43 protein-coding genes, 1 tRNA gene and 3 pseudogenes (2 of these 47 only partly in view) are annotated in these 57,671 nt (G+C 72.9%); 19 read left to right on the top strand and 28 right to left on the bottom strand.

Translation table 11 applies throughout. The annotated features are described in order from the left end of the window. From KBZ10_RS12865 to KBZ10_RS12855, 3 genes are all read left to right on the top strand, one after another. On the top strand, nt 1–643 hold the end of the coding sequence (locus tag KBZ10_RS12865) for a DNA polymerase III subunit delta' (RefSeq protein ID WP_210987798.1). 668 nt of this gene lie to the left of the window's left edge; 643 of the gene's 1,311 nt are visible here — the last part of the coding sequence; its start codon lies beyond the left edge, outside the window; its stop codon occupies nt 641–643. Nucleotides 644–1,029: 386 nt separating this feature from the next. Next, a complete protein-coding gene (locus KBZ10_RS12860) occupies nt 1,030–2,616 on the top strand; it encodes an alpha/beta hydrolase (RefSeq protein ID WP_210987716.1) in 1,587 nt (528 codons plus the stop codon). A gap of 262 nt (nt 2,617–2,878) precedes the next feature. Next, nucleotides 2,879–2,955 (top strand) — tRNA-Thr (locus KBZ10_RS12855). Between the two features lie 144 nt (nt 2,956–3,099). On the opposite strand, the gene KBZ10_RS12850 is transcribed toward KBZ10_RS12855, so the two are convergent. The 6 genes from KBZ10_RS12850 to KBZ10_RS12825 form a co-directional block, all read right to left on the bottom strand. Then, the gene (locus KBZ10_RS12850; protein WP_247702275.1) at nt 3,100–3,753 is read right to left on the bottom strand and encodes a hypothetical protein; all 654 of its coding nucleotides are present in this window, start codon (nt 3,751–3,753) and stop codon (nt 3,100–3,102) included. Between the two features lie 183 nt (nt 3,754–3,936). After that, a complete protein-coding gene (locus tag KBZ10_RS12845) occupies nt 3,937–4,695 on the bottom strand; it encodes a hypothetical protein (RefSeq protein ID WP_210987715.1) in 759 nt (252 codons plus the stop codon). A gap of 7 nt (nt 4,696–4,702) precedes the next feature. Beyond that, the gene (locus KBZ10_RS12840; protein ID WP_210987714.1) at nt 4,703–9,466 is read right to left on the bottom strand and encodes a putative T7SS-secreted protein; all 4,764 of its coding nucleotides are present in this window, start codon (nt 9,464–9,466) and stop codon (nt 4,703–4,705) included. Nucleotides 9,467–9,468: 2 nt separating this feature from the next. Then, nucleotides 9,469–10,143 (bottom strand): hypothetical protein, encoded by a 675-nt coding sequence (locus KBZ10_RS12835; RefSeq protein WP_210987713.1) that lies wholly within the window; start codon nt 10,141–10,143, stop codon nt 9,469–9,471. Then, the gene (locus tag KBZ10_RS12830) at nt 10,133–10,573 is read right to left on the bottom strand and encodes a hypothetical protein (protein WP_210987712.1); all 441 of its coding nucleotides are present in this window, start codon (nt 10,571–10,573) and stop codon (nt 10,133–10,135) included. The genes KBZ10_RS12835 and KBZ10_RS12830 overlap by 11 nt, the downstream gene beginning before the upstream one ends. A gap of 653 nt (nt 10,574–11,226) precedes the next feature. Beyond that, the gene (locus KBZ10_RS12825) at nt 11,227–12,201 is read right to left on the bottom strand and encodes a YafY family protein (protein ID WP_210987711.1); all 975 of its coding nucleotides are present in this window, start codon (nt 12,199–12,201) and stop codon (nt 11,227–11,229) included. A gap of 139 nt (nt 12,202–12,340) precedes the next feature. Between KBZ10_RS12825 and KBZ10_RS12820 the strand changes: the two genes are divergently transcribed. Then, a complete protein-coding gene (locus tag KBZ10_RS12820) occupies nt 12,341–12,736 on the top strand; it encodes a RidA family protein (protein ID WP_210987710.1) in 396 nt (131 codons plus the stop codon). Nucleotides 12,737–12,983: 247 nt separating this feature from the next. Here the strand turns inward: KBZ10_RS12820 and KBZ10_RS12815 are convergent, their stop codons facing one another. The 14 genes and pseudogenes from KBZ10_RS12815 to KBZ10_RS12750 form a co-directional block, all read right to left on the bottom strand. Next, nucleotides 12,984–14,363, bottom strand: coding sequence for a replication-associated recombination protein A (locus KBZ10_RS12815; protein WP_210987709.1), 1,380 nt, complete (start codon nt 14,361–14,363; stop codon nt 12,984–12,986). 124 nt (nt 14,364–14,487) lie between these two features. Beyond that, nucleotides 14,488–15,339, bottom strand: a complete 852-nt coding sequence (locus KBZ10_RS12810; protein ID WP_210987708.1) for a PhzF family phenazine biosynthesis protein — start codon at nt 15,337–15,339, stop codon at nt 14,488–14,490. A 21-nt stretch (nt 15,340–15,360) separates the two neighbouring features. Further along, on the bottom strand, nt 15,361–17,025 hold the full coding sequence (locus tag KBZ10_RS12805; RefSeq protein ID WP_247702274.1) for an asparaginase domain-containing protein: 1,665 nt from the start codon (nt 17,023–17,025) through the stop codon (nt 15,361–15,363). Nucleotides 17,026–17,033: 8 nt separating this feature from the next. Continuing rightward, a complete protein-coding gene (locus KBZ10_RS12800) occupies nt 17,034–17,519 on the bottom strand; it encodes a DUF488 domain-containing protein (RefSeq protein WP_210987707.1) in 486 nt (161 codons plus the stop codon). Between the two features lie 57 nt (nt 17,520–17,576). Further along, nucleotides 17,577–18,587, bottom strand: a complete 1,011-nt coding sequence (locus KBZ10_RS12795) for a methyltransferase (protein ID WP_210987706.1) — start codon at nt 18,585–18,587, stop codon at nt 17,577–17,579. A gap of 394 nt (nt 18,588–18,981) precedes the next feature. Next, on the bottom strand, nt 18,982–19,392 hold the full coding sequence (locus KBZ10_RS12790; RefSeq protein ID WP_210987705.1) for a VOC family protein: 411 nt from the start codon (nt 19,390–19,392) through the stop codon (nt 18,982–18,984). Nucleotides 19,393–19,495: 103 nt separating this feature from the next. Beyond that, entirely contained in the window at nt 19,496–19,987 is a 492-nt protein-coding gene (locus tag KBZ10_RS12785) for a PhzA/PhzB family protein (RefSeq protein WP_210987704.1), read from the bottom strand. A 93-nt stretch (nt 19,988–20,080) separates the two neighbouring features. Beyond that, nucleotides 20,081–21,937, bottom strand: a complete 1,857-nt coding sequence (asnB, locus tag KBZ10_RS12780; RefSeq protein WP_210987703.1) for an asparagine synthase (glutamine-hydrolyzing) — start codon at nt 21,935–21,937, stop codon at nt 20,081–20,083. 43 nt (nt 21,938–21,980) lie between these two features. Next, the gene (gene phzG / locus KBZ10_RS12775; protein ID WP_307847374.1) at nt 21,981–22,601 is read right to left on the bottom strand and encodes a phenazine biosynthesis FMN-dependent oxidase PhzG; all 621 of its coding nucleotides are present in this window, start codon (nt 22,599–22,601) and stop codon (nt 21,981–21,983) included. Further along, nucleotides 22,598–22,945 (bottom strand): hypothetical protein, encoded by a 348-nt coding sequence (locus tag KBZ10_RS12770; RefSeq protein ID WP_210987702.1) that lies wholly within the window; start codon nt 22,943–22,945, stop codon nt 22,598–22,600. Before KBZ10_RS12770 ends, phzG begins: the two co-directional genes overlap by 4 nt. After that, nucleotides 22,942–24,862: pseudogene (locus KBZ10_RS12765) on the bottom strand (anthranilate synthase family protein). The gene KBZ10_RS12770 and the pseudogene KBZ10_RS12765 overlap by 4 nt, the downstream one beginning before the upstream one ends. Then, nucleotides 24,859–25,482 (bottom strand): isochorismatase family protein, encoded by a 624-nt coding sequence (locus tag KBZ10_RS12760; RefSeq protein ID WP_210987701.1) that lies wholly within the window; start codon nt 25,480–25,482, stop codon nt 24,859–24,861. The pseudogene KBZ10_RS12765 and the gene KBZ10_RS12760 overlap by 4 nt, the downstream one beginning before the upstream one ends. After that, a complete protein-coding gene (locus KBZ10_RS12755) occupies nt 25,470–26,678 on the bottom strand; it encodes a 3-deoxy-7-phosphoheptulonate synthase (RefSeq protein WP_247702273.1) in 1,209 nt (402 codons plus the stop codon). Before KBZ10_RS12755 ends, KBZ10_RS12760 begins: the two co-directional genes overlap by 13 nt. Before the next feature lie 213 nt (nt 26,679–26,891). Then, the gene (locus KBZ10_RS12750) at nt 26,892–27,488 is read right to left on the bottom strand and encodes a nuclear transport factor 2 family protein (protein ID WP_210987699.1); all 597 of its coding nucleotides are present in this window, start codon (nt 27,486–27,488) and stop codon (nt 26,892–26,894) included. Between the two features lie 673 nt (nt 27,489–28,161). On the opposite strand from KBZ10_RS12750, the pseudogene KBZ10_RS12745 reads away from it, so the two are divergent. The 6 genes and pseudogenes from KBZ10_RS12745 to KBZ10_RS12720 all read left to right on the top strand — a co-directional run. Continuing rightward, nucleotides 28,162–28,578: pseudogene (locus KBZ10_RS12745) on the top strand (RNA-guided endonuclease InsQ/TnpB family protein); the annotation flags it as partial. A 46-nt stretch (nt 28,579–28,624) separates the two neighbouring features. Further along, a pseudogene (locus tag KBZ10_RS12740) lies at nt 28,625–29,812 on the top strand (OFA family MFS transporter); the annotation flags it as partial. Then, the gene (locus tag KBZ10_RS12735; RefSeq protein WP_210987808.1) at nt 29,809–29,982 is read left to right on the top strand and encodes a hypothetical protein; all 174 of its coding nucleotides are present in this window, start codon (nt 29,809–29,811) and stop codon (nt 29,980–29,982) included. The pseudogene KBZ10_RS12740 and the gene KBZ10_RS12735, both read left to right, overlap by 4 nt. A gap of 380 nt (nt 29,983–30,362) precedes the next feature. Further along, entirely contained in the window at nt 30,363–31,634 is a 1,272-nt protein-coding gene (locus KBZ10_RS12730; RefSeq protein ID WP_210987697.1) for a lycopene cyclase family protein, read from the top strand. A 251-nt stretch (nt 31,635–31,885) separates the two neighbouring features. Next, nucleotides 31,886–33,430 carry an FAD-dependent oxidoreductase gene (locus KBZ10_RS12725; RefSeq protein ID WP_307847373.1) on the top strand — a complete coding sequence of 515 codons (1,545 nt, stop codon included), beginning with the start codon at nt 31,886–31,888 and terminating at the stop codon, nt 33,428–33,430. Nucleotides 33,431–33,605: 175 nt separating this feature from the next. Further along, nucleotides 33,606–34,643 (top strand): cation transporter, encoded by a 1,038-nt coding sequence (locus KBZ10_RS12720; RefSeq protein ID WP_307847372.1) that lies wholly within the window; start codon nt 33,606–33,608, stop codon nt 34,641–34,643. Between the two features lie 267 nt (nt 34,644–34,910). On the opposite strand, the gene KBZ10_RS12715 is transcribed toward KBZ10_RS12720, so the two are convergent. From KBZ10_RS12715 to KBZ10_RS12700, 4 genes are read right to left on the bottom strand one after another with little or no spacing between them, the layout of a single operon-like run. Continuing rightward, nucleotides 34,911–35,963, bottom strand: coding sequence for a DUF5914 domain-containing protein (locus tag KBZ10_RS12715; protein ID WP_210987694.1), 1,053 nt, complete (start codon nt 35,961–35,963; stop codon nt 34,911–34,913). Next, the gene (locus tag KBZ10_RS12710; RefSeq protein ID WP_210987693.1) at nt 35,963–37,063 is read right to left on the bottom strand and encodes a phytoene/squalene synthase family protein; all 1,101 of its coding nucleotides are present in this window, start codon (nt 37,061–37,063) and stop codon (nt 35,963–35,965) included. The genes KBZ10_RS12715 and KBZ10_RS12710 overlap by 1 nt, the downstream gene beginning before the upstream one ends. After that, the gene (crtI, locus tag KBZ10_RS12705; protein WP_210987795.1) at nt 37,060–38,637 is read right to left on the bottom strand and encodes a phytoene desaturase family protein; all 1,578 of its coding nucleotides are present in this window, start codon (nt 38,635–38,637) and stop codon (nt 37,060–37,062) included. The genes KBZ10_RS12710 and crtI overlap by 4 nt, the downstream gene beginning before the upstream one ends. 5 nt (nt 38,638–38,642) lie before the next feature. Further along, nucleotides 38,643–39,899, bottom strand: coding sequence for a polyprenyl synthetase family protein (locus KBZ10_RS12700; protein ID WP_374223339.1), 1,257 nt, complete (start codon nt 39,897–39,899; stop codon nt 38,643–38,645). Nucleotides 39,900–40,489: 590 nt separating this feature from the next. Here KBZ10_RS12700 and KBZ10_RS12695 point away from each other — a divergent pair. Continuing rightward, nucleotides 40,490–41,863, top strand: a complete 1,374-nt coding sequence (locus tag KBZ10_RS12695) for a deoxyribodipyrimidine photo-lyase (RefSeq protein ID WP_210987692.1) — start codon at nt 40,490–40,492, stop codon at nt 41,861–41,863. A gap of 416 nt (nt 41,864–42,279) precedes the next feature. Here KBZ10_RS12695 and KBZ10_RS12690 read toward each other — a convergent pair whose 3' ends face one another. Further along, a complete protein-coding gene (locus tag KBZ10_RS12690) occupies nt 42,280–43,329 on the bottom strand; it encodes a B12-binding domain-containing protein (protein ID WP_307847388.1) in 1,050 nt (349 codons plus the stop codon). Here KBZ10_RS12690 and KBZ10_RS29365 point away from each other — a divergent pair. Continuing rightward, complete coding sequence (locus KBZ10_RS29365; RefSeq protein WP_374223343.1) at nt 43,273–43,632, top strand: RNA polymerase sigma factor; 360 nt, start codon at nt 43,273–43,275, stop codon at nt 43,630–43,632. The genes KBZ10_RS12690 and KBZ10_RS29365 overlap by 57 nt on opposite strands. A gap of 458 nt (nt 43,633–44,090) precedes the next feature. On the opposite strand, the gene KBZ10_RS12680 is transcribed toward KBZ10_RS29365, so the two are convergent. After that, nucleotides 44,091–45,389 (bottom strand): ROK family transcriptional regulator, encoded by a 1,299-nt coding sequence (locus tag KBZ10_RS12680; RefSeq protein WP_210987690.1) that lies wholly within the window; start codon nt 45,387–45,389, stop codon nt 44,091–44,093. Nucleotides 45,390–45,747: 358 nt separating this feature from the next. Between KBZ10_RS12680 and KBZ10_RS12675 the strand changes: the two genes are divergently transcribed. From KBZ10_RS12675 to KBZ10_RS12650, 6 genes are all read left to right on the top strand, one after another. Next, nucleotides 45,748–47,427 (top strand): ABC transporter substrate-binding protein, encoded by a 1,680-nt coding sequence (locus KBZ10_RS12675; protein WP_210987689.1) that lies wholly within the window; start codon nt 45,748–45,750, stop codon nt 47,425–47,427. Between the two features lie 73 nt (nt 47,428–47,500). After that, nucleotides 47,501–48,490: an ABC transporter permease gene (locus KBZ10_RS12670; protein ID WP_210987688.1), complete on the top strand. Its 990-nt coding sequence runs from the start codon at nt 47,501–47,503 to the stop codon at nt 48,488–48,490. A gap of 17 nt (nt 48,491–48,507) precedes the next feature. After that, nucleotides 48,508–50,583, top strand: coding sequence for a dipeptide/oligopeptide/nickel ABC transporter permease/ATP-binding protein (locus KBZ10_RS30290; RefSeq protein ID WP_307847371.1), 2,076 nt, complete (start codon nt 48,508–48,510; stop codon nt 50,581–50,583). Continuing rightward, complete coding sequence (locus tag KBZ10_RS12660; RefSeq protein WP_210987687.1) at nt 50,580–51,617, top strand: ABC transporter ATP-binding protein; 1,038 nt, start codon at nt 50,580–50,582, stop codon at nt 51,615–51,617. The genes KBZ10_RS30290 and KBZ10_RS12660 overlap by 4 nt, the downstream gene beginning before the upstream one ends. Nucleotides 51,618–51,743: 126 nt before the next feature. Continuing rightward, nucleotides 51,744–52,736 carry an ABC transporter ATP-binding protein gene (locus KBZ10_RS30035; protein WP_282107822.1) on the top strand — a complete coding sequence of 331 codons (993 nt, stop codon included), beginning with the start codon at nt 51,744–51,746 and terminating at the stop codon, nt 52,734–52,736. Beyond that, complete coding sequence (locus KBZ10_RS12650) at nt 52,733–53,524, top strand: ABC transporter permease (RefSeq protein WP_210987686.1); 792 nt, start codon at nt 52,733–52,735, stop codon at nt 53,522–53,524. The genes KBZ10_RS30035 and KBZ10_RS12650 overlap by 4 nt, the downstream gene beginning before the upstream one ends. Nucleotides 53,525–53,533: 9 nt before the next feature. Here KBZ10_RS12650 and KBZ10_RS12645 read toward each other — a convergent pair whose 3' ends face one another. Then, entirely contained in the window at nt 53,534–54,193 is a 660-nt protein-coding gene (locus KBZ10_RS12645; protein WP_210987685.1) for a response regulator transcription factor, read from the bottom strand. Next, a complete protein-coding gene (locus KBZ10_RS29345; RefSeq protein WP_210987684.1) occupies nt 54,190–55,506 on the bottom strand; it encodes a sensor histidine kinase in 1,317 nt (438 codons plus the stop codon). Before KBZ10_RS29345 ends, KBZ10_RS12645 begins: the two co-directional genes overlap by 4 nt. 355 nt (nt 55,507–55,861) lie before the next feature. Between KBZ10_RS29345 and KBZ10_RS12635 the strand changes: the two genes are divergently transcribed. Next, a protein-coding gene (locus KBZ10_RS12635) for a glycoside hydrolase family 2 protein (RefSeq protein WP_210987683.1) crosses the window boundary here: on the top strand, nt 55,862–57,671 show its 5' portion. Its footprint extends 671 nt past the window's final position; the window shows 1,810 of its 2,481 coding nt (coding positions 1–1,810); it begins with the start codon at nt 55,862–55,864; its stop codon lies off the right edge, out of view.

Here is a 57,671-nt window from a genome sequence, read left to right as displayed (position 1 = left end):
GGTGGAGGCCGTCGCCGACCTGCTGATGCGGCGGGACGGCATCGAACCGGAGCTCGCCCACGCCGCGGCCCGCGCCACCCAGGGCCACATCGGCCGGGCCCGCCGCCTGGCCACCGACGAGCGGGCCCGGTCCCGCCGCGCCGCCGTGCTGAGACTCCCGCTCCGCGTCGACGACATCGGAGGCTGCCTGAAGGCCGCCCAGGAACTGGTGGACGCCGCCGCCGAGGACGCCAAGCAGGTCGCCGAGGAGGTCGACACCAAGGAGACCGAGGAACTGCGCGCCGCCCTCGGCGCCGCCGCCGGACCGGGCGGCCGGCTGCCGCGCGGCACGGCCGGAGTGATGAAGGAGCTGGAGAAGCGGCAGAAGACCCGCGGCACCCGCACCCAGCGCGACACGCTCGACCTCGCGCTGACCGACCTCACCGGCTTCTACCGCGATGTGCTCGCCCTGCAGTTCGGGTCCTCGGTGGCCATCGCCAACACCGAGCAGTGCGACGCCCTGGAGCGGATGGCCCGCGGCTCGACGCCGGAGCGGACGCTGCGCCGGATCGAGGCGATCCTGGCCTGCCGCCGCGCCCTGGACCGCAACGTCGCCCCGCTGCTGGCCGTGGAGGCCATGACGCTGGCGCTGCGCGCGGGCTGATCCGCGTGCCCCGAGGCCGCGTGCTCCGGGTGCCCCCGCGTGCCCCCGCGTGCCTCGAGGCCGCGTGCCCGGACGCTTCACGGCCCGTTGCGCCACACGGCCGTCCGGCAGCGCGCGGCCGCCCGCCGTTCTCCTGCCCGACCGTCCGCCGCCGTCCCCCTGTTCCGCTGTCCCCCTGCCCGCCCGGCCATGGTTCCGTTGTCCAGCCGCTTCCGGGCTCGCTCACCCGTACGGGCCCCATGGGCCGCGTCCCCGAGAGCCCGTACGGTTACGCTCCGAACAGAAGCCGCAGATCGTCCCGGGGTCTCGTGCCGCCGAGGCGGTTCCCCGGCACCCGGCGGCACCTTCGCGCCGCACACCGACGACGCGCCGACCCGAGGGGACCCATGGACGTCAGCCGCCGACCGCTCCGTACCGCCGGTGCCCTCGCCGTGTCCGCCGTCCTGCTGCTCTCCGGCTGCTCCTCCGGCGCCGACGCGGACATCTCGGCCTCCGGACCCGGCGGCCCGGAGCGTGCCTCCGGCACCAGCGAGGTGCTGAAGCCGCTGCCCGCCGCCGTCCCGCCCGCCCTCAAGCCGTACTACGGACAGAAGCTGCGCTGGCGGGCCTGCGGAGCCGCCGGTTTCCAGTGCGCCACCCTCAAGGCGCCGCTCGACTACGACAAGCCGGGAGAGGGCCGGGACGTCCGGCTCGCCGTGTCCCGCAAGAAAGCGGCCGGACCGGGGAAGCGCCTCGGATCGCTGGTGGTCAACCCGGGCGGCCCGGGCGGCTCGGCGATCGGCTACCTGCAGTCCTACGCGGCCCTCGGCTACCCGGAGCCGGTGCGTGCCCGCTACGACATGGTGGCCGTCGACCCGCGCGGAGTGGCCCGCAGCGAGCCGGTGAAATGCCTCACCGACCGGGCGATGGACGCCTACACCCAGGTCGACATCACCCCCGACGACGACCGGGAGACCGGCGCGCTCGTCGCCTCGTACAAAAAGTTCGCCAAGGGCTGCGAGCGGTACACCGGTGAGGTGCTCGGCCACGTCTCCACCACCGAGTCCGCCCGCGACATGGACTTGCTGCGCGACGCGCTCGGCGACGAGAAGCTGGCCTACGTCGGGGCCTCGTACGGCACCTTCCTCGGCGCGACGTACGCCGGGCTCTACCCGGACCGCGTCGGCCGGATGGTCTTCGACGGCGCCATGGACCCCTCCCTGTCGTCCGTGCAGATGAACCGCGACCAGACCGCCGGCTTCGGCACCGCTTTCACCGCCTTCGCCGAGGACTGCCTGCGCGGCGACGACTGCCCGCTCGGCGACAAGAGCGTCCCCGACGCGCGCAAACGCCTCCGGGCGTTCTTCGAGAAGCTCGACGCCCGCCCCGTCCCCGCCGGCGGCGGCCGGGAACTGGGGGAGTCGCTGGCCACCACGGGCGTGATCGCCGCGATGTACGACGAGGGAGCGTGGCCCCGGCTCCGCATGGCCCTGCAGTCCGCGATGGAGGGCCGCGGTGACGCCCTCCTCCAGCTCGCGGACCTCTACTACGAGCGGGACGAGGACGGCTCGTACAAGAACCTGATGTACGCGAACCCGGCCGTCAACTGCCTGGATCTCCCGGCTTCCTTCAAGAGCCCGGAGGAGGTGCGGAAACACCTGGCGTCGTTCCGGAAGGCATCCCCGGTCTTCGGCGAGGGGCTGGCGTGGTCGGCGCTCAACTGCGCGTACTGGCCGGTGGAGCCGACGGGCAAGCCGAACCGCATCGAGGCGAAGGGCGCCGCGCCGATCGTCGTCATCGGCACCACCCGCGACCCGGCGACCCCGTACGTCTGGTCCCGCGGCCTGGCCGGGCAGCTCTCCTCGGGAACCCTGCTGACCTACGACGGCGACGGCCACACGGCGTACGGGCGCGGCAGCGCCTGCGTGGACCAGGCCGTCAACACCTACCTGCTCCGGGGCAAGGCACCGGCGGACGGCACGAAGTGCACGTGAGGCCGCCTCGGGTCCCCCTGCCGGCCGGGACCGCACCGAGCGCCTAGCGGACTCGCCCGGGCCCGTCCACCGGCGCTTGACCGCTACCCGCGGAGTCGCTCCCCCGTCGCCCGGGCCGGGCCCCACCGGTTTCGGTCCGCCGGAGGGCCGGCCGCAGCGGGCCGGCCACAACCCGGTACGGGGCACCCTCCCGGACTGTGTAGACTTGGCGCTGTTGCCGACACCTTCCCTGTGCCGCGAGGCCGGGTCGTCGCCGCAGCTCGCCGCCTTAGCTCAGATGGCCAGAGCAACGCACTCGTAATGCGTAGGTCTCGGGTTCGAATCCCGAAGGCGGCTCCACTCACGACCAGGTCAGATGCCGTCTGACCTGGTCTTTTGTATTGCTCCTCTGATGGCCAATCAGTTCGCAGCGTGGTCGTGGATGAGGGGGAGCGCAAGGGGTGCGCATCCGGATCCGGTGAGCCGGAGCTGTGACCTGGCCCTTCACGGTTTCTGCCCGGTCGGCCGGTCGGCGTAGTCCTCGACCAGGTTGTTGATGAGCGCAAGCAGGGCGTTGGCCCGGTGCCGGTCCTCGCGCTGGCTGCGCAGGGCGTCGTCGACTGCCCGGAGGCGGGCCAGGGCGGCCGGGTTCCGGTCCGTCACCTCGTGGAGCAGCGGCGTGGTGGTCAGGTCCAGGCATGCGGTGAGCAGCCGGCGGGTGGCGGGAGAGGGCGGGCTGGGGTCGGGGATGGCGAACCCCGTGGTCAGGTACCGGGCCGGGTCGGTCAGGCTCCAGCCGACGACGGTGCCGTGCTGGGCGAGGAGCGCCACGTCGGGGGCGATGCCGACGCGGGCATCGAGCGGCTCGTTCAGGATGTCGAGGTCGCTCAGGCAGGTCAGCACGGTGTCCCCGGGGGCGCGGCAGAGCTCCGTGGTCACTTCCAGGCGGAAGTCCCGGGCCTCGTCGGCGCGGAGGCTGCCGGGATGGACGGGGGGTGTGGCGGGCACGCGGGCGCGGTCCTCGGAGGGAGCGGACTCATAGGGCAACCGGAATGCGGCGCCGGCCAGTTCGCGGGTGCCCGGGGCGAACCGGAGCTCGTCGGGATCGTCCCACAGCCACGCGTGGCTGCCGAAGGTGTCCGTAGGAAGCGCTGCCATTGCTCCACGTCCGTGTACTCCGTGATGCCTACACATTGGCCCGGGAAGTCGAAGCGCGGGGTGATGCGCAGGGGATCGCCGGTCACCGTCGCGTTCCAGTCGCCGTCGAGGGTGAGTTTCATGGTGAACGCCACTCCGCCCTGGGTGACTTCACGGCGCTGGAACGTCCCGTGTCGAACTCGGTCACCAGTTTCCGTAGTCGTCGACCATGGTGGCGATGAGGTCGAGCAGGGCGTCGGCTCGGTGCCGGTCCTCTGGTTGGTTGCGCAGGGCTTCGTCGGCGGCCCGGAGGCGGGCCAGGGCGGCCGGTTCGCCGTCGACCAGGTCGTCGACCAGTGGCGTGGTGACCAGGTTCAGGCACTCGGTGAGCAGGCGACGGGTGGCGGGGGAGGGCGGGTCGGGGTCGGGGTCGGCGTAGGCGGTGGTCAGGTAGCGCGCGGGATCGGTGAGGCTCCAGCCGACGACGGTGCCGTGCTGGACGAGGAGCGCCACGTCGGGGGCGATGCCGATGCGGGCCTCCAGCGGCTCGTCGAGGACGTCGAGATCGCGCAGAGAGGTCAGCACTGCGTCCCCGGGAGGGCGGCACAGCACCGAGCACATCTCATGCCGGAAGTCTTTGACCTCGTCCGCGCGGAGCCCGCCCGGGCGTACCGCGGGCATGACGGGAACGCGAACGGTCGTCTCGTGGTATGCGGATCCGTACGGCATCCGGAATTCGGCCCCGACCAGCTTCCGGCTGTCCGGGTCGAAGCGGAAGGTGTCAGGGGCGTCCCACAGCCATTCCTTGCTGCCGAAGGTGGCCACCAGGAAGCGCTCACGTTCCATCACGTTCGCGTAGGGCGCGACGTCCACGGAGTCACTTGTGAAGCGGGGGGTGACGTGCAGCGGATCGTCCGTCACTGTTGCGCGCCAGTCGCCGTCGAACGACAGTTTCGTGGTCATTCCTGCCTCATCTGATCTGTTTTGCCGGGGCCATGTAACCGTCCTCCGTGGGAATCCTGCCCTGCACGATGTCCTCGTGGGTCACCGGGTTGCCGGGGTCCGTCGGACTGCCACCGAGCGCCTTTACGCCAGAATCGCCCTTTATCCCCGACTCTCCGTATGCCGTGATGGCCTGGCCCTGCTTGGAGCCGGGCCCGTAGACCACAGCAATGTCATTGTCCTTCCGGAAGAGGAAGTTTCCTGATTGGCCCGATGACTGATACACGGCATCGGGGTTCTTCAGGATTTCGAGGACCCGTTCGTCGGTGAAGCCGTGTCGCGTCTCCCCGTGGTACTTGGCATGCTTGTTGATCTCACCCTTCTGTGCCCGCTCGGCGATATCGTCCAGGACCTTGTCGATCCGCTTCTGGGCCCGCTCCTCCTTCGTGTACTTGGGCATGAGGCCGTGCGGGTCGCACGCGCCGTGCGGGTTGTCCACGTACGCGACGGGGTTCGGGGCGGGGGCGAGGCCGAGGGGGTCGGGGGAGGTGTAGCGGCCGGTCTCGGGGTCGTAGTGGCGGAAGTGGTTGTAGTGGAGGCCGGTTTCGGGGTCGTAGTACTGGCCCGGGAAGCGGAGAGGGGTGTAGGCGCTGCTGTTCCGGGGCCAGGCCGTGGTGCCCCAGAGTGTGCTCCGGGTGCGCCAGGCGATGTCGCCCGTCTCGTCGATGAGTTCGGTCGGTGTGCCGATGAGGTCGGTGGCGATGGCGAAGAACCGGCGGTCGATCTCCTCCTGGCGGTTGTCGGCCGTGAGGATGCGTTCGGTCTGGGCCAGGGGGACGACGTCCCGGTGGTCCCAGGTGAGGGCGACCACGGTCGGGGCGTCCGGCCGGTGGCTGGTCTGTTCGCACAGAGTGAGGCCGTCCCAGGTGAAGCGGGTCTCCTCCAGCACGGTCTCGCCGTCGGCCGCCAGGCGCTGTTTCGCGGTGCGGCGGCCGAGCGGGTCGTAGCGGTACCTCCAGCGGGTGCCGTCGGGGGTGGTGACGGAGGTGAGGCGGTTCTCCGTGTCCCACGTGTAGCGCCAGGTGTCGGGCTTGCGGGAGAGGCGGGTCTTCTGCCGGAGGACGACGCGGCCGAGGGCGTCGTGTTCGAAGCGGACGTCTCCGGCGCGGGTGAGGGTGGTGCCGGTGTAGGCGCGTGGTCCGGTTGCCTCGTGGCCGGGGTGGCGGGACGGCCAGGACGCCGCGGTTTGGTTGCCGGCGTCGTCGTAGGCGTACCGCTCCGTCCATCCCCGGGCGTGGACGGCGGTGACCCGGCCCGCACGGTCGAGATCGAAGGCGCGGGTGCCCTCCAGCGGGCCTGTGACGGAGACCAGGTGGCCGTCGGCTCGGTAGGAGTAGGCGCGGCTGCTGACGTCGCGCCCTCCGGCGGTGATGTGCTGCGCCGAGAGCCGTCCGGCCGCGTCCCAGGCGGAGGATACGGCGATCGCGTCGCCGAAGACGCGGGTGAGCTCACGGCCGGCGGCGTCGTGGGTGAAGTCGATCCGGTGATCGCCGGTGGTCAGGCGCTGGGGTTGTCCGTCGGCGCCGTAGGCGTAGGAGGTGACATGACCGGTGGGCGTGGTGCGCTGCCTGCGGCGGCCCAGGACGTCGTACGCGTACGTGATGGGGCGGCCGTCGACCAGTTCGGTCTTGGTGAGTCCGCGGCGGTCGTACTGGTAGCGCAGTTCGCTGTCCGGTCCGGCTGCTTCCAGCAGGCGGCCGGCCCGGTCGTAGGCATAGGTCGTCACCCGGCCGTCGACGTTCTTGCGGACCACCTGTCCGAGCCGGTCGCGCTCGAAGGAGATGGTCCCGCCGAGTGCGTCGACGCGTGCGGCGAGGCGGCCCGCGGCGTCCGTCCGGTAGGTCAGGGTGCGGCCGTCGAAGTCCGTCTCGGAGACGATGTCGCCCGCCGGGTCGTACTCGTAACTCCACGTCAGACCCTGTGGGTTGGTGACGCGGGTGAGGCGCAGTGCGGCGTCGTGTTCGAACTCGTGGCGGGCGCCGTCGGGTCCTGTGCGGGCGGCCGGCAGGTCGAAGTGGGTGTACTCGAAGCGGGAGACGCCACCGGACGCGTCGGTGTGGGTGAGGCAGTTGCCCTCGCCGTCGTAGGTCCATGACTCCGTGGCGCCGTCGGGGCCGGTGCGCCGGGCGAGCTGCCCGTCGGCGTGCCACTCCAGGCGGGTGACGCCGCCCGTAGGGTCGGTGACACGGACCGGCCTGCCGAGGCCGTCCCGCTCCGTGCGGGTGACCGCGCCGCCGGGATCGGTCACCTCCACGGGCAGCCCTGCCGCGTCGCACACCACACGCGTCGTGGACCCGAGGGCATCGGTGACCGAGGTGAGCCGGCCCGCGTGGTCGTAGGTGTAGTGGGTGGTGGCGCCGGCCTGGTCGGTGACCGCCGTGCGGTTTCCCCGCTCGTCGTACGCATGGACCATGCGGGTGCCGTCCGGCCCGGCGACCTCCACCGGCAGGCCGAACGGGCCGCGCACCGTGCGCAGTTCGCTGCCGTCGGGGCGGGTGGCGGAGACGACGCGGCCGGCCTCGTCGTAGGAGAACGCGGTGGTGAGGCCCAGCGGGTCGGTGCGGGTCAGGAGGTTGCCGCGCGGGTCGTGGGTGAACCGGGTGGTGCGGCCGAGCGGGTCGGTGACGGCCAGGAGCCGGCAGCCGGGGCCGTACAGGTGGCGGGTCGCGTGCCCGTCGGCGGTGGTGAGGGTGGTGGTGTGGTGGCCCGTCCCGGGGTCGGGTTCGGTGTAGTCGAGGGTGATCTGGACGTGGCCGGCTTCGCCGCCTTCGGCGATGACGCGGTCGCGGTCGTCGTAGACGTAGTCGTAGCGGCTGTTGTTGGAGTCGATCCAGGCGATGACGCGGCGGCGGTCGTCGTAGACGAAGGTGGTGGTGGCGCCGGAGGGTTTGGTGACGGCGGTGAGGTTGCCGTCCTCGTAGCCGTACGACAGCAGGGGCAGGTCCGCACCGTCCGCGCCCGCGCCGGCCAGGGACAGGGCGGTGACCAGGCCGTCGGCGGTGGCCAGCTTCAGGTGGTGGCCGGCCGAGTGGACCAGGGCCAGCGGCAGGCCGTCCTCGGCGCGGTCGATGGTGATCGTGTGGCCGTTGCGTTCGGTGACGCCCGACAGCCAGGCGACGCCGTCGCCCCCCGGTTCGCTGCCGGGCGGGGCGGTGAAGTGGAAGGTCAGGCCGCTGTCGGGGTCGGTGACCGTGTAGTCGCCGTCGGTGTCGCGGGCCAGCCGGGCGCGGGCCCGGCCCGTACGGGGCGTGGTGGGGGCGCCGGGGACGGGATGCGGGTACGCGACCAGCAGCCCCTCGGCGGTGACGTGGACGACGCCGATGGCGTCGATCTGCAGGCGCTCGTCGACGGTGGAGGTCCAGGCCGGGCCCAGGAAGCGGCCGACCGCGCAACCGGACTCGGTGCGGCGGGTGAAGACCAGCGGCAGGATGCCGGGCAGTTCGACGTCGGTCTGGGGCAGGTACATCCGGCCCGTGGCCAGGTCCACCGGGTCGCCGCCCTGGTCGCGGTCGCCGTCCGGGGTGTTGTGGGTGCCGTCCGGGTCGTCGTCGATCAGCTTGCGCGTCCGCGCGAGGTCGGCGGCCTCCTCGGCGATCCGCACGCCCTTCACCGCGGCGCCGCCGCCACCCGTGGCGACGGTCAGCAGCACGTCGGGAGCCAGCCGGCCGAGACCCTCGGACGGGTCCTTCATGAACTCCTTGACCATCTGGGTGCCGGTACCGACCGGGTCGTTGGCGGCGACCACCAGACCCGCGGCCAGGCTGTTGAGCGATGTGACGTACTCGGCGGGGTGCGTGATGTTGTACGGGTCCGTGGGGTTGACACTGCGGACGAAGTTGAGGATCCCCGCCGTGCCCTTGATGATGCCGCCGCCGACATGGTCGCCCATGATCTGCAGTTCCCGGAGGCCGTCGCCCAACTGGTCGGCGTAGGACGGCTTGGCGGGGGCCTTGTCGCGGGCGGCGCGGACCGCGCTGCGGGCGGTCTCCGCGGCGGTGTTCCGCTGCTTGCGGGCCTCGGCGAGGAGGTCCTGCGCCTCCTGCATCAGCTTCTTGCCTGGATCGGTGAACGTCGGCGCCGGGCAGGGCGGGAGCGTGGCCGGGTCGCGCTGGTCGGGGGGCTGGGCGTTGTAGCGGTCGACGGCCTGGTTGTAGGCGTCGACCTTCTTGCGGTGGGCGTCGGCGGCGTCCTCGGAGGCTTTGACGCCCTCCTTCCACTTGTCGATCGCCGTCTGCGCCCGCCCCTGCGCCCAGGTGACGGTGCCGGCGAACGCCTCCAGGGCGGCGGCCGCCTTCTCGCACGCGTCGGCGCCGGTGAACCACTTCGGTGGCTGCGTGCTCACCGCTTTGCGCAGCGCCTCGGCGGCCTCGCCCTTCAGCTGCGAGGAGTCCAGCCCTTTCAGGCCGCCGCCGGCGTCGTCGAACGCCGTCTGGAAGCCGCGCAGTTTCTCCGCGGTGGAGCGGATCTTCTCCGCACTGCCGTGGACCAGCTTTGTTTTGTCCTCGGTCTGCCCCAGGTCCATCTCGTCGACCTCGGCGCCCATCCGGTTCGCCACCGAACGGGACTGCTCGCGCACCCAGTCCGCGCCGGACTCCCAGCCGACGTCGTCCAGCCGGTCGGCGGTCCAGTTCCCGGCGTCCTCGACCCGGTTGCCGGCCCACTCGACACCGTCCTCGACCGCGTCCTCCACCGAGTCGGGCGTGATGTCCTTGATGAAGTCGCCGATACCCATGGTCAGTTCCCCCCGGACTCACCCTGCTGCTGGCCCTGCTGCCCCTGCTGCCCCTGCTGGGCGCGTTCCTCCGGCGACGGGCCGAAGGTGTCGTCCAGTGCCTGGTTCCACTGGGCGTCGTTGATGCCGAGCCGTTCGTTGAGCATCTCGGACTGCCGGCCGCCCCGGCCCTCGGTGAGGACGGTGCGGCCGGTGTCCTTCCAGGTCTGCTCCATGTCCTGACCGGCCCGCTCCCACGACTCGGCGCTCCAGTCCGGGTCGAGGGCGTCCGGCGTGAACACCTCGCCCCAGTCCTGCTGGGTGATCTCCTCCTCGGTGGCGTGCGGGTTGCCGCCCATCACCGAGTTGACGCCCACCTTCAACGCGCCCTCGACGTACTGGTCGTGCTCCCACTGCGTGCCCGCCGCCAGGCCGAGGCGGTTCGCGATCGCGCTGGCGTCGCTCACCAGGGCGCGCACCCCCCACTCCCAGCGCTCGCAGAAGTCCTCGAAGTCGACGGAGAGGCCGTGGTGCCCGGCCTCCATCCCCGTCATGGCCAGCTCGGAGAAGCCCTTGCCCATCACCGAACCGGTGGCGCCGCCGAGTTCACCGAGTCCGTCGATGGTCGCGCCCACCCCCTGCGTGAACTTCTTGACGGCCGCCTTGTCGAACTGCAGGTCGCTCCCGTCACCGCCCATGGCCCCGCCCCTCCTGTGCCCCGGCGGTGCCGACGGCGTCGGCCGCGTCGACGGCAACGGCGTCCGGAACGATGCCGGCGACCGGCGGGAAGAACATCGACCCGTCCTCGGTGGCGATGTCGACCGCGAGTCCGGCGGGCTCGTCCAGGGACGGCACGACCTCGTCAACAATCCGCGCGCCCCGCAGCGCCGCGTAGTCCATGGGCCGGTCACCCGATCCGTGACGCAGGGCGAACCGGGCCAGCGCGGCCTCGTCGGTGAACCCGCAGATCCACCGCACCCCGCCCGACCGCGCCGACCAGAGACCTCCACCGGCCACGGGAACCAGAAGGACCGAACGCCGCATCTCACCGACCAGCGCCCGAGGGTCACCGACTCCCCTGCGCCGCTCGGCAATACGCTCGGCAAGCGCTGTTCTCGTCTGCTCCACGGACCCTCCCCCGCCGTAGGTGACTGATGGCACCGTAGATCCAGACGCGCGCACGACAGGGCCGGTTCTGGCAAACGTCTGCCCGATCCGGCCGTCGGCGCAACGCGGGAGCCGCCGGCCGATGCCCCCCGGTCCCTGCCGGCGGGACGCGTTCGTCGGCCCGGGCGTCTTTCCGCCCACGCCGACGAGGCCCCTGCCATGGACGAGTCGGGCAGCACGGTCATGGAAGAACGCCGCCTGCCCGCGCTTCTGTCCGACCTCACCTGTACGTGATCCGGCGCGCGGTCCCGCCTGTGCGGTCTCGGCAACTGCGTCGGTACGGTGCTCGCAGAGGCTGTCCGGGCAGGCGTACTCTTCGCCACGGGCCGGGGAGCGCAAGGGGAGCGCGGACGCCTTCGAACCGTAGGGCACCGGATGAGAGCAGCAGGACCGCGACATGTGTTCTGATCCGGAAAACCGGGATCCGGTACCACCGCACGGCATACCCCGGCACGATCCCTGCCGCCCTCGTAAGGCGTGGGTCTCGGGTTCGGATCCCGAAGGCGGCTCCATCCGAAGCCCGGCTCGGACGGATTCTGAGTTGGTCACCGTCGACGACGGCCGGGTGACCGGCGGGTGGAACCGCGTGGTCATCCGGAACGACACCGGGTCACTCAGGATGGTGATCGATAGCGGGCGGCGATCGTGGCGGCGCGGTTGCACAGGGAGGTGCGCAGCCACTGCGGGGCCAGGACTTCCGCGTCGGTGGCGTGCTGCCACAGGGCCCATTCGGCATGTCGCGAATCCTGGAAGATCACGTTCAGCCGCAGCCAGCCGTCCGCGTCGGCTTCTTCAGCGCAGACGGCCAGGACGGTGCCCACCAAGTGCTCCCGCCGCGCCGGGGCCACCCGTACCAGCACGGCGACCTTGTCACCGCCGGTCCGGAACCGCGCGTTACGTTCCTGCCAGGCTCGGTCCAGGTCAACGGTGTCCGGTCGCTGTGCGGGTTCGTCGAGTTCCTCGGCGGCCAGCACCCGGGACAGCCGGTAGGTGCGGTCCTCGCCGGCTCTCATGGCCAGCAGATAACCCTGTTCGCGTACGGTGACCAGGCCGATCGGATCCACGGTGCGCCACTTCGGGGCCTGGCCGGCTGCCGCGTAGTGGATGCGCAACTTGCGTCCGGCGAACACCGCGCGCCGGACCTCGGCCACGATGGCGTCGGACATCTCCTCGGGGGCCACGCGGCGCGAGAGGAGGTCGGTCTCCGGGTCGATGAGTAATCGCCGCGCCGCATCGGCCGCCGTGTCTCGAAGGCCCTCGGGCAACGCGTCGACCACTTTGAGCATGGCCGAGGCAAGCGCGGAACCGAGACCGAACAGCTGTGCGCCGCGCCGCGATCCGGCCACGAGCAGGGCGAGCGCCTCGTCGTGGTTCAGTCCGGTGAGCGTCGTCTGGAAGTCGGGCAGGAGCGCGAAACCGCCGTGTCGGCCGCGCTCGGCGTACACCGGGACGCCGGCCGCGGACAGCGCGTCTATGTCGCGCAGCACTGTACGGGCGGACACCTCAAGCTCGTGAGCCAGTGTCTCCGCGGTCATCCGCCCGCGCTGACGCAACAGGAGCACCAGGGAAACCAGCCGGTCAGCGCGCATGCGGAAACACTAACCAAATACATGACCAAGGATGTCATGTATTGCTGGAAGGCTCCTTTGTGCGACGACAAAACCCGGCGGATGCCGAGTCGTTGAGCGTACGTAATGCAGTGAACCGAATGGATGGAGCGAGTCGGCAATGGAACGTAACGCGGTCAACCCGGTGACGTGGTCGGTCGAGATGGGCTTCAACCAGGGTGAGGTCGTCTCCGGGCACTCGCGGACCCTGTACATCTCGGGGCAGACCGCGATGAGCAAGGACGGCAAGCCCGAGCACGACGGTGACATGGCGGCGCAGCTGACGCTGAGCATCGACAACATCGAGGCGGTGCTCGCCGAGGCCGGCATGTCCCTCTCGAACCTCGTCCGGCTCAACGTCTACACCACCGACGTCGACCTGCTCTTCCAGCACTACGGTGTGCTGGCGGGCCGGCTCGGCGCCGCCGCGGTCGCGCCGGCCACCACCATGCTCGGTGTGACGCGTCTGGCGATCCCCGGCCAGATGGTCGAGCTCGAGGGCACCGCTGTCGCGTGATGTGACCCCCTCTCCTCCGCTGCCCGTGCCCGTGCCCGTGAACCGGCACGGGCAGCGGGCACATGGTGATTTCCGAGCCTCGGAGCGGTGATGCCACGCCGGGTTCCGGCCACGGAACCCGTCCGCGACGACTGCGGCACCCGGACCCCCGTCCGCTGCTCGACGCATGTCCGCGCAGCCGACTTCACCCGGCGATGCCGGCGCTCGGCGCGCAGGCCGCGGGCGCGGGCCGTGCGCGCTCCCGACGCTATGCCTCCTCGCCACGGCCGGTACGGCCCTCGCCACGGACGGCACGGCGGAGCTTGCTGAGGCGCTCGTGCAGGACGCGCTCCCCGCCGTGCTGCGTGGGGCGGTAGTAGTCCGTCCCCACCAGGTCGTCCGGCGGGTACTGCTGCTCCAGGACTCCCTCGGGCCTTCTGTGGGGGTACCGGTAGCCGATCGCGTTGCCCAGTTCCCTGGCGCCCGCATAGCGGCCGTACCGCAGGTGGGCGGGGATCTCGCCGACGGCGCCCGCCCGGACGTCGGCCATGGCCTCGTCAATCCCGACGATCACCGTGTTGGACTTCGGCGCCATGGACAGGTGCACGGTGGCCTGGGCCAAGGCGAGGCGGGCCTCGGGCATGCCGATGAGCTGCACCGTCTGCGCCGCCGCGACGGCGGCCTGCAGTGCCGTGGGGTCGGCCAGCCCGACATCCTCACTGGCGTGCACCACCAGCCGCCGCGCGATGAACCGCGGGTCCTCCCCGGCCACGAGCATGCGGGCCAGGTAGTGCAGCGCGGCGTCGGGGTCCGAGCCGCGGATCGACTTGATGAACGCGCTGACGACGTCGTGGTGCTGGTCGCCCTGCCGGTCGTAGCGGACGGTCGTCTCGGCGACGGCCCGCTCCACCGCGGACACGTCGACCACCGTGCCGCCGGTGCCGGTCACCCCGTCGGCGCTCGCCTCCAGAGCGGTCAGCGCGCTCCGGGCGTCGCCGGCCGCGAGGCGCAGGAGGGCGTCCTCCGCCTCGGGGGACAGGGTGACCGCACCGCCGAGGCCCCGCTCGTCCTGCACCGCACGGCGCAGCAACTCGCGGATCTCGTCCCCGCTCAGGGGCTTGAGTTGCAGCACCAGTAGCCGGGAGAGCAGCGGGGCCACCACCGAGAACGACGGGTTCTCGGTGGTGGCCGCGACGAGCAGTACGAGCCTGTCCTCCACGGCGCCGAGGAGCGCGTCCTGCTGGGGCTTGGAGAAACGGTGCACCTCGTCGATGAACAGCACGGTCTGCCGGGTCTCGCGGTCGTGGCGGCGACGTGCGTCGTTCATCACGTCGCGGAGTTCCTTGACCCCGCTGGACAGCGCCGAGAGGGCGACGAAGTGCCGCGGGGCGACATCGGCGAGCAGCCGTGCGAGGGTCGTCTTGCCGGTGCCGGGCGGACCGTGGAGCAGCACCGACGCCGCCTCCCCGCCCTCCACCAACCGCCGCAGCGGCGCGCCGGCGCGCAGCAGGTGCGCCTGGCCGGCGACCTCGGCGAGCGTGCGCGGTCGCATCCGTACCGCCAGCGGCGCGTAGGCCTGCACGGGCTCCCCCGGCGGGGTGCCGTCCGGCGTCGGTAACGCGAACAGCCCGTCGTCCTCGGCGGCCATCACTCCACCCGTCCTTCGGCACGGAGTACGCCGTGGTGTCGGGGGCGGTCGAGGGACGATGTTCTGCTGGACACGCGCGGCGGCCCTTCCTCTGTGGACAGGTCACTCACTGTGTTCCGGGTGGCTACGCGTACAGCGTGCCCCGGGCGACGACCACGGCGGCTCCCGCCACCTGGACCGAATCGATCCGTTCCGGCGTCCCCGTCGCGCGAGCGCGCATCGTCGAAGGGCGACCCATCTCCACCCCCTGGCGGATCTCGATCCACTCCCCGAACGGGATCAGTCCGTGCCGGGCCAGGTGTACCGGGAGTGCGCCGGCGGCCGAGCCGGTGGCCGCGTCCTCCACCACGCCGTAGGCGGGCGAGAACATGCGGAGCCGCCACTGAGTCCCGGAGCCCGCGAAGCAGTTGGCGGCCATGTCGGGCAGCCTCGCGAGAATCCTCTGGTCCGGCTCCACGGCGGAGAGCGCGGCCACGCTGTCCAGGCCGACGAACACATGGCGTGGCCCGTTGTCGTAGATCTCGACCGGCAGAGTGCTACCGGTGGCCACCAGGCCGAGACCGGTGAGCAGTTCGTCCGCGCGGTCGTAGGGCTCCCACGCCGGGAGGGGCTGCCACATGCCGGCCGCCACGGTCCGGCCGTCGTCGTCACGCTCCAGTTCGAACGCCACGGTGCCCTTGGCGGTCTCCATCCGGAGCTCCTTCGCCTCGTGCGACTCGCCGAGCACCACGGCCGTGCCCAGGGTGGGATGACCGGCGAACGGCAGCTCGTTCACCGGAGTGAAGATGCGGACCCGTACGTCGCCGTCGTCCCGCGCGGGCAGGGCGAAGACGGTCTCGGACAGGTGCATCTCCCGCGCGATCTGCTGCATGCGCTCGGTGGAGAGACCGGAAGCGTCCAGGAAGACCGCGGTCGGGTTACCTTCCAGCGGGACGTCGGTGAAGACGTCGGCCACCACGTACGCGTATGTACCCATGGGTTCCGTTCATGTCGCGGGTCAGTGGGTATCGAAGAGGGCCTGGTACTGGGCGACCGCCTTCTCGGTGGCCGCACGCTCGTCGAGGGTCGGGTTGAAGGGGTCCGTGGCCGGAGGCAGGGCACCGAACCTGAGCAGTGCGGCCATGAGGAGCATGCGCGCCTTGGTGGCCGTGAGGTTGTTGCCCGAGATGAACGTCGGTTCGGTGCGGTACGCCATGCCTCCGGTGTTGCCGCGACCCGTGCGGACCACCGGCATGCCGGCGAAGATGGCGACGCTCAGCGCCGCGTTCCGCGTCGGGTCGGCCATCCCGAACGGCGACATGCCTTCGCACACGAAACCGGACAGGGGCGTGCCTGCGAGGTTGGCGTCGATCCGGGCGAGGATCTCGACCTCCTCCTCGGCGACGGGCGGGCTGTCCGTGCCGGTTCCCGTCGCGGCGTACCGGCTGTACTTGGTGATGGAGACGTGCGGCATGGCGGAGGGGACGAGTCCCTCGGCGTCCTTCGTCGCGACGTCGATCACGGACACGCCCGTGTCCAGGCTTCCGGCGATGCCGCACACCCGCTCGGGGAGCACGGTGAGGCGCAGCTCCGAGCGATGGGTGTGCCGGCGGGCGGGGAGGTAGGTGAGCTGCGGGGGGCCGTAGCCGCCGAGGTCGGCGACCACTCCTCCGTGGCCGCCGGTCACCTCGTATCCGCCCGGCCGGGCGTCGACCTTGGTCACGTCCCGGGCCGAGTAGACGAGTTCGTCGACGATCACGCAGGCGCCGACACGGTCCTCGCCCCGTTCGTCCAGGGCGACGCCCGACGCGATGAACTTCACGCCGTCCACCACGTTCCGGTCGCCGTCCGCGCTCAGTGACTGGTGGCGGCGCTGCGCCGCGTGTCCGACGAGGGGCACCTTCGTGTCGACCAGCAGTCCGAGCCAGTACAGGGTCTCGTCGACGGTCGGGCTCCCCTCGAGCCACTGGACGCCGGCGAACTCTCCCGTGGCGAGGACGGCCTGGACCCGGTTGGTCGCCTGGGCGAGGTTCGCCAGTCCGGGCTCGCTCTGGAGGTGGTACGGGTAGTAGACGAAGAAGTCCTGCCCGAGGCGTTCGGACTGAGGGCCCGCGGTGTATCCGCCGGACGGAGCGGCGCGGAAGAACGCGAAGTCGGCGAGGGACTCCAGCTCGACGGGGGTGCCGTGGTCGGCGAGGCCGAACCGCTCGATCTCCTCGTAGAAGCGGCGGGCGTCGGGGTAGAACGTCTGCCGGGCGGCTCCCGGTGGTGCGTACGGTGCGGTCGAGGTCTCCTCCCAGGCGGATCCGTCCGCCTGTCTCCCCATGTAGGGAAGGGGGTAGAGGCCGTCGGCGGGGTCGAGTTCGACGACGTACACCGGGGTGGCGTCGTCGGACGGCTGCTCGGCGTGGAACGTGCCGTCCTCGTCGAGCCAGCCGTCCGGCGGGGCGTACAGGTCCGCCGCGTCCCGTTCGAGCGGGTGTGCGCTGAATGCCTCGATGTACAACGTCACGGGCGCCGCGAGCCGCTGGGGACGCAGGACGTCGAACCGGGAGGGGCGGAGCGGCAGACCGTGGCGTGCGCGGGCCTTGTTCGAGGTGACCAGGTCCGGTGTGTTCAGGATCGTCGCCGTCGGTCCGGCGAACACCGCGATCCGCGGTCGCGGCGTGCCGGACGGAAGCATGCCATCCATCACAGCGGCCTCAGGTGTTCGATGGTGAGGTGGTGCTGTGCGGCCAGCCGCTGGGCCACCAGCGACCGGTGGCATGCCTCGGGATCGCGTTCGACGCAGAACAGCGTCGCGATGCCGGCGCTCGGCAGCGCCGCCACGATCGGATCGAGGTCGACCGGGTCGAGGATCTCGGCGGTGTAGCGGCGGGTGTACTCGGCGGCGAGCTCGCGGCGGGAGCGCTTGCCGACCCCTTGGCGGTCGTCCTCGGCGTACTGCAGGTGACGCAGTTCGGTGGTCGGGGCGAGTTCGCGGTGGTGCCGGTAGGCGATCCCGGCCTCGGCGAGTGCCGCCTGCAGCCGGAGTGAGTTCGCCCAGGCGTAGTCCGGTCCGCGGACCCCGCGGCGCTGACGTACGTCGAGCAGCAGACACACGTCCGCCTGCCGTAGTCGTTCCAGAAAGGAATCGCCGTCGAAGCCGTAGACGCCGATCGTTGCCAACTTGAGCACGGAAGATCTCCTGTTCGCGCTGTTGCCCGGGCGCGTTGGATGCGTACCCCCGTGCGGTTACGGGGTGCGCGGTGCGGCGATCAGGGCGGTCGTCTCCATGGGCAGCTCCGCGGTCCCGGCGATCTCCAGGCCGGCGCGGTTCAGCAGCCGCGTGATCCGGTCGACGGTGCGGTGCTCGCCGCCCGTCGTCACCAGGAGGTGCAGGTCCCACAGGGCGGGCAGCACGGTGGGGTTCACATCCTCGACGAACCGGTCGAGGATCAGCAGCCGCGCCGAGGAGTCCGCCATGGCGCGGCGGCAGTGCTCGAAGACTCCGGCGACGGCTTCGTCGTCGTGGCCGGCCAGCACCCGGCAGAGGATGTAGACGTCCCCGCCCGCCGGGACGCCCTGGAACATGTCGCCCCCGACCAGCTCGGCCCGGTCCGGGCCGACGGTGGCGGACAGGTGCTCACGCGCCCTGGGCATCATGTGCTCGCGGTCGAACAGCGTGCCCTTGGCGTCCGGCGTGGCGCCGAGGATCGTGGCGAGCAGGTGTCCGCCGCCGCCACCGACGTCCACGACCTTCTTGCCGGAGAAGTCGAAGATCTCGGGCACCTGGTGGAAGAACATGCTCGCGGCGTTCATGGTGAGCTGGAACCGGCGGGCGGTGGCCGCGTCCTGACCGAGGTAGTCGTAGAACGACCGGCCGTAGGCGACTTCGAATCCCGAGCTCTCCGTGCTGATGGCGTGGTGGGCGTGCCCCCACGCGGAGTAGAACTCCTCGCCGTACAGCAGGCACATGTCGCTCAGGGACTGGGGGCCTTCGAGGAGGGCAGCGCTCACCCGGGTACCGCGGTAGCCGGTGGAGTCGCTGCCCTGGAATATGCCCATGGCCACCAGCAGGCGCATCAGACGGTGAATGCCCTGCTCACTCGCCCCGGTGGCCTTGGCCAGTTCGGCGTCGGTGGCACGGTCGGCCTCGATGTGGTCGGCCAGTCCGAGTTTGACCGCGGTGTAGAGCGCCTGCGCCCTCCATCCCCCGGTGATGATGTCGATCACGTCTCGAGTGGCCTGCACGTCGGCGGTCATTGAGCTCTCACCATCCCGACCTCCCAACCAACGTCGGTCGGTCCGCTTCGCCGCGGTCTTCCACGGCACGTCATAACGCCTTGTGACACGACTTGCCCGGGCGCTCGGGACCGGAGGCCTCCCGGGCGAGGTGGAATCGCCGGGCGGACACACCTCACTCCGGGAGTTCCGCGGCCCTCACCCGCCGGCTCGCGGAGATCCATCAGAAGCTCCCCGGCCGGCTCCCCGGCGTGCCCGCGGACGGCCGGGGTGTCGCGCAACCCGGCCACCGCGCCGTCCCTTCCGCGCAGCCGGAACGTCGCGCGGAAGGGCTGCCGCCCGATCCGGTCCACCCTGTCGTCCACCTCGTCCGTCATCGGTTCCGGTTCCTTCGAACGCAGTAGCCCGTGGGCGATCAGGACTGCTGCTGGGTGATGTTGAACATCCAGGTGATCCCGAACTTGTCCACGAGCGTGCCTGCCTCGTCGCCCCAGATCTGCTTCTTGAGGGGCATCGAGACGGTGCCACCGGCGGACAGCTTCTCGAAGTAGCCGCGGAGGTCGGGGGTGTCGCCGCCGAGATAGAGCGCGACGTTGGTGCCCGGGTTGAAGGGAACCCGCTCCGGGACGTCCCACGCCATCACCGTGAAGCCGTCCGCGGTGCTGAGCGTGGCGTGCATGATCTTGGCGGCGTCGGGCGACTCCGACGAGCCGAAGTCGCCGAACGTGCCCAGCTCCAGCTTGCCGCCGAGGACTTCGTGGTAGAACTCCATCGCCTGCCGGGCGTCCCCGTCGAAGGCGATGTACGGGTTGAGCTGAGATCCCACCTGATGCTCCTTGTTGTCAGGGCGAACGAGTGAACCGGGGCAGCGGGCGCCGGCGGACCGGACGGGCCCGTCGCATCCGGTCCGTGGAAAGCGTGCGGAGTCCCTAGGTGGGGATCCCACCGCGATTGATCTTCGGGACCTCGATGCCCAGCGCACGCAGCTGCTGGAACGGGTTCATGAACTCGCGTTGCTGCTTGATCTTGCCGTCTTCGAGCAGGAACGCGTGGATGAAGTGGTTCCTGTAGTAGCCGGGCGGGTAGTCCGGGTAGAGAATGCGCCCCTCTCCGTCACACTCGACCCAGAATCTGTTGGGGTCCTGTGTCTCGAAGATCTCGACGTTCTTCCACTCCCAGTCGGGGAACATGCGCAGCGACCACTCGCCGTGCGCCTTGAGCTTCTCGTGTCCCCGGGAGTTGATCGGTTCCCCGGTGTCGCTGGTCCACAGGCCGGCGCTGCCGTCCTCGGTGAAGAGCAGATAGCGCGTCAGCCGGTTCTCGCCCTTGCGGCTCATGTAGTCCGCGACGACGGCACGGTGCCGGGCGCGCAGGTCGAGGCCGGCTTCGGGCCCCTCGGGCCGGGCGTCTTCCGTTCCCATCTCGTATTCCTCAATCCGTGGTCCGTGCGGGGATATCGACGTGGTGTGCGCGGCGGGCCGCCGGTCGCTGACCGGAGTCGACCGGACACCGCGTCAGAGCCGGAGCTCGGGCCGGTAGACGTCCAGCCAGGTGCTCAGGTCGAGCACCCGCTCCATGCCGTTGCGGATGTCGATCGGCATGGTGGCCGAGTCCCGCCGCGTCATGTCCTCCAGCCAGCTGCGGTCGACCAGATCGAAGACCGGGTCGTCGGTCGTGAGCAGTTCCTTGGACTGCTGCAGCAGCGCACTGGTGTACTCCGGGTCCAGAGTGGCGGGGTAGGGAGCCTTCGCCCGATGCAGCACCGACTCGGGCAGCAGGTCGGCAGTCGCGGCGCGGAGCAGGCTCTTCTCCCTGCCGTCGAAGGTCTTCAACGACCACGGAGTGTTGTAGACGTACTCCACGAGGCGGTGGTCACAGAAGGGGACCCGCACCTCCAGCCCCACGGCCATGCTGATCCGGTCCTTGCGCTCCAGGAGCATCCGGACGAAGCGTGTCAGGTGCAGGTGGCACATCACCCGCATCCGCATCTCGTGGTCGCTCTCGCCCTCTCCCCGCTCAACCTCCGCGACCGCGTCGGAGTAGCGGTCCCGGATGTAGGTGGGCAGGTCGAGGGCGGCGGTGATGTCGGCGTTGAACCGGTCGGACACCTGGGCCCGTGCGCCGCTGACGAAGACCGCCATCCACGGGAAGGTCTCCGCGGCCTGGACCTCCGGCTGGTGGAACCACCTGTACCCGCCGAAGACCTCGTCGGCGGATTCCCCGGACAGGGCGACCGTGGACCGCTCCCGGATGGCCTGGAACAGCAGGTAGAGCGAGTTGTCCATGTCACCGAGGCTGAGCGGACTGTCCCGGGCGGTGATGACGGCCCGGCGCACCGCCGGGTCGGCGATTGCGGCGTGGTCGAGCACGATGGACTCGTGCTGCGAGCCGACGTGCGCGGCCACCTCCAGCGCGTACGGGGCATCCGTCGTGGCACGCAGTTCGTCGGCGACGAAGTCGTCCTCCCGTCCGACGAAGTCCACCGCGAAGCTGCGCACCTTCTCGCCGGCCTCGCCGTGCTCCCCGGGCCGGCCCAGCTTGGCGGCGGCCAGCGCGGTGATCACGCTGGAGTCCAGGCCGCCGGAGAGCAGCGTGCAGCGCGGGACGTCGGAGACCAGCTGGCGGCTGACGATGTCCTCGAGCAGCTCGCGCACGGTGGCGACGGTGGTGTTCCGGTCGTCGGTGTGCGGACGGGTGGGCAGCGTCCAGTAGCGGTGCTCGCGCAGGCCGGAGCGGTCGACGGTGACCAGGCCGCCCGGGACCACCTCGTTCATCCCGCACCACACGGCGCTGCCCGGAGTCTGCGTGAAGCTGACCAGTTCCCGCAGTCCGGCGAGGTCGACGGCCCGGTCCGCCAGGGGGTTGGCGAGGATCGCCTTCGGCTCGGAACCGAATAACACCCCGTCGTCGGTGCCGAAGTAGTAGAGCGGCTTGACGCCCATCCGGTCGCGGATCATCACGAGCTTCTCGGTCCTGGAATCCCAGACCGCGAACGCGAACATGCCGTTGAGCCGTTCGGCGACCGCCTCGGCCCACTCCAGATAGCCGTGGAGCACGACCTCGGTGTCGCTGCGGGTCCGGAACCGATGGCCCCGGCGAAGCAACTCGGCTCTGAGTTCGGTGTAGTTGTAGACCTCACCGGTGTAGGTGATCGTCACCGGGCCGTCGTCGGTGGGCACCACCATGGGCTGCGTGCCACCTTCGAGGTCGATGACCGCCAGCCGTCGATGGCCGATCGCCGCATGCCGGTCGAGCCAGGCGCCGCCGGCGTCCGGTCCCCGGCAGGCCATGGTCTCCGTCATCGTGTCCAGCTGCGCGCGCTGCTGAGTCAGATCCCGATCGAACGAGACCCAGCCCGTCATTCCACACATCGACTTGCCCTTCTTCCTCTCGAGTCCACGGTCCGGAGCGCGCTCAGGGTTGGAGCCGGCCCGTACGCCAGCCGGAACCGTGGCGCTCGTAACGCAGCCTCAGGTGCAAGCGGTCCTCCGGGTCGGCCTGCCAGAACTCCACCGACGCCGGCTCCAGCAGATAGCCCAGCCAACGGTCCGGGCGGGGCAGCGCCGAGCCGCCGCGGCCCAGTTCCCGGGCCTGCTTCCGCAGCGCCTCCTCGTCCAGCAACGGCGCGCTCTGGTGGGCCGCCACCGACATCGGGTGCGTGCCGGCGGGCCGGGCCGCCCACAGAGCCTCGGACTCCTCGTCGGGCAGCGGGCGGGTCGGGCCACTCACGCTCACCTGGCGGCCGGCCTCGCGCCAGTAGAACACCCCGGACGCCCAGCCCGTCTCGGCCAGGTCCCGGCCCTTGCGGCTGTCGGAGTGGCTGGCGAACACCAGCCCCGTCGTGCGGATCCCGAGAACCTGGACGATCCGATTGGAGGTGCGGCCACGGGCGTCGACGGTGGCCAGCGCCACTGCGCCGGGCTCGCGGACGGCGTCCGTGACGGCGCTGTCGAACCAGGCCTGGAGCAGCTCCATCGGTTCGGCGGGCGGGACGGTGAACTCCTCGGCGGTCCGGGCCCGGGCCGACGCGCTCACGACGTGTTCCCCATCGGCTCGAAGGCCAGGCCGCGTTCGGCCGGCCGGCCGGAGTGGACACCTTCGACGACGGCCTCGACGTCGGTCATCATCCGGACGGCCGGCGGGTATCCGATGAGTTCGGTGGCCCGGTTCGGCGGCATCGGCGCCGTCAGGTCGGCATCGGAGTCCCACAGCATCACGGCGCCCCAGCGGTTGGTCTCCCGGTCGGAGATCCAGAACTTCAACCGCATTCCGTTGATCTCCCTCCATGGATCCACGCCCTCGGCGCGCAGGTAGACGCGTAAGGAGTCGATGGTCTGGCCGGACCCGGTGAGGTCCCACCAGGAGATGGTGGCTTTCATGCGTTCAGTACCTCCGCGGTCTCCATCAGCGGTACGAGCAGCTCGGCCAGGACGCGCTCACTGTCCCGGGTGAGCACGGATTCGAGGTGGAACTGCACCGAGCCGAAGTGCGGTCCGCGCAGGGCGTGTACCTCGCCCGTGCCGGCGTCGAGGCTGACCTGCACCTCGCCGACGCCGGGGCACTGAAGCCGGCCGGCTCGTGCACGCGCCGAGTAGGAGTTGTAGAACCCCACGCGTTCGCGCGAGCCGAACAGATCGATCTCGCGCTGGGTGCCCTGGTTCGGGACGTCCCGGCGCCGCAGTTCGAGCCCGAGGTGCCGGCAGAGCAACTGATGGCTCAGGCAGACGGCCAGGAAGGGGATCCGCCGGGACAGCAACTCCTCGATGGCCGAGGTCAGCCGGGCCATCCTGGGATGGCCGGCCTCCCGCGGATCGCCGGGTCCGGGGCCCATGACGATGAGGTCGTGGTCGTCGAAACGGTGGGCCGTGTCGAAGCTGCTGAGTTCCACGGTCAGGCCGATGGCGCTCAGCTGGTGGGCCAGCATCGCGCTGAAGGTGTCCTCGGCGTCGACGACCAGCGCCCGGCGGCCCTCGAGCACCGGATGGGGCTGCGCGCGCTTCTCCGCCTCGCTGAGCCAGAAGTTCGCGATCGTGTTGTTGCGTCTCCCCAGCGCCTCCTGGATCAGCGGGTGCGCGTCGAGCCGCTCGTCGGCACCCAGCGCCGCAAGCACGCCCGCGGCCTTGGTGCGGGTCTCGGCGACTTCGGCGTCGGGGTCGGAGTGCCGGACCAGGGTCGCGCCCACGCCGACCTCCACGTGACCGGTGCCGTCGGCGTCCGGGATCCGGATGTCGGCGGTACGGATGAGGATGGCCGAGTCCAGGGTGGGCGCGCCGTCGGCGGAGCGGCCCGTGAGGGCCGCGCCGGTGGGGGCCGCCCCCGCCCCCGTAGTACCCGCGGCCGCGGGGCTCGTAGCGGGCGATCACCCGGCAGGCGTTCTCGAGCGGGCTGCCGGTCACGGTAGGGGCGAACATCGTCTCCCGCAGGATGTCCCGGGGATCGAGGTCGCTGCGCCCTTCGATGATGTACTCGGTGTGCGCGAGCCAGGCCATCTCCCGCAGGAACGGGCCCGTCACGCGACCGCCGCCCCGGCAGACCCGGGCCATCATCTTGAGTTCCTCGTCGAGGACCATGTACAGCTCGTCGGTCTCCTTGCCGTCGGTGAGGAACTCCATGACCTCCGACAGGACCGGCCCCGTGGCCGGGTAGCGGTAGGTGCCGCTGATCGGGGTCATCGCCGCGACGCCGTCGCGCAGGCTGACGTGGCGCTCCGGTGTGGCACCGACGAAGGTCCGCGTGCCGGTGTGCACGATGAAGGTCCAGTACGCGCCGCTCTCCCGGGTGAGCAGCCGGCGGAACAGGCTCAGTGCCCTGCTCGTCGAGTACCCGGTGATGCTGGTGACGAACGAGCGCTTGATGACGAAGTTCGAGCCCTCCCCGGTGCCTATCTCGTTGTCGAGCACGGCGCGGACCGTGTCCGCGTACGCCTCGTCGTCGGTGTCGAAGCGACCGCCGGACAGGGTGATCGGCTCGTCCGGCAGGGCCTTCAGCGCATCGGACGTGCTGATCTGCCCGTGGTCGGTCACCTCTAGCGCGAGCAGCGGTGAGCCGTCCTCAGTGGCGGTGAAACCGCGCTCGGTGATCTGCTGGTGGGGGAGCAGGACCAGCGCCTCGTGACGGGCCTCGCCGGGGTGTCCGCCCTGGTCGGTCAGCGGGATGTCGGCGAGCCGGGCCGGGGTGCCGACGTGGCCCAGCAGGACCTCCACTCGGTCCGGGCCCAGGGTCTCGGGGCGGTGCAGCAGGGCGAACGCGCCCGGATCGGCCCCGAGTACCTGCTCGAGTAACTGCGGCGAGTTCATCGGAGGGTCTCCTCGGTGGTGGTGACCACCGAGCAGCGACTGGCCGCATAGTCGAGGGCCAGCCGGTGGTACTCGGCGGAGAAGTCGCCCAGGGCGTCGGCGACCAGGAACGGCTGGATATCGTTGGTGAACGCGTCGAGGGCCGTCGCGAGTACCCCGACGTGCGCGTACACCCCGCAGACGATCAGCTGGTCGCGGTCCTGGCCGCGCATCCGCGCCAGCAGGTCCGTGCGGAAGAACGCGCTGTAGCGCCACTTGGTGAGCACCTGGTCCCCGGGCCGGGGCGCGAGCTCCGCGACGATCTGACGATCGACGGGATCCACGCTCATGCCCGGACCCCAGAAGTCCTTCAGCAGGCCGCGTTCCTCGTCCGTCATGCCACCGGGTTGCGCGGTATAGAACACCGGGACCCCGAGCGCGGCACAGTGCTCCCGCAACCGCACGCAGTGGCGCACCAGCGGATCACGCACCGACGAGGGAAAGGGCGCGAGGAAATAGCGCTGCATGTCGTGCACGAGCAGCACCGCACGATGCGGGTCGAGGCTCCACTGCGCAGTGCTGACGGGCAGTCCAGCCGCTTCCGGCAGTGGGTAGGCTGAGATCGGTGCTAGGCCCGGCACGGTTCTCCCTCGGATCGGTTCGTCATCATCCGCGTCCGCCAGGCCGAGACCACCGATACCGCCTGGCGGGGGTTGAGGCGCGGGTCGCACAACGTCGTGTAGTTCTCACCGATCCGGTCGGTGCCGTACGGGGTGTCGGCGCATTCGGTCACCGCATCGGGGGTGGTCTCCAGATGTATGCCGCCCGGTGTTCCGCCGGCTGAGCGAACGGCGACCTGGAATGCCTTGACCTCCCGGACCATCGTCTCCACGACTCGGGTCTTGCGTCCCTCCGCCGTGGTCACGGTGTTGGCGTGCATGGGGTCGACGAGCCAGATCACCGGGTGTCCGGCGGCGCGCACGGCCCGTACCAGTGGCGGCAGCAGGTCCATGGTCGCGTCAGCACCCATCCGGGCGGTCAAGGTGAGTCGGCCCGGCTCCTGTCCGGGGTCGAGCCGCGCGCACAGCCCGAGCAGTTCGGCGACCGTCGTACGCGGCCCGACCTTGCACGCGACCGGGTTCACCACATCGGCCAGCAGCGCGACGTGGGCCCCCTCGAGCTGGCGGGTTCGCTCGCCGATCCATGGCCAATGCGTGGACGTGAGCGCGGCGCGGCCCTCCCGGTCCCGACGCAGCATCGGGATCTCGTAGTCGAGCAGCAGGGCCTCGTGACTGGTCCACACGGCCGGGTCGATGCGCGCCTGCGGCGTCGGGCAGAGGTGGGACATGAGCCGGCTCGCCGCCCGGTAACCCGCCAGCAGACGCCGGGGATCGGGCCGTCGTGCCTCCGGGCCCGGCTCGGGACCGTTCACCATGTGTCCTCGGTACACCGGGATCTCGACGCCGCCGACCCACTCGGTCTGCGCCGACCGGGGCTTGGCGTACTGGCCTCCGATCCGGCCCACCCGCACCACCGGCTGATGAGTGATCGCGTTCATGACGCCGGCGAGCACCTTGAGGAGTCGCCTCTTCCGCTCCACGTCACCTGCGGTGCATTCCGCGGGATTCTCCGCGCAGTCCCCCGCCTGCACCACCTGCGCCTGCCCGGCGGCAACCCCGGCGAGCAACCCCCGGAGCCTGCTCAGCGATTCGGCTTCCACGAGCGGGGGAAGGGTCGCCAGCACATCCCTGACCCGCTTGACCCGGGCCGGGTCCCCCCACTGAGGCTGCTGCCGCGCAACCGGGGCCCGTGAAACGCCCAGCGAGGTGACGTTCAAGATTTCTCCAAACCTCAGACATATCGGCATCTCGCTGTCCGCGTATTGACCGATGGCCCGCCACCAATGGCCGATGACGGGGTCCAGTAAGGTCGCAGGGGCCGCCCCGGAATACTTGAATTCGGGTACGACGGATTGAACTCACTCCTGTCCCGTTGGTTCGCCGATCAGCCGGCCGAACACAAGGAGGACGAGATCGCCGAGGTGGCCCGGTCAGTGGTGGGCCGAGCTGGTGTCGCCGTGGGGCGGGTACGGGTTGTCCTGGACGTACAGCCACGTACCATTCGGCTGCTCTTGCACGGTGTCGCAAAAATTCCCGGTGAAGATCTCGCGGGTGCCGTCCGACCCGGTCTGCTCCAGAGTGTATTTGCCCATGATGGCCGCCGTGCGGTTACGCACCTTGCCGTTACCGGTGCGCTTCCCTCCCGCCGTCACCGTCTGGAGAGGGTTGACTGTGAGTACCGGATCCGACGTGAACCAATCGATGTAGAACGCCCGGATTTCCTTGTGACCCCTGATGATCGAGCCGTCGTAATTGACAATCGCTGCTTCGGGGTCGTGCAGAGCGATGATTCCATCGATGTCCTTGGCCACGATCCTCTCGCCCAGCATCTTCAGCAGCTCGGCGGGGCTCTTGGCGGCGGCCCGCTTGCCGTTGGCATCCGCCGGGGTCGCGGGAGCGGCTGACCGGCCCGCGGCCGGCGATGCACTCGTCGGCTCGACCAGGACGAAGGTCGGGATGGCGATGCTTCCCGCTGTCAGCACAACAGATGCGGTAGCGATCGGCAGCGTGCGCTTGATTCTCTTCATGACATCTCCCCCAGACCGGAGATGGCGACCAGGAAAATGCAATGCGTCTGCGGAATTGGCCCCTTGGGCCCGCCCCCCGGCGGAACATTGAGTTCCGCATGCCGGCCGGTGTGGTCTCACCGGCTCCTGTTTGCCATCTCTCCCCGTTGACGACAGTCATGCAACATTCTGGAAATGGTTCCTGTCAACCCTTTCAGAAAAGCGGAGGACGTCGATCTGTTATTTTATCCGATCTGGACGCTGAAGCGGAATTCTGGCCACATCAAGACGACGTGCGGATACCGCAGTTTGCGGAACGCCATTCGGCGGGGACCCCGGTGAGGTGGCCGGGGACGGCCGGAAATTGGGAGTCTCCCATTCCGTCGATCATGAACGTCCGTTCTGTGAAATTTGGGGCGATGTGTCCCTTGCGTGGCCCCTCTGGTGGCATGAGACACATCAGACACATCAACCGCATCCAGACAGACTTCCGGTGCCGAAGCGTCGATCCCCCGCCCCCACGCGTTCGCCAACGCGCAGGCCGCCTGGAACCGCGGCACACCCGGTTACCGGCCGGGGCCCCGGACCGAGTGCGCCCTGGGGTACACCGCGGAACGCCGCGGCCGTCGTCGACGAGTACGGGCGCCCGGACTCTCCGGCGACGGCAGGGCGGTTGCCTGGCGGGCCGGTGGTCTACAAGACCGCCCGCGCGCTCATCACCGACCACGACGTGATCGCGCACGAGCGGCTGAACACATCGGGCATGACCCGCACCCCCAAGCCCAAGCCCGACCCCGACAACGACGGCGCGTTCCTCCCGAACGGCGCTGCCGCGAAGGCCGGGCTCAACCGCAGCATCCTCGACGCGGGTTGGGCGCAGTTCCTCGGAATCCTGGCGGACAAGGCTGAGAGTGCCGGTCGCCTCGTGGTCCCGGTGGACGCGCGCAACACCTCCCGCACATGCCCCGAATGCGGGCATGTCGCGAAGGAGAACCGCGTCACCCAAGCGAAGTTCCAGTGCACGGCGTGCGGGTTCGCGGCGAACGCGGACCACGCCGGCGCGACGAACGTCCTCAACAGGGCCGGGCTGGTCCTCTGCGCGGCGGCTTAGCCACCGACGCAGGAAGCCCGCGCGTTTACGCGTGGGTGGAGTCACGGTGATGCTCGGCCTCTCCGCCGCGTTCGGCGGCACCCTGGTCGAACGGCACGGGCCACGCTGGGCGATGGCCGTCTCCGCCCTCTGCTTCTCCTCCGGCTTCCTGATATCGGCGCTGGGCGCCGGGACCCGGCAGTACTGGCTGGTCGTGGTCGGGTACGGGCTGGTCGGCGGGGTCGGGCTCGGCATCGGCTACATCTCCCCGGTGTCGACGCTGCTGAAGTGGTTCCCCGACCGCCCCGGCATGGCGACGGGCATCGCCATCATGGGGTTCGGCGGCGGGGCGCTCATCGCCTCACCCTGGTCGGCGCACCTGCTCTCCGCGTTCGGCCCCGGCTCCTCCGGCATCGCACGGACATTCCTCGTCATGGGCCTGGTCTACGCGGTCTTCATGACGCTGGGCGTGCTGCTGGTCCGGGTGCCCGCCGACGACTGGCGGCCGCCCGGGTGGGCGCCGTCCGCCGCCGTCGCCAAGCCCCTCGTCACCACCGGCCACGTCTCGGCGAACACCGCCCTGCGGACACCCCAGTTCTGGCTGCTGTGGGTCGTCCTGTGCACGAATGTGACGGCGGGCATCGGGATCCTGGCGAAGGCGGCTCCGATGATCACCGACTTCTTCTCCCGCACCCCGGCTCCGGTCGGTGTGACGGCCGCCGCGGGCTTCGTCGGCCTGCTGTCCCTGGCGAACATGCTGGGCCGCTTCACCTGGTCCTCCACCTCCGACCTGGTCGGGCGGAAGAACATCTACCGCCTCTATCTGGGCGCGGGCATGCTGATGTACCTGGCCATCGCCCTGCTCGGCGACGACTCCAAGGCGCTGTTCATCGTCTGCACGGCGGTGATCGTGTCCTTCTACGGCGGCGGTTTCGCCACCGTCCCCGCCTATCTGAAAGACCTGTTCGGGACGTTCCAGGTGGGCGCCATCCACGGCCGGCTGCTCACCGCCTGGTCCACGGCCGGCATCCTCGGCCCGCTGATCGTCAACGCCGTCGCGGACGCCGGGGAGTCCGCCGGGCGCACCGGTCCCGGCCTCTACACCTTCTCCTTCCACCTCATGATCGGCCTGCTGGCCGTCGGCTTCCTCGCCAACGAGCTGGTCCGGCCGGTCCACGAACGCCACCACGAACCCACGCCCGCCGGGGCGGACGCACAGCCACCGACCGCCCGGCCCGAGGAGGCGGCACAGTGACGGACCAGGACCCCACCGCCCCCGCCCGCCCGGACACCCGGCCCGGTGCGCGCCCCGAAGCCGGTGGGCGGCGCCCGCTGATGGTCCTCGCCTGGCTCTGGGTCGGAACGCCCTTCGCCTACGGCGTCTACGAACTCCTGCTCAAAATGCGGCAGTTGTTCACCGGCTGATCTCCCCTCACCGGCGGTCCCCGCACTCACCTGCCGCCCCCCGGCGGCCCTTCCCGGCCGTCCCGCCGGCCCCCGCCGGGTCTCCGTTCGCCGCCCTCCCCCGGCGCCGGAGGCCCGGCGGCTCGCTTCCGGCGCCGCCGTGTGCTCCTGCCCGTGTGAGCGCCCGGTGTCGAACGCCTGACGGATTTTCACCGTTCTCCGCCTCGCGCCTGCATCCGTACGGCCCTCCCCTGCGGAATGCTGGGGGTCCGCGGCCACCGCGCCGGGCGCCGGACCACGAGGCGACGACCACAGGACCGGTCCCCGCGCGGCCCGGCCCACTGTGTCCGTCCGCCGTTCGCCGTGCGTCGTCCGCCGGCGGGTGAGGAGAGGGAGCCGTCGTGTACGACACGGAGGTCGCCATCGTGGGGGCGGGGGCCGCCGGGCTGTCGCTCGCCTACCGGCTGTGCGACACGGCCAAGCCCGGAGGGCGGCTCGGGCCCGAGGTGACGCTGGTCGATGCTCCGCCCGGGCCGCTGCGGCCGGCCGAACGGACCTGGTGCTTCTGGGAGGAGCCCGGGGGAGAGTTCGACGACGTGCTGGCCGCCTCCTGGGACCGGCTGCGCGTACGCGGCACCGGAGGAGCCGAGGTGGTGGGAGAGCCCTCCCCGCTGCGGTACAAGATGCTGCGCTCCCGGGACTTCGAGGCCGCGGTGGAGCGGCGCCTCGGGCCCTCCCCCTTCTTCCGGCGCCTGACCGCCGACATCGGTGATGTGGCGGAGCTGCCGCAAGGGGCCGAGGTGCGCGGTGTGACCGCGGGCGGCGATCCGGTGCGGCTGCGGGCGCGCTGGGTGTTCGACTCCCGTCCGCCGCAGCGGCTGCCGCCCGCGCGGACCGTGCTGCTCCAGCACTTCCGGGGCTGGTTCGTCCGCACCGAACGGCCCGTGTTCGACCCGGCGACCGCGGACCTCATGGACTTCCGGACACCGCAGCCCGCGCACGGACTGTCCTTCGGGTACGTACTGCCGACCGGCCCGTGCGAGGCGCTCGTCGAGTACACCGAGTTCTCGGCCGCCGTCCTGGCACGCGAGCAGTACGACCGCGCGCTCCGGCACTACCTGGCGGAGGTGCTCAAGGCGGGGCCGTACGACGTGACCGCCGCCGAGCAGGGGGTGATCCCGATGAGCGACGGCCGGTATCCGCGGCGGATGGGCCACTCCGTGTTCCGCATCGGGGCCGCCGGTGGCGCCACCCGGCCCTCCACCGGATACACCTTCGCCGCCGTGCAGCGGCAGACGCGGGCCGTCGCCGAGGCGTACCACCAGGGGCGCACCCCCGCGCCGCCCCCGCCGCACCCGGCGCGCTCGCGCGCCATGGACGCGGTGATGCTGCGCGCGCTCGACAGCGGGCGGGTGGACGGCGACCGGTTCTTCACCGGTCTCTTCGCACACGTGCCCATGGAGCGGCTGTTGCGCTTCCTCGACGGGCGCACCCGGATGCGGGAGGACTTCGCCATCGGGCTGCGCACCCCCGTGCTGCCCATGCTGCGCACGGTGGCGGAGCTGCCCTGGCTGCGCAGGCGTCCCGTTCCCGTGTCCGTCCAGCCCGGTGCCGGTGCCGGTGCCGACCGCGGCGGTGGCACGGATGCCGGTGCCGATGACGGACGGCCGTGACGCGGGGCACCCCGTGTCCGTTCCGTTCCTGACGTGCCTGTCCCGTGCTTCCCGCCCACCCGTGCCTGTCCTGCCGGTCCCGTCCCACCGCGCGTACGCGCCATGGCTGTCCCGGCCGGCCGTGCCCGGCTCCCCCCGCTGTTCGAACAGGAAGAGATCCGCTCATGGTTCCGCCCGGCTCCGCCCCGACTCCGGCCCGGTCCTCGCACTCGCCCTCGTCCCCGTCACCGTCCGCTTCCGCGGGGCGTCCGGTGAGCGTCCCGCGCCGGGGCCGGGACCGGAAGGCCCGGATTCTGCCCGCGCCCTCCGGGCGGCCCCGGGTCACCGGCGAACCGCCCCGGGTGGCCGTGATCGGCGGCGGCATCGCCGGGCTCGCGGCCGCCACCGGGCTCGCCGAGCGCGGCGTCCGCGTCACTCTGTACGAGCGCGAGCCCGGCCTCGGCGGGCGCCTCGCCGGCTGGCCCGTCGAGCTCGCCGACGGCTCGTCCGCCACCATGAGCCGCGGCTTCCACGCCTTCTTCCGCCAGTACTACAACCTCCGGGGGCTGCTGCGGCGGGCCGACCCGGGCCTCGGCACGCTCACCGGCCTGCCGGACTACCCCCTCCAGCACAGCGGCGGTCTGCGCGACAGCTTCGCCCGCGTCCCGCGCACCCCGCCGTGGAGCGCTCTCGGCTTCGCCGCCCTCAGCCCCACCTTCGGGCGGCGCGACCTCGCCCGGATGAACCCCCGCGCGGCGCTGCCCCTGCTCGACGTGCGCGTGCCGGACGTCTACGAGCGGCTGGACGGCATCAGCGCCGCCGAACTGCTGTCCCGTATCCGCTTCCCCGAAGCCGCGCACCATCTGGCCTTCGAGGTGTTCTCCCGGAGCTTCTTCGCCGACCCCCGGCGGCTGTCGGCCGCCGAGATGGTGCTGATGTTCCACATCTACTTCCTCGGCTCCAGCGAGGGCCTGCTCTTCGACGTCCCCGGTGAGCCGTTCCCGCAGGCGCTGTGGGAGCCGCTGGGCGCCTATCTCGCCGGGCACGGCGCCGAGCTGCGCACGGGGTGCGCGGTGGAGTCCGTCGAGCCGGTGGCCCCCGGCCCGGACGGCGGCTTCACCGTCACCGCGGCGGACGGGCCACTGCACTGCGACGCCGTGGTGCTCGCCCTCGACACCGGCGGGCTGCGCGAACTCGTCGCCCGCTCTCCCCGGCTGGCGGACGAACGCTGGCGCGAGCGGATCGCGCGGCTGCGCACCGCGCCGCCCTTCCTGGTCTCCCGGCTCTGGCTGGACCGTCCCGTGGCCGCCGACCGCCCCGGCTTCCTCGGGACGAGCGGTTACGGGCCGCTGGACAACGTCAGCGTGCTGGACCGCTGGGAGGGCGAGGCCGCGCGCTGGGCCGCCCGCACCGGCGGCTCGGTGGTCGAACTGCACGCCTACGCCGTCGACCCGGCCGCCGACCGGAAGGCCGAGCAGGAACGGCTCCTCGCGGAACTGCGCCGGGTCTACCCGGAGACCGATGACGCCAAGGTCGTCGACGTGCGGCACGAATGGCGCGCGGACTGCCCGCTGTTCCCGGTGGGCGGATACCCGGACCGGCCCGGCGTCCACACGCCCGACCCGGCCCTGGTCGTCGCCGGCGACCTGGTGCGCACCGGGCTCCCCGTGGCACTGATGGAGCGCGCCGCGACGTCCGGATTCCTCGCCTCCAACGCCCTGCTGGAGCGGTGGGGCGTGCGCGGGCAGACGCTGTGGACGGTGCCGGAGAAGGGACGCACGGCGCTGCTGCGGGCGCTGGCCGGCCGGCTGGCGTGACGCGGCGGCCGGACTGACGCGCCGACCGGACTGACGCGGTGGCCGGATGAGGGGGTGCTGCCCGGCCGCCCCGCCATGCGCCGGTTCCGTCCACTCGTTCGACGGCGTGTCGAGGCGCGCCGGAGGGGTATCCGGAGCGAGCCGTGTCCAACCGCAGAGAGCTGGAGTCCGCCGGGTGCTCGAACAGATCAGTGGTCAGTGGTCCGTGAGCTGGAGCATCGTCGCCTTCGTCCTCGCCGGCGCGGTCACGGTGGTGTGCGGCATCCGGCTGACCGCCCTGGGGGACACCCTGGCGGACCGGACGGGCTGGGGCGAGGCCCTGTTCGGCGCCGTCTTCTTCGGGCTGGCGACCTCCCTCTCCGGCATCGTCATGACGGGTGTCAGCGCGGCGGACGGACACCCCCAACTGGCCTACGGCAACGCCGTGGGCGGCATCGCCGCCCAGACGCTCGCCGTCGTCGTCGCCGACGCGGCGTACCGCGGGGTGAATCTCGAACACGCGGCGTCCTCCTCGCAGAACCTGCTGTTCGGCTGTCTGCTGCTGGCCCTGCTCGGGATCGCCCTCATGGCCTCCCTGGGCCCTCAGGTGACGATCCTGGGCCTCCATCCCGCGTCCGCCGTCCTGGTGGCCGTCTACCTGGGGGCGCTGCGGCTGATCCACAGCCGTGAACTGCCACTGTGGCGCGCGGTGCGCACCCGGGACACCGTGGCGGACGTTCCCGACGAGTCCCCCTCCTTCCCCGAGCGCCGTACCGGGAGCCTCTGGGCCGAGTTCGCGGGCCTCGCGGCCGTCGTGGTGGTGGGCGGCTGGTCGGTGGCGCGCGCCGCGGAGAGCCTGGTGGCGGCCACCGGCCTGAACGCCGGGCTGGTCGGCGGGGTGTTCATGGGCGTCGTCAACGCCCTGCCGGAGACGGTGACCGCCATCGCCGCCGTCCGGCGCGGCGCGGTGACCCTGGCGATCGCCGCGGTGATAGGCGGCAACTGCCTCGACGTGCTGAACCTCGTCGTCGGCGACGCGGCCTACCGGGACGGCTCGCTGTACGGGGCGGCGGGATCGGACCAGCTGTTCATGACCAGCGGTTCCCTGGTCATGACCGCCGTCCTGCTCGCCGGGCTGCTCGTGCGCCAGCGGCGGGGGTGGCTGCGGCTGGGCTTCGACGGCATCCTGCTGATCACGGTGTACGTGGTCATCGTGGTGGCCCTGGCCGTGTGAGTCCTCCGCGCGCCGCGACGGTACGGCGCCGTGGCGGATGTCGCCGCGCGGGCCGTACGGGCCGCGCGGGCGGACGGCGACCTCGCGACCGCGACGGGTGGCGGCGGGCGGCCGTTCCGTCGTACGACCCTGCCGCGGCGCGCCGTCTCCCTTTCCGCCGTCCCGCCGTCCTGCCGCCCCGCCGTCCCGCCGGGCCGGTGCCGGCCAGTGCGCGAGGGCTCCGGTGCGGCTCCGGCGCCGCTCCGGCGGACGGCGTGCGTCGTCCGCTCAGCCGGGGAAGCGTCCCGTGCTGCGCAGTTCCCAGCGGCGTTCCGCGTACGCCAGGTCGTCGCGCCACAGGCGGCCCGCCGCCGCGCGCATCAGCGGGCGGAGCAGCGGCGCCGCCGCGCGGGCCAGCGCGAAGCCCGTGCGGTCCGAGGCGGCGACCACGGCTTCGGTCACCGCCGTGCGCGGTGGCCGTCCGGACGTGGCGTCCGGGGCCGTCAGCGGCGTGGCGTGCGTCTCGACGACCGACCCCCGGCCCTCGCCCTCCGCGATGTGCATGACGACGGTGCGCGGTTCGGGCGCGGTGAACACCGCCCGCACCGGCACCACCGCCCGGCCCGCCACCTTGAACGACACGTCCACGGCGAAACCGTCCTCGCCCGCCTCCTCGCCCGCCTCCTCGCCCACGCCGTCCCCGCCCGGAGTGCCCACCACGGTGAGGTCCACGAACGAGTACGGGTGGAACCAGGCGCCGTGCCAGGGGTCGAGCCGGTTCGCCACGATGTCCTCCGGCTCGCACCGCCCGACGCCCGCGTAGACGGCCGGCAGCGCGCCCGCCGGCTCCGGCCGGGCCGGCAGCACCGGCCGGTCCAGCGGTTCCTCACCGCCGACGGCGTCGAGGCGCACCCAGACCAGCAGCCCGTCGTCGTACACCGGATACGGCTCCCAGCCGGCGAACGACGTGCCGCTCAGGGCCAGTCCGTGCCAGTGGCAGACGAGGGTGCCGCAGCGCACCGGGCTGTCCTTCAGGGGGGCGCCGAGATGCGGGCAGGCGCCCGGTCCGGCGCGCAGCCGCCCGTCGGCGCCGCGCCAGGCGACGACCTCGGTACCGGCGACGGTGCCACCGAGCGGGCGGCCGGCGGTGAGGTGGCGGGTGGCGCCGAGGACGTACCAGTTGCCGGACGGGCGGGCCTGCGCGCGCTTCAACGCGTCCGCGATCAGGGCCGGTTTGGCCTCGCCCCAGGTCGGCTGCTGGCGGTCCCAGGGGACGGGATCGCGGCGCAGCCGGAGCGGGAAGCGGCCCGGGCGCCGGCTGCCGTCCGCCGCCGCGGGCATCAGCCCGCCTCCCCGTGGGCGCGCGCGACGGTGGCGACGGCCGTGCGGCTGGGCCGGGCGGTCCGCCGTGGAGCGGACCGGGACGACGGGCGGGGGCCGGTACGGGCCCGCAGCCGGGCGGCCGCCACCCGGGCCAGCCCGTCGAGCGCCACGGCCGCCCGGCGCCGGCGCGGGACGACCGCCCGGCGGTGCAGCACGGCGTACCCGTCGTCCGCCACCGCCTCCAGAATGCCGCCGTACAGCACGAACGCGGTACGGATACAGGGCCGTGAGACCGGGTCGAGCAGGGCGATGCCGGGCGCCGCCTCCCGGTACACCCCGCGGGTGAGGTCGGCGGCGGCCATCAGCGCGGCCGTGATGCGCGGGTCGCGGGCGCCGGTCGCCCGGCTCCACTGCAGGAGGTCGCGGTCGACTCCGTGGGCGGCGAGCAGGTCGGCGGGGAGGTAGACCCGGCCGCGGTCGAGGTCCTCGCCGACGTCCCGCAGGAAGTTGGTGAGCTGGAACGCCACTCCGAGCGCGGCCGCGTGCGGCGCCGCCTCCTCGCGGGGCACGACGGTGCCGAGGACCGGCAGCATCTGCAGGCCGATGACGGCAGCCGAGCCGTGCATGTAGCGCCGCAGGTCGTCGTAGGTCGGGTAGTCGGTGATCTCCAGGTCGCTGCGCATCGAGTCCATGAAGTCGGTGAAGTGGCGGTGGTCGATGGCGTAGCGGTGCGCCGTGTGCGCGAGGGCCCGCACCACCGGCTCGCCGCCCGCGCCGTTCCGGGCGCCGTCCGGGACGTCCGCTCCGGTGCCGTCCGCGCCGCCGTCTCCGTACCGGCTGCCGTTCCGCAGCCCCGCCGCGAGCCGCTCGCGCAGCCGTTCGAGCGCCAGTGACCGTTCGCCGGGGGACGCGTCGCGGCCCAGGTCGTCCACGATGTCGTCGGCCCAGCGGGCGAAGCCGTAGAGGGCGTGGACGGCGGGGCGCCGTTCGGCGGGGAGCAGCCGGGTCGCGAGGAAGTAGGTCCTGCCGTGGCGGGCGTTCAGCCGGCGGCACTCGTGGTAGGCGGCGCGGAGCGCGGGATCGGTGATGCCCGCCGCGTCCAGTTCACGTTCGGTCATACGTGGGTGCCCTTCCTGGCGGGGCCGGGGATGCGGCCGGTGGCGGATCGCGGCGGGGAGGGCGGCCCGGTGACGCGGGCGGCGGCGAGCTTCCCCGAGATCAGGACGGTCGGCACCCCCACCCCCGGGGTGGTGCCGCAGCCGGCGAGCACGGCGTTCTCCGTGCCGCGGACGAGGTTGCGGGGCCGGAACGGGCCGGTCTGCGCGAAGGTGTGCGCGGCCGAGAAGGGCGTCCCGGCGGCGTGCCCCTCGGCGGCCCAGTCGGCGGGGGTGACCAGGCACTCCTCCTCGATCGCCGCCCCGAGGCCGGGGAGGCCGCGGCGCTCCAGTTCGGTGAGCAGAGCGTCCCGGTAGCGGGGAGCGAGGTCCGTCCACGCGCGGACGCCGGGGCCGATGTCGGTGTTGGGACAGGGCGCGAGGACGTAGTGCAGATGGCGCTCCGGGGGCGCGAGCGCGGGATCGGTGGCGGTGGGCCGGGTGATGAGCAGGGAGGGGTCGCTCATCAGCTCGCCGGTGCGGGTCAGTTCGCGGAAGGTGCTCTTCCAGGCGGCGCCGAACGAGAGGGTGTGGTGGGCGAGCCCGGGCCAGGTGCGGTCGGTGCCCGCGTGCAGGACCACCGCCGAGGGGGAGTGGCGCAGGGCGGCGGGGCGGTGGGGGCGGCGGCCCAGCAGCCGGTACGCCACGGGCAGGTCGGGGGTGAGGACGACCGCGTCGCAGGGGATGCGGTCCCGGTCGGTGACGACGGCGGTGATCCGCTCCCCGGAACCCCGGCCGGGCCGGGAACCCGGGCCGGAGCCCGAGCGCTCCAGTTCCGTCACCTCCTCCCCGTAACGGAAGTCGGCCCCGGCGTCGGCGGCCGCGTCCGCCAGCGCCCGCGGCAGGGCGTGCATGCCGCCCCGGGGGAAGTACACCCCGGCGACCGTGTCCATGTAGGCGATGACGGCGTACGCGGCGAGGGCCCGGGCCGGCGGCACCCCGGCGTACAGCGCCTGGAAGGAGAAGACCCGGCGCAACCGCTCGTCGGAGAGGAAGGAGCCGATCCGGGCGTCGAGCCGGCCGAAACCGCCGAGCGCGGCCAGGCGCGCGAGATCCGGGTGGAGCAGCTGGAACGGGGAGTCGAAGTTGGCGTCGATGAAGCGGCGCATCTGCACCGCGTACAGCTTCTCCAGCCAGCCGCGCAGCCGCCGGTAGCCGACGGCCTCGCGGGCGCCGGCGAAGCGTTCGACCTCGGCCTCCATCGCCTCGGCGCCGGTGTGCACGTCGAGTACGGCCCCGTCGGCGAACCGGGCCCGGTAGGCGGGGTGCAGCGGCACGAGGTCCAGCCGGTCGCCGAGGCTGTCGCCGACGGCGGCCAGCGCCTCGTCCACCAGTTCGGGCATGGTCAGCACGGTGGGCCCGGTGTCCATGCGGTAGCCCCCGCGGTCGAGGCGGCCGGCGCGGCCACCGGGCAGCGTGCCGCGCTCCACGACGGTCACCCGCCGGCCCGCGCCCAGCAGATGCAGCGCGGCGGCCAGGCCGGCCAGTCCGGCGCCGACCACCACCACATGGTCGGTCCGGCCCCGGACGGTTCTCATCGGTGTCATCGGTCTCCTTCGGCAGCGGCGGAGAGGAGCAGCGGCACGGGCAGACCGTCCGGTGCCCCCGCGGCGGAACGGTGCCCGGGCCCGGAGGCCGCGCGGTCCGGTCCCGGGTCCGCCCCCGCGACGGCGGACAGCAGGGCCCGCAGGCGGCGGCCCGCGACGGGCTCCACGGCGGCCCCCGCCAGATGGCGCGCACTCTGGGCGACCAGCCGGTCGATCTTCGTCTGGGTGAGGGCGCGCGCCCCGGTTCCGGTGAGGACGGCCCGGACCCGGCGCAGACCGTCCGCGGACAGGCCGGGGTCGCCGAGGGCGCCGTCGAGGACGGCGAGTGCCGCGCCGTCCCCGTCCGCCTCGGCGCGCGCCCGGGCCACGGCGACGAGATAGGTGGGCTTGCCCTCGCGGATGTCGTGCCCGGACGGCTTGCCCGTGTGCTCCGGATCGCCGAAGACGCCGAGCAGGTCGTCGCGGAGCTGGAAGGCGATGCCGGCGCAGCGGCCCGCGGAGCACAGGGCGCGCGTGGTGCGTTCCCCGGCACCGGCGAGCGCGGCGCCGAGGGCGATCGGGCGTTCGACCGAGTACAGCGCGCTCTTCAGGCACGCGGTGCGGATCGCCCGCACCATGGAGCGCGATCCGGTGGCCTGACCGTGCAGGTCGAGATACTGCCCGGCGACCATCTCGGTGCGCATGGCACGCCAGATGCCGCGGACCCTGAGGCGGGTGTCCGGCGCGAGCGGGGCCTCGGCGAGGGTGTCGTCGGCCCAGGCGAGGGCCAGGTCCCCGGCGAGGATGGCGGCCGCCCGGCCGAAGGGCTCGTCCGGTCCGCCGCGGGCTCCGTGCCGGGACGGCTCGCGCCCCGCCGGCTTCCCGTACTGGGCCGCCAGTTCCACGTGGACGGCGGCCCGGCCGCGGCGCAGCGGGGAGTCGTCCATCACGTCGTCGTGCACCAGCGCGCAGGTCTGGATCAGTTCCAGCCCGGCGGCGACGCGCAGCGCGGACTCCACCGCCCCCGCATCGCGGCCCCCGCCGCAGGCCCGCAGCCCCCACCAGAGGAACTGGCTGCGCACGCGCTTGCCGCCGCCGAGTGTGAAGCGCATGACGCGCTCGGCGATGTCGCGGGCGAAGACGTCGTCGATCCCCGCCGCGGCCGTGACCCGCTCCCGCAGAACACCGTCGAGTATGTGTCCGACGGCGGTCGCGACATCCGCGTCCACGACGTCCGGTTCCATGAGGTCCGCGTCCGCGGTGCTCGCATCCACGGGCTCCGGGTACCCGGACAGCGGGCCCGAACCCCCTTCATCCGGGGGGTGGTTGACGGCGCCGCCGAACGGCTCGCACGGTCCGCCGGGCGGCCGGGCGGCCGCGGACGGACCCGGGTGGCGGCCGGTGGCCAGTGGCTCCTCTGCCCGTGTGCGGCGCAATTGGCACGTCCTCTCGTCGCGTCGATCGGCTGCGGTCCCATCTCATTCGGAGCAGAGGTGCCCCGCGGATGCGGCCGGGCGGGCACGTCGCCGATGTGGCTCGGAGGCGGCGCCGGACGCCGCCCTTCCAGTCGATCACGCCGGACCCGGCCGCGCCCCGCGCCACGTCCGGCGGAGGACCGTTCGGAGGACGCGCCGCCGCCCGGAAGCCGGGACGGCGGCCGCGGAGCGGTGCCGCGGGCACCATGGGCGGTGGGTGCCGCGGAGGCGGCACGGCCGTACGGACGGGACGGGACGCGGCGCGGTGCGGGCCAGGGGCGGGCGCGGCCGCCGCCCCCGGCCCCCGGCCCCGGCCCCCCGCCCCCGGAACCTCGGCCCCGGTGTTCCGGTCCCGACACCACCCGCATACTCCCCTCCGGAAGGGCGCCATGACCGTCTCGGTCGTCCTGTTCACCGCCGATCTGCGGCTGCACGACCACCCGCCCCTGCGGGCGGCACTCGCCTCCGCCGACGCGGTGGTGCCGCTCTTCGTCCGCGACGACGGCATCGAGGTGGCCGGATTCGCCGCGCCCAACCGCCGTGCGTTCCTCGCCGACTGCCTGGCCGCGCTCGACGCGGCCCTGCGTGACCGCGGCGGCCGGCTGGTGCTGCGCTCCGGCCCGGTCGTCGACCGGGTGTGCGAGATCGCCGCGGAGACGGACGCGGCGGAGGTGCACATGGCGGCCGGTGTCAGCGGCTACGCCCAGCGGCGGGAGGAGCGGCTGCGCACGGCGCTCGCGGCCGCCGGGCGGCGGCTGGTCGTCCACGACGCGGTGGTCACCGTGGTGCCGCCCGGAGCGGTGACCCCGGCCGGCTCGGACCACTTCGCCGTGTTCACCCCGTACTTCCGGCGCTGGTCGGCACAGTCCCCGCGGGCGCCGCTGGCCGCCCCGCGCGTGGTGCGCGTGCCGGAGGGGCCGGGCTCGGAGCCGCTGCCCTCGCGCGCCGGCGTTCCCGAGGTGTCCCCGGGGCTCGCGGCCGGCGGCGAGGCCGAGGGGCGGCGGCGTGCCACGGCCTGGCTGCGCCGCGGCCTCGCCGCCTACGAGGAGCGGCACGACGACATGGCCGGCGACGCCACCTCACGCCTCTCGCCCCACCTCCACTTCGGCACGCTCTCCGCGGCGGAACTCGTCCACCGGGCGCGCAAGGCGGGCGGCTCCGGCGCCGACGCGTTCGTACGGCAACTGTGCTGGCGGGACTTCCACCACCAGGTGCTCGCCGCCCGGCCCGCCGCCGCGCACACCGACTACCGCACCCGCCACGACCGCTGGCGCACCGGTCCGCGGGCGGCGGCGGACATCGCGGCCTGGAAGGAGGGGCGCACCGGCTATCCGGTGGTCGACGCGGCGATGCGCCAGCTCGCCCACGAGGGCTGGACGCACAACCGCGGCCGGCTGCTCGCGGCGAGCTTCCTCACCAAGACCCTGTACGCCGACTGGCGCACCGGCGCCCGGCACTTCCTGGCGTGGCTGGTCGACGGGGACGTCGCCAACAACCAGCTCAACTGGCAGTGGGTCGCCGGGACGGGCACCGACACCCGGCCGCACCGGGTGCTCAACCCCGTGGCCCAGGGGCGCCGCTACGACCGCGACGGCGCCTACGTCCGCCGCTGGGTCCCCGAACTGGCGGACGTGGACCGCCGGTTCATCCACGAGCCGTGGCGGCTGCCGGCGGCGGAACGGGCCCGGTGCGGCTACCCGGAGCCGCTCACCGGCCTGGCGGAGGGCCTGGCCCGCTTCAAGCGGGCCCGCGGCCGCGACTGACCGTGCGCCCGGCTCGGAACGGGGCCGCACGGTGGGCACGGCGTGAGCGGTTCCGCGCCCGGCCCGGCCGTTGCGACTGGCCGTGCGCCCGGCTCGGAACGGTGGCCGCACGGTGGGCACGGCATGACGCGGTTCCGCGCCCGGCCCGGGTTTCCGCCCCTCCCGGCACCGGCGCGTTCCCACCGCCCGGTGGTGCCCTTGCCGGGCCGTACAGCGGGGCGCCGGGCGAGCGTCCGCGGGGACCGCGGCGGGGACTGCGGAACGGCCCGGCAAGTGATCAGCCGGTCGTGATGGGGGGTGGGCACGGGGCGGGCCGGACGTCCGGCCGGACCGGGCCGTGGCCGGGGGCGGACCGGGCAGTGACCGGAGGGCCGGACCGGGCGGTGGCCGGAGGGCCGGACCGGGACCGGGTGCCCCTACGGCGTCTGCGGCCCCGTGCGGCGCAGCCTCGCCAGCGCCTCCAGGGCCTCCAGGGCCTCCAGGGCCTCCCGCAGTCCGAGCGGCCGCAGCGTCCCGGGAACGGGCGGCCCCGCCCAGCCCGGACCGCCGAGCAGCACCGCCGGGCGGGTCCGCGCGCCCTTTACCCCCCACTCGCTGGCGGCCACGTGCCGTGCCAGCGGGCGGTTGGCGGTCGAACGGCTCTGTGACCACAGGACGACGGCCGCCGGCCCGGTGCGCCGCACCGCCGAGTCCAGCGCCTCCGCCGGCAGCGCCGCGCCGAACATCCGTACGGGAACGCCCCGTTCGGCCAGGCCGGCTGCCAGCGCCTCCAGCGGCAGGGCGTGCTGCTCGTCCGGTACACAGGCCAGCAGCACGGGCGGTGCTCCGGGCACCCCGGACGGTGCGGGCGCGGCGGGCGGCACCCGGCGCAGGGCCGAGGAGACATGCCAGGACAGCAGATGCTCCACCTCGACGTAACGGTCCCCGGCCGTCTCCCACTTGCGGCCCGCCGCGCGCAGGGCCGGCACCATCACCTTCTCCCAGGCGGTGACCAGGCCGTGCTGTCCGACGGCGGAGGCCAGCAACAGCTCCACGGCCGCAGCGTCCAGCCGCACGGCGGCCCGCGCCAGCCCGCGGCACTCCTGCCACACGTCGCCGAGCGGCAGCCCGTTCCCGGACCCGGGCTGCCGGGCGGGGGCGCGCGGGGCCGGTACGGCGGACTCGCCGGCCGGGTCGGCGGCTGCCGGCGCGTGCGGCGGGATGGAACGGGGGTCCGCCGCCGCGGGGGGAGGCGGTACGGGGGACGGCCCGCAGGGGGGCGGAACGGATGCCGGGGAGGAGGACGCGGCGGACGGCGCGGCCGAGGAGACGCCCGCCGTGCCGCCGGGGCCGGAGCGGTCCGCGGCGGGGGCCGGGCGGGCGACACGCACCGCGCGGGCGGCGCGGGCTACCGGCCCGAGCGCGGTTCGCTGCCGGGCTGGCTGACGGGGATCACCCGGTTCAAGATCGCCGACGCGCTGGCGCACCGTACGCGCCGCGCGGAGCTGGCAGCGGCCGTGGGCGCCGCCCGGCCGCCGGGCTTCGCCGAGGCCGGGGCCCGCCCGGACGCCGTGATCGACCGGGTGCTCGTCCACCACGCACTGGAGCGGCTCCCGCCCGCGCAGCGCCTGGTGCTGCGCATGGCGTTCTACGACGACCTCACGCAGGCCCGGATAGCGGTCCGCACCGGGCTGCCGCTCGGCACCGTGAAGAGTCATGTCCGCCGCGGCCTGCGCCGCCTGCGCGAGGCCCTCGGCCCGGAGCTCCTGGACGCGGAGGAGGCCGCCTGAGGCGGAGGACCTTCCGCCCGGTGTCCGCAGCGGCTGGTCAGGCAGCGTCCTGACCCCGGGGCGGCGGCGGCCCCGTCCCTCGGCCGCGTGCTGTGGTCACATGCCCCGCCGGCCTTCCGGCGGAGCCCGGCGGTGGCGGCGGGCGGTGCATCCGGGGTCCGGCGCGCCGGGGTGGCGCCCGTCAAACGGTGCACGAACGTTGCGGAATCCACGTCCCGGGCCGCTCCGCCCGGGGCGTCCGGCAGGCCCGGGCCGCTCCCGCGCCCGGTCCTCCACGCCCGGGCGGCCCGGCGGGTCCGGGCCGTTCCCGCAGTCGCCCGGCAGGCCCGGGTTCCCCGGGGCGGCCCGGCCCGGCCCGGCGCGGCCTGGCGCGGCCTGGCGCGGCGCGGCCCGGCGCGGCCCGGGGCGCCCCGCGCGCCCGGCGGCGGGCCGACCGGCGCCGACGGGCCCTCCGGCCGTTACGCTCCCGCCGCCCGGACCGGTCCCGGCTCCGCGTCGGCCAGGTTGTCCGGGAGGCGCAACCCCTGCCGCAGCGGCACCAGTTCGGTCTGCAGGACCATGGTGGCCGCCCCGATCGCGGGCGCCGTGGCCGCCGAGGTCGACAGGCGTACGGCCACGTGGTGGGTGGCGCGGGAGAAGAAGGAGCGGTCCAGTTCCTCCTGGACGACGGGCAGATAGGTGGCGCCCGCGATCGCCAGGCTGGGCCCGGTCAGCACCAGCAGTTCGAGGTCCATCACATTGGCCAGGGTGCGGGCCGCCACCGCCAGGTAGCGCGCCGAGCGCTCCAGCAGCGCCCGGGCCGCCGGCTCCCCGCTGCGCGCGGCCCGCGCGACCGCCGCGAACTCCGCGACCACCGACGGCCGGGCGCCCTTCGCGCCGCCCTCGCCGGTGAGCCCGGTGATCCGTGCGAGGTCCGCGTCGGCCCGGGCGGCGGCGACGACGGAGGCCGGTCCGGCCAGCACCTCGGTGCAGCCGCGCGCTCCGCACCAGCACTCGGGTCCGTCCACGTCGAGGCAGACGTGGCCGATCTCGCCCGCGTTGCCGCTGGCGCCGCGGTAGGCGAGGCCGTTGATGAGCAGGCCGGCGCCGATGCCGGTGCCCATGTAGAGGGCGGCGAAGGTGGAGGTGCCGCCGACGACTCCGGACCAGTGCTCACCGAGCGCCGCCGCGGTGGCGTCGTTGTCGAGGACGACGGGCAGCCCGGTCGCCTTCTCCAGGGCGCGGTCGAGCGGGAAGTCCTCCCAGGGCCGCATGGCGGGCGGGGTCAGCCGCATCCCGCTGGTGGGGGTGAGCGGTCCGGGGGAGACGAGGCCGAGGCCCAGCACCCGCTCGCGTTCGACGCCGACGCCGTCGATCAGGGCCTCGACCTCCCCGGCCATCCGTTCGACGACGACCGGCGGGTCCTCGGCGCCGGCCCCGGCGCGGGACATGCGGGCGACCACGGATCCGCCGAGGTTGGTCAGGACGTAGGTGATGCCGGCCTGGTCGAGGTGGACGCCGACCGCGTACCGCGAGGACTGGTTGAGCTGGAGGAGGACCCGGGGCTTGCCTCCGGTGGACTCGGCCCGCCCGGTCTCCACCACCAGGCCGTCGTCGATGAGGCGGCGGACGACGGTGGAGATGGTGGCTCCGGTGAAGCCGGTGGCCCGGACCAGCCCGACCCGGCTGATGGTGCCCGCGGCCCGGATCACGTCCAGTACGGCGGATCTGCTGCTCGTATGGGGTGTGGCCTGCGCCGGTCCGCTGGGTCCGCTCACTGAGTCCTCCGCCCGCGCTCGCTGTGCGCGCTCACGATATCGATGCCCTCCCCGGCGGGCCGCACCGCGCGAGCCTGCTTAGTTTAGCTGCCTGAGGAAGTTCCCGCCGGGGTCCGGGTCGTGGCGGGGTCCGGGGCGGGAGACCGGGTCCACCGCCTCCGCGGTCCGCGCTCGACGGGCGGCACGGCGTGGTCGCCCGGGGCCGGAGCGGGTCGCGGGAGCCGCCGCACCGCGCGGCCGCCAGGGGGTTGACTTTCTTTATTCGGCGTCTTAACAATCTCGCACAGCGGCAGACGCCCCCGACGGGGCGGGCGCACCGGGCCATCGGCGTGCCGGCCAGTGAGGGAGAGGACCCACCATGTTCCTGCAGGGAAACCGCCGGCGCGCCCGCACGGCAGCGGCCGGAGCGGTGGCCGCGGCCACACTGCTGGCCGGGTGCTCCGGAGGAGGCGACTCCGGCGCGGCCGACGAGACGCTGGTCGTCTACACCGGCCAGTCGGGCGACTACCAGGCCAACTTCAACCCGTACTCGCCGTCCCGCCTCGACGGCGACGGCACGATCTTTGAACCCCTGTTCTTCTACAACCTCACCAAGAACGAGGAACCGGCCCCCAGACTGGGCACCGAGTACTCCTGGAACGAGGACGGCACCGAGCTGAGCGTCACCCTGCGCGAGGGCGTCACGTGGGGCGACGGCGAGAAGTTCACCGCCGACGACGTGGTCTTCACGCTGGACATGATCACCAAGCACCCGACCATGAACGGCACCGGCTACAAGGGCAGGGCCACGGCCGTCGACGACACCCACGTCGAGATCACCTTCGACAAGCCCTCCTTCATGGAGGCCCCGCAGGTCCTCGGCCGCGTCTGGATCGTGCCGGAGCACATCTGGAGCAGGATCGACGACCCGTCGAAGGACGTCATGAAGAAGCCGGTCGGCACCGGCCCGTTCGCCCTGGACACCTTCAAGGCGCAGGCGTTCACGCTCAAGGCCAACCCCGGCTACTGGGACGGCGAGCCGGCCGTCAAGAAAATCCGCTACCTCTCCCTCTCCGGCAACCAGGCGGGCGCCGACGCCCTCGCCGCGGGAAAGATCGACTGGCAGACCGGCCCGGTGCCCGACATGCGGAACGTCGAGAAGAACTACCCCGGCTACAAGGCCGTCACGGTCCCGCTGAACCAGACCGTGCTGATGACCTGCGCCGCCGCCGGCAAGGGCTGCAAGGGCCCGCAGACCGACCCGGCCGTCCGCAGGGCGATCTACCATGCGCTGGACCGCACGCAGATCAACGAGCTGGCCTTCCAGGGCACGTCCTCCCGGATATCCCCCGGCTTCGCCCTCCCCGAGCGCGACAAGGCCCTCATCTCCGGAAAGCTGGAGGACCGGCTCGCGCCGATGGAGCCGGACGCGGCCCGGGCGGCCGACGTCCTGGAGGAAGCGGGCTACCGGAAGAACGGCGAGGGGATCTACGCCAAGGACGGCAAGCCGCTGGAGCTGACCATCAAGGTGGTCACCGGCTGGACCGACTACATCACCGCCGTCGACACCATGAGCCAGCAGCTCAAGAAGGCCGGCATCAAGGTGACGGCGCAGCAGCTGTCGTGGAACGAGTGGTCCGACGCCCGCGGCCAGGGCGAGTACGAGCTGCTCATCGACTCGCTGTACCAGGGCCCCTCGGCCGACCCGTACTACCTCTACAACTACTTCTACTCCTCCGCGACCACGGCGAAGGTCGGCGAGGCCGCCAACCCGAACTTCTCCCGGTGGACGGACCGGGCCGTCGACCGGGCGCTCGACGAGCTCAAGGCGATCAGCCGCGAGGACACGGCGGAGCGCCAGAAGCGGTTCGACACCATCCAGGCGGCCATCGAGAAGGACATGCCGTACATCCCCGTCCTGACCGCCGGCACCACCAGCGAGTACAACGCCGGGAAGTTCACCGGCTGGCCCACCGAGGACAACATGTACGCCTTCCCGGCGGTGTGGCAGCGCCCCGACCACTCGCAGATCTTCATGAACCTGAAGCCCGCCGAGTAGGCCGCGGCGCGGACCGGTTCGGCGGGATCAGCGGGCGGTTTCGAGGAGGAGTCATGGTGAGGGGCGGCCACCGATGAGGTACTACATCCGGAAGCTGGCGTTCTACGTGGTCGCCCTGTGGGCCGCGCTGACGCTGAACTTCTTCATCCCGCGGCTGATGCCGGGCAACCCGGTGGACACCCTGATGGCGAGGCTGGCCCAGCGCGGCGGCTCCGTGGACCCGTCGGTCCGCCGTTCCTACGAGCTCCTCCTCGGCACGAGGACCCGGGAACCCCTGTGGGACCAGTACCTGTCGTATCTGGTCAACCTCTTCCGGGGAGACCTGGGGATCTCGGTCAGCGTCTACCCGACGCCCGCCGCCGAGGTCATCTCGCAGTCACTGCCCTGGACGATCGTGCTGGTGGGGATCGCGACCCTGCTGTCCTTCCTCATCGGCGTCACCCTCGGCATGCTCGCCGGCTGGAAGCGCGGCACCTGGCTGGACTCCCTGGTGCCCGCCACCACCGTCCTCGCGGCGGTGCCGTACTTCTGGCTGGCGCTCATCCTGGTGGCCGTGTTCGGCTCCGCCCTCCAGTGGTTCCCGCTGCTCGGCGGCTACGACGTGATCCTCGACCCCGGCTGGAACGCGGAGTTCATCGGGTCCGCGATCCACCACGGCACGCTCCCCGCGCTGACCATCGTCATCTCCTCGGTCGGCGGCTGGTTGCTGGGGATGCGCAACATGATGGTCTCCACGGGGGACGAGGACTACGTCCTCACCGCCCGCGCCAAGGGGCTGCGCGAGCGCCGCATCATGACCCACTACGCGGCGCGCAACGCCGTCCTGCCGTCGGTCGCCGGATTCGCGATCTCCCTCGGCTTCGTGGTCGCCGGATCGATCATCACCGAGCAGGTCTTCTCGTACCCGGGCATCGGCGGAAAGCTGCTGCAGGCCGTGCAGAACAACGACTACGCCCTGATGCAGGGGATCTTCCTGGTGATCACGGTGGCGGTGCTGGGCGCCAACCTCGTCGTCGACCTGCTGTACGGACTCATCGACCCCCGCACCCGAGCCGGCAACTGAGCCGAGGAGACGGCACCGTGACGCATCTCAGCCCGGCCCTCACCGAGACCGCCGAACCCGGCGCGGCCGGCCCGGACACCGGCCCCGGCGGCACCGCCCCCTCCGCGCAGGCCCGGAGCGGCTGGCGCTCCCTGCTGCCGCGATGGTCCCCCGAACTCGGCGTCGGCCTCGGACTGGTGCTCGCCATCGCCCTCTTCGGGCTGATCGGCCCGCTCCTCGTGGGCGACCCGGACACCGTCCGCACCTCGGGGATGGCGCCGCCGGGTGACGGCTTCCTGCTCGGCACCACCCAGACCGGTCAGGACGTCTTCGCCCAACTCGCCCACGCCACCCGCGGATCGCTGCAGATCGGCCTGCTGGTCGGCATCATGGCGACCCTGCTGTCCGCATTCTTCGGGATCATCGGCGGCTACCTCGGCGGCGCGGTGGACGAGAGCTTCTCGCTGATCTCCAACGTCATGCTCGTCATCCCCGGCCTGCCGCTGGTCATCGTCATCGCCGGCTTCGTCCCGGCGGCGCAGCGCGGCTGGTGGACCATCGCGGTCGTCCTGGCGATCACCGGCTGGGCCGCCTCCTCCCGGGTGCTGCGCGCCCAGACGCTCTCGCTGCGCAACCGGGATTACGTCGCCGCGGCGCGGGTGGCGGGGGAGAAGCCCTGGCGGGTCGTCTCCGTGGAGATCCTGCCGAACCTGCTGCCGCTGCTGGCCTCGCAGTTCGTCTTCGCGGTGATCCTGGCCATCCTCAGCGAGGCGGGTCTGTCCTTCCTGGGGCTCGGCGCCTCCAACTCCCCGACGCTCGGCACGATGCTCTACTACGCGCAGAACGGCTTCGCGCTGCAGCGGGAGGCCTGGTGGTGGTTCGTCCCGCCCGGCCTGGTCATCGCGGCCTTCGGCTGCGGCCTCGCGCTGATCAACTTCAGCATCGACGAGATCATCAACCCCAAGCTGCGCGCCGTCCCGCGGAAGAAGGCCGGCGCGGTGCGGAGCACGCGGCCGGCACCGCTGCCCGGGGCCCCCGCCGCCGCGGACACCGAGCGCGACGGGTACGGCGGGGACGGCGGGGACGACGGGGACGGCGGGGACGGCAGGGACGACGGAGGTGGCGGAGGCGGCGGAGGCGGCGGGGCCGGCGAGGGCACCGGCCGGCGGGACCCCGTCCTCACCGTCCGGAACCTCAGCGTGGTCTACGGCGCCGAGCCCCCGGTCCACGCCGTCAAGGACGTCTCGCTGACCCTGGGACGCGGCGAGATCCTGGGCCTCGCCGGTGAGTCCGGCTGCGGCAAGACCACCCTCGCCCACGCGGTCAACCGGCTGCATCTGCCGCCCGCCGAGGTCACCTCCGGCTCGGTGGTCCTCCACGACCGCGACGGCGGCGACATCGACGTCCTGGCCCTGGAACGGGAGGAGTTGCGCGCTTTCCGCTGGTCGAAGCTGTCGATGGTGTTCCAGGGCGCGATGAACGCCCTCAACCCCGTCCTCTCCGTCCACGCCCAGCTCGACGACGTCCTCACCACGCACCGCCCGGAGATGACGCGGCCCGGGCGCCGCGAGCGGTGCGCCGAGGTGCTCCGCCTCGTCGGCGTCGACCCGCGCCGGCTGGACTCCTACCCGCACGAACTCTCCGGTGGCATGCGGCAGCGGGTGATGATCGCCATGGCGCTGCTGCTGGACCCCCAGGTGATGATCATGGACGAGCCCACCACGGCGCTCGACGTGGTCGTCCAGCGCGGCATTCTCTGGGAGATCCTGCGGTTCCGCGACGAGTTCGGCTTCGCCGTCGTCTTCATCACCCACGACCTGCCACTGCTGCTGGAGCTGAGCGACCGCATCGCCGTCATGCGGGAGGGCGAGATCGTCGAATACGCGACCGCCGCGGAGATCAAGGACCACCCGCGGCACCCGTACACCCGGCAACTCCTCGACTCCTTCCCGAGCCTCACCGGCGAGCGCGGATCCTTCATCCGCACCGGGGAGCCCGGCGCCCGCGAGCGGTCCGGCGCGGCGGACGTCCCCGCCCCGGCCGGTGGGACCCGCGCCGGCGGGGCACCACGGCCCGGCGAACAGCGGCACCCGAACGAGAGGGCCCCCCGATGACCACGCTGCACGTACGCGACCTGGTCAAGGACTTCTCCATCCGCTCCGGCCTGCGCCACGCCCGGCTGCGCGCGGTGGACGACGTCTCCTTCACCCTCGTGCCCGGCCGCACCGTGGCGCTCGTCGGGGAGTCCGGTTCGGGCAAGTCCACGGTGGCCCGCATGATCGCCCGGCTGGAGAAGCCGACCGCCGGCACCATCACGGCCGAGGGCCCGGACGGCGGGCGGGTGGACGACCGTTCGTACCGCCACCACGTCCAGATGGTCTTCCAGGACCCGTTCGCCTCGCTGAACCCCTTCCACACCGTCGAGCATCATCTCGCCCGCCCCCTGAAGCTGCACGGCCGGGCCGCGGGGAAGGACGAACTCCGGCAGCGGGTCGAGCAGTTGCTGGAGCGGGTCAATCTGACCCCGGCGGCGTCCGTCGCCCGCCGCCGTCCGCACGAACTCTCCGGCGGGCAGCGGCAGCGGGTGGCCATCGCCCGCGCGCTGGCCCCCGGCGCCCAGGTCGTCATCGCCGACGAACCCGTCTCCATGCTGGACGTCTCCATCCGGCTGGGCGTGCTCAACCTGCTCGCCCGGCTGCAGCGCGAGGACCGGCTGGCCGTCCTCTACATCACCCACGACCTCGCCACCGCCCGCCACTTCTCCGACGAGATCCTGGTGATGTACCGGGGCCGGGTCGTGGAGCGCGGCGCGGCGGACGACGTCATCCTCCGGCCCCGGCACCCCTACACCCGGCTGCTGGCCTCGGCCGCCCCCGACCCGGAGTCGGGACGGGGCCGCGCCGACCTGCTCGCCGGGACGGGCGGGGAGCCGGCCGGCACCGGGACCGCCGGGGCCGGGAGCCCGCCCCCGGCCGACTCCGGCTGCTCCTTCCGCGACCGCTGCCCGCAGGCCATGGACCTCTGCTCCCGCCCGGTGGCCGACCACACGGTCGGCGCGGGCCACCTCGCCAGGTGCCGGCTGTACGCGGAGGAGGCCCGGGGAGCGGAGGCGCCCCGGCCCGGGGCCGGCACCGGCGCCCCCGGCTAGCCGCACGACCGCCCCGCGGCGGACGGGCCTCCTCCCACCGGCCGGAAGACCGGCCACAGGACGGACCCGCAGCCACGCCGCCGCTCCGTAGCGTCGGGCTCCCTGAACGAACGGCGAGGAGCGAGGATGCCGATGCGGGACGCGGCGATGACGGGAGCGGGCCGGCCCGGCCGGGCGGAGGACGAGGACGAGGTGCCGGACTCGGCCGTCCGGGTACGGGGCCTGCGCAAGTCCTACGGCACGGTGGAGGCGGTGCGCGGGCTCGATCTCACGGTCCGGCGCGGTGAGGTGTTCGCGCTCCTCGGCCCGAACGGGGCCGGCAAGACCACCACGGTGGAGATCCTGGAGGGCCACCGGCACCGCAGCGGCGGGGAGGTGTCCGTCCTCGGCACCGACCCGGCGCGTGCCACGGCCGCTTGGCGGGCGCGGGTCGGCCTGGTGCTGCAGGACTCGCGGATGCCGCCCGAACTGACCGTGCGGGAGCTGGTCACCCGGCAGGCCGGCTTCTACCCGGCGCCGCGCGGTGCCGACGAGACGATCGAGCTCATCGGGCTGACCGGCCAACGCGACCGCCGGGCGGGGAAGCTCTCCGGCGGGCAGCGGCGGCGGCTGGACGTGGCGCTGGCCCTGGTCGGCGACCCCGAACTGGTCTTCCTCGACGAGCCCACCACGGGTCTCGACCCGGCGGCGCGCCGCCGGGCCTGGTCCATGATCGAGACGGTGCGGGAGCTGGGCAAGACCGTCTTCCTGACCACCCACTACCTGGACGAGGCGGAGGCCCTGGCCGACCGTCTCGCGGTCGTCGTCGACGGCCGGGTGGCGGCGCTGGGGACGCCGGCCACGCTCGGCGGACGGGAGACGATGCCCAGCGAGATCCGGTTCCGCCGCCCGGCGGGGATGCCCGCGGATCTGCTCGACGGCGCCGCCCCGGCGGCGGCCGGGGAGACGGTGACCCTGCGCGCCCCGGACCCGGCCGGGCGGCTCGGCCCGCTCCTGGACTGGGCCCGCGACCACGGCACCGGCCTGCCGGGGCTGGAGATACGCCGGCCGACGCTCGAAGACGTCTATCTGGCCGTCACCGGGGCCGCCCCCACCCACCGTACGGAGGAGACCCGATGAGCACCCGCACCCCCGCGCTGCTGCTGCGTGAGACCCGCTGCGCGGCCAGGATCGCCGTGCGCAACCCGCAGACCACGTTCCTGGTCGCCGTCCTGCCGCTGCTGTACCTGCTCGTCATCGCCTCGATCTTCGACGGGGAGGAGGTCCATGCCCCGGACCGGTCGTGGCTGCTCGACGTGTCCACCATCATGACCGCCTCGGTGGTGGTCATCGGAGTCGTCTCCGCGACGTTCCAGCACCTGACGATGACCCTGGTCGAGGACCGCGAGTACGGCGTGCTCAAGCGCCTTCGCTCCACACCGGTGCCCGCCCCGGTCTTCCTGGCCGGTCACGTGGTGACGGCCACCGTGCTGTCGCTGCTCCTCGCCGCGCTCGTCACCGCCCTGGGCGTGCTCGTCCTCGGCGTGCCGTTCCCGGGGACCCGGCTCCTCGCGGGCGCCGTCACCGTGCTGGCCGGAGCGCTCGCCTGCGCTGTCGTGGCCTTCCCCTTCAGCGTGCTGGTCAGAAGGGCTTCCGCGTCACTCCCCATGGCGTTCGGGGCGGGCCTGGCGATGTTCTTCCTCTCCGGGAACTTCTTCCCCGGCAAGGAGCTGCCCGCCGCGATGGGGCACGTCGCGGACCTCCTGCCCGTCCGGCACTTCTTCCTCGCCATGCTGACCGTCTTCGATCCCCGCACCACCGGCGCCGGATTCGAGTGGGGCCACCTGGCCGTGCTCGGCGTCTGGGCGGTGGCGGGCGCGGCCCTCGGGATCGTGTTCTTCCGCTGGACACCCACGGGCGACGAGTGAACCGGCGCCTCACCCGGGCGGTGTGACGCCCGCCCGGACCGCCAGCACCGCGAGCCGGACCCGGCCCTCGGCACCGGTCTTCGCCATCAGGCTGGAGACGTGCGTCTTGACGGTGGTCACCCCGAGGTGCAGCCGCTCGGCGATCTCGCCGTTCGACAGCCCGGCGCCCAGCAGGGAGAGCACCTCGCGTTCGCGGTCCGTGAGACCGGCGGGCCATGACCCGGACCGCCGCTCGTTCTCGCCGTTCCTCGCCGCCACGGCCCGGCCGACGAGGCGGCGCAGTACGGAGGTGCTGAACGGGTCGTCCCCTCGCGCGGCGCGCCGGATGCCGTCCAGCAGCTCGGCCGGTGCGGCGTCCTTGACGAGGAAGCCGCACGCGCCCGCGGCGAGCGCCGGGTAGAGGTGGTCGTCGTCGTCGAAGGTCGTCAGCGCGACGACACGGGTGGCGGGGCGGGCGGCGAGGATCCGGCCGGTGGCGGTGATGCCGTCGACGAGGGGCATGCGCAGGTCCATCAGGACCACGTCGGGCGCCAGGTCCGCGGCGAGGCGCACCGCCCGGCGCCCGTCCTCGGCCTCACCGGCGACGCGCACGTCGGGGGCGGCCTCGCAGAGCATCCGCAGCCCGGCGCGGACCAGCCGCTGGTCGTCCACGAGCAGTACGCGGATCACGGGCGGACCCCCTCGCGCCGGCCGTCCGCCCGTTCGCAGCCCGGGCGGGCCGGGACCGCCGGGAGCGCCGGATCCACCACACCGTCCGGGCAGCCCGGAGCGGGGCGGCCGGCCCCGTGGCCGGGAGCGCCCGGATCGCCCGGGCCGGCTGCGTCGCCCGGGTCGGCCGGGAGTTCGGCGGTGAGGTGCCAGCCGTCGCCGGCCGGGCCCGCCCGCAGCGAACCGCCGAGCAGCCGGACCCGCTCCCGCATGCCGATCAGACCGAGACCGGTCCCGGACGGGGCCGGCCCGGCCCGGCCGGCACCGCGCGCCGGGCCGTGGTCGCGGATGTCCACGGTGACGGCGCCCGCCCCGGTCATCCGCACCGAGACGGTGGCACGCGCCGACGGGCCGGCGTGCCGGGCGACGTTGGCCAGCCCCTCCTGGACGAGCCGCAGGACGGCGAGCCCGCGCACCGCGTCGAGGCGGCCGGTCTCCGGGTCCGTCGACTCCTCGACGTCCAGCCCGATCCGCCGGCCGCGCTCGACGGCCGTGCGCAGGGCGGCGGGCAGCCCGCCGGGGACCGGCGGCAGGGCCTCCCCGCCGTCCCCGGGCAGCTGCCCCGGGTCGCGCAGGACGGCCACCAGGCGGCGCAGGTCGGCCAGGGCGGCGGTGCCGGTCGTGTGCAGATCGTCGAGGACGCCGGTCACCCGGTCGTCCGTGACCGGCAGCGTGTGCCGGGCCACCCCCGCCCTCAGCACCATGGAGGAGACGTGGTGGGCCACCAGGTCGTGCAGTTCCCGGGCGATCGCCGCGCGCTCGGCCACCCGCGCCGCGCGGACGCGCAGCTCCCGGCCCTGCCGCTCCTCCTCCGCGCACTTCCGGGCATGCCGGGCGGCCCGGCGGGCGGCGCGGACGGTACTGCCCAGCAGCAGCGGACCGAGGACCGTCACCGCCACCCGGTAGAGCAGCGGGGGCAGCTCCGCGGGCATCCCGTCGGCCGTGTGGACGGCATACACGGCGGTCAGGGCGGCACCACCGAGCAGCGCCCTCGGCCACGGCCGCCGGACCGCCAGCTCCAGCAGGGAGAAGCCCGCGAGGTACTTCACCACGGCCGCCGGGCCGTGGGCGAAGCTCCCGCCGTACGCGTCCGCGGCGAGCAGCAGGGCCGCCAGGCCGAGCGCGGTGCCCAGCGGCCGGACGGCGCCGAACATCCCGATCGCCACCGCGGCGAGGGCGAAGCCCCAGTCGGCCGCCGCCGGCCCGGGGCCGCTCCGCAGCAGGAGGAGATGGCCGGCCGTGACCAGCAGCAGGATGACGAGACGGGGTATCACATGCGGCCTGTCAAGGACGCGATCGGGCCATGAGGGCGACACGTCCCGATCCTCGCACACGCGTGCCGTACCGCCGGGGCGCCGGCGGCCGGTGGTGGGCGCGGTGCCCGAGCCGGCAGGGGTGCTCCTCAGGGCGAGGCCCGGGCCCGGCTGCCCGGGTCTGGTGCGGCGGTCGTCGAAGCCCTCTGCTCTCGCTCGGCCGGTGGCGGCCGGTGGCGATCACATTGACTTACTTAATTCAGTGGCGTAAGAATCCACCTGGCCCCACCTCGCACAAGAGCACGCACCGGCTGAATCCCCTGCCCTCCGCGCGCGCCCGCCGCGCCCAGCGGGCCCGACCTTGGAGTGATCGAGGATGATCCGTCAGACCCTGCACGAGGGATGGCAGTTGACGGCGACCGCCGGGCCGGTCCCCGCGGACATCGCGGGCCGGAGCGTCCCCGCCCGGGTGCCCGGCAGCGCCCACCTCGATCTGCTGGCCGCGGGCCTGATCCCCGACCCCTACCTCGACCGCGCCGAGGAGGAACTCGTCTGGGCGCACCGCACCGACTGGCGCTACACCACCACCTTCGATGCGGAGCCGGCCCGTCCCGGCGAGCGCGTCGACCTGGCCTTCGACGGGCTGGACACCGTCGCCACGGTCGAGCTGAACGGCCGGGTGCTGGGCCGCACCGCCAACATGCACCGCTCCTACCGCTTCGACGTCCGCGAAGCCCTCCGCGAGGGCGCCAACGAGCTGGTGGTCACCTTCCGCTCCGCCCTGGAACACGCCGAGGAGACCGAGCGGCGGCTCGGCCGGCGCCCCCACGTCTATCCGCACCCCTTCAACATGATCCGCAAGATGGCCTGCAGCTTCGGCTGGGACTGGGGACCGGACCTGCAGACGGCCGGCATCTGGAAACCCGTCCGCCTGGAGCGCTGGACCACCGCCCGCATCGACCGGCTGCGGCCGCTGGTGACCGTCGGCCCGGACGGCACCGGCCGAGTCGAACTCCACGCCGGCATCGAGCACGCCGACCCGGCCGCACCCCGCGAGCTGCGGCTGACCGCCGGCGTCGCGGGCCGGGAGGGCGACGTCACCGTGCCGGTCGGGGAGACCTCCGCGGTGCTCACCCTCGACGTCCCCGGCGTCCGCCTGTGGTGGCCCGCCGGCTACGGCGACCAGCCGCTGTACGACCTGGGCGCCGGACTCCGCGCGGGCGACGGCGGACCGCCCCTCGACGCGGCCGCCCGCCGCGTCGGCTTCCGCACGATCACCGTCGACACCACTCCCGACGAGACCGGCACCCCGTTCACGATCACCGTCAACGGCACCGCCGTCTTCGCCAAGGGCGCCAACTGGATCCCGGACGACCACTTCCTCACCCGCGTCACCCGCGAACGCGTCACCCGCCGCGTCGAGCAGGCCCTCGGCGCCCATATGAACCTGCTCCGGGTCTGGGGCGGCGGCATCTACGAGACCGAGGACTTCTACGACGTCTGCGACGAGCGCGGCGTCCTCGTCTGGCAGGACTTCCCCTTCGCCTGCGCCTCCTACCCCGAGGAGGAGCCACTGTGGAGCGAGGTCGGGGCCGAGGCCCGCGAGAACGTCGCCCGGCTCTCCTCGCACCCCTCGCTCGCCCTCTGGAACGGCGCCAACGAGAACATGTGGGGCTACCGCGACTGGGGCTGGCCCGAGCAGCTCCGGGGCCGCAGCTGGGGTCTGCGCTACTACACCGAACTGCTGCCGTCGGTCGTCGCCGAGCTCGACCCGACCCGCTTCTACGCGGCCAACAGCCCGTACAACCCCGGCAGCCCGCTCGACGAGCTCCACCCCAACGACGAGAACCACGGCACCCGGCACGAGTGGCGGGTGTGGAACGAACGCGACTACACCGCCTACCGCGACCACATCCCGCGCTTCTGCTCCGAGTTCGGCTTCCAGGGACCGCCGGCCTGGGCCACCCTGACCGGCTGGGTGCACGACGAACCCCTGACGCCCACCTCCCCGTCCTTCCTGCTGCACCAGAAGGCCGAGGACGGCAACGGCAAGCTCGACCGCGGCTACGCCCCGCACCTCCCCGCGCCCGCGGACTTCGCGGACTGGCACTGGACGACCCAGCTCAACCAGGCCCGCGCCGTCGCCTTCGGCGTCGAGCACTTCCGCTCCTGGTGGCCGCGCACCG

It is taken from the genome of Streptomyces sp. F63 (assembly GCF_018070345.1).
Classification (GTDB): domain Bacteria; phylum Actinomycetota; class Actinomycetes; order Streptomycetales; family Streptomycetaceae; genus Streptomyces.
The sequence above is the reverse complement of the archived record's forward strand: the minus strand, read 5'-3'. Positions and strand labels throughout refer to the sequence as shown.

Coding starts and splice junctions, on each gene's coding strand:
- KBZ10_RS12860 (WP_210987716.1), top strand. CDS start 1,030: ATGGACGTCAGCCGCCGACCGCTCCGTACCGCCGGTGCCCTCGCCGTG.
- KBZ10_RS12850 (WP_247702275.1), bottom strand. CDS start 3,753: ATGGCAGCGCTTCCTACGGACACCTTCGGCAGCCACGCGTGGCTGTGG.
- KBZ10_RS12845 (WP_210987715.1), bottom strand. CDS start 4,695: ATGACCACGAAACTGTCGTTCGACGGCGACTGGCGCGCAACAGTGACG.
- KBZ10_RS12840 (WP_210987714.1), bottom strand. CDS start 9,466: ATGGGTATCGGCGACTTCATCAAGGACATCACGCCCGACTCGGTGGAG.
- KBZ10_RS12835 (WP_210987713.1), bottom strand. CDS start 10,143: ATGGGCGGTGACGGGAGCGACCTGCAGTTCGACAAGGCGGCCGTCAAG.
- KBZ10_RS12825 (WP_210987711.1), bottom strand. CDS start 12,201: ATGCGCGCTGACCGGCTGGTTTCCCTGGTGCTCCTGTTGCGTCAGCGC.
- KBZ10_RS12820 (WP_210987710.1), top strand. CDS start 12,341: ATGGAACGTAACGCGGTCAACCCGGTGACGTGGTCGGTCGAGATGGGC.
- KBZ10_RS12815 (WP_210987709.1), bottom strand. CDS start 14,363: ATGGCCGCCGAGGACGACGGGCTGTTCGCGTTACCGACGCCGGACGGC.
- KBZ10_RS12810 (WP_210987708.1), bottom strand. CDS start 15,339: ATGGGTACATACGCGTACGTGGTGGCCGACGTCTTCACCGACGTCCCG.
- KBZ10_RS12805 (WP_247702274.1), bottom strand. CDS start 17,025: ATGCTTCCGTCCGGCACGCCGCGACCGCGGATCGCGGTGTTCGCCGGA.
- KBZ10_RS12795 (WP_210987706.1), bottom strand. CDS start 18,587: ATGACCGCCGACGTGCAGGCCACTCGAGACGTGATCGACATCATCACC.
- KBZ10_RS12785 (WP_210987704.1), bottom strand. CDS start 19,987: ATGGGAACGGAAGACGCCCGGCCCGAGGGGCCCGAAGCCGGCCTCGAC.
- asnB (WP_210987703.1), bottom strand. CDS start 21,937: ATGTGTGGAATGACGGGCTGGGTCTCGTTCGATCGGGATCTGACTCAG.
- KBZ10_RS12770 (WP_210987702.1), bottom strand. CDS start 22,945: ATGAAAGCCACCATCTCCTGGTGGGACCTCACCGGGTCCGGCCAGACC.
- KBZ10_RS12750 (WP_210987699.1), bottom strand. CDS start 27,488: ATGAAGAGAATCAAGCGCACGCTGCCGATCGCTACCGCATCTGTTGTG.
- KBZ10_RS12715 (WP_210987694.1), bottom strand. CDS start 35,963: ATGCCCGCGGCGGCGGACGGCAGCCGGCGCCCGGGCCGCTTCCCGCTC.
- KBZ10_RS12710 (WP_210987693.1), bottom strand. CDS start 37,063: ATGACCGAACGTGAACTGGACGCGGCGGGCATCACCGATCCCGCGCTC.
- crtI (WP_210987795.1), bottom strand. CDS start 38,637: ATGAGAACCGTCCGGGGCCGGACCGACCATGTGGTGGTGGTCGGCGCC.
- KBZ10_RS12695 (WP_210987692.1), top strand. CDS start 40,490: ATGACCGTCTCGGTCGTCCTGTTCACCGCCGATCTGCGGCTGCACGAC.
- KBZ10_RS12675 (WP_210987689.1), top strand. CDS start 45,748: ATGTTCCTGCAGGGAAACCGCCGGCGCGCCCGCACGGCAGCGGCCGGA.
- KBZ10_RS12670 (WP_210987688.1), top strand. CDS start 47,501: ATGAGGTACTACATCCGGAAGCTGGCGTTCTACGTGGTCGCCCTGTGG.
- KBZ10_RS12660 (WP_210987687.1), top strand. CDS start 50,580: ATGACCACGCTGCACGTACGCGACCTGGTCAAGGACTTCTCCATCCGC.
- KBZ10_RS30035 (WP_282107822.1), top strand. CDS start 51,744: ATGCCGATGCGGGACGCGGCGATGACGGGAGCGGGCCGGCCCGGCCGG.
- KBZ10_RS12650 (WP_210987686.1), top strand. CDS start 52,733: ATGAGCACCCGCACCCCCGCGCTGCTGCTGCGTGAGACCCGCTGCGCG.